Below are 56,290 nucleotides of genomic sequence, written 5' to 3' on the forward strand. Positions count from 1 at the left end.
CGGGCGTCGGGATAGCGGTCGAACGTACCGCGAAAGATCAACCGCAGCGCGTGGGTGCAGGTTTCGGCCGCCCAACTCCAGGTGGGTCCCCATAGTTCAGGATGGTCGGCATAGGCCGCCGCCATCGTCTGCGGGTTGCCTGGATGGATGTAGATCGCGGCTTTCAGCGCGGACACGCGTTCCCAGAACACATCGTAGCGCGGGTCGTCGAGGTAAAAGCCGTTGGTCTCGCCGTTGATGAGGGCGCCGGAGAAATGGAGATCGTGCATGCAGCGTTCCAGCTCGTCGGCCGCCGCCTCTGGATTTTGCAGTGCCAGATGCGCGAAGCCGCCGTACCGGGTCGGCCGCTTCTGCACCTGAACCGCCAGGCGGTCGTTGGCCGAGCGGGCGAGCCGTAGCGCCTTCGCCGTGTCGGGCTCGATCTGCACACCCGGTCCCGCGATCGACAGCACGACGAAATCAACGCCGTTCGCGTCCATTACCTCGAGCCGGCGGTCGCCGAAATCGGAAAGGACCGGCACGGCCTTGTCGAACAGGCTGGGCAGGATGTTCTGTTTCGTCTCCGCAAGATAGCCAACGAAATCCGGGAACATGCAGTGTTCCTCCAGGGCGATCTTCTTCGTCCTGACACTGCCCGGGGCAGACTGGCCCACCGCGCGGGTAGCGGCCAGACCGGTCACGGTAGCGGCGCCGGCGAGATGCAGCGCTTCACGGCGCGAAAGATGCACGCTCATTCAATTTCTCCAATAAGAAAGGACGTTCTACCCGCTGTGTTGCCGGCCGCGACGCAGCGCGGCCGGACTGAAAGCGGCACCCACGCTCGCCGCCACCATGAGGATGGCCCTCGTCGACAGCGGCGCGCCCAACGGCGTCAATGCGGCGACGAGCGCGCTAGCCAGCGCCCCCATCACCCTCTGCGTGCAGCGCAGGATGCCGGACCCCGCGCCGGCGACCTGGGGCAGGCCATGCAGCGCGTCGTGGTTCGCGCTCGGACCGATGACGCCGAAGCAGAAGATCGCCGCCGCCACGGGCGGCCCGATGGTCCAGACGTGGGCGACGCCGGTCAGCGCGACGCCCAGGACGGCCAACGCCGAGATGACCAGGCCCGCTACGCCGGCGCCGACCACGGTGGCGCCCGGTACGCCGCGCGCGTTCGGACGGCCGCTGAGCAGCGAGCCGAGCAGCGTGCCGCATGCGCTGACGCCAAACACCATCGCAAACATGGTTGGCGACAGGCCCATGCGTCCCATCAATACGGACGGCGCGCTCGCGATGAAACTGAACATGCAGGCAGCCCCATGCCGCTCACGCCTTGCCGTCGACTTGATAAAGGTCGAGGTCGTCGATATTGGCCAGGACCCGGTCGAAACGAAGGGGTTTCGGGTCGACCGGGAAGACGTGCGGTTCGTAAGGGTCGCCGATCAGCCGGAAGAAGGGTTCGAACACCCCCGGCGTGAGCCAGCCGAAAAAGCGGGTATAGGACGCATCCAGACGGTAGGCGTGGACATGCCGCGGGGAAGGCGATCCCGTCCCACCTCAGCCTCGGCGCCGGAAACCGGATGGGGAGCGGCCTTGGCTGCCTTGCGCTCGCGATCGTTCGTCATGGTCGTTTTTTCTTTCAGGAATGTTCGAACGACTATAGAAACGTTTCACTTATTCGTCCAATATTCTGTTTTGACCAATATGATCACGTATCGTGATAAGTCCCGAAATCCGCCATCTCCGCGCCTTCGCGACGGTTGCCGAGGAGCTGCACTTCGGCCGGGCCGCCGCGCGTCTCAATATCGTTCAGCCTGCTCTCAGCATGCAGATACGGGGACTGGAAGGGTTGCTGGGCGTGCGATTGCTGGAACGCACCCGGCGCTCGGTCTCGGTGACCGAGCCGGGCCGCCTGTTCCTGGAGGAAGCGCGCCGGATCCTGCGTGCCCTCGATCAAGCCATCGATCTTGCCCAACGCGCCGAGCGGGGAGAGGCGGGGCGGCTCACCGTGGGCTATTCCGTCGCGACGGCGTATTCGGGATTGCTGTCCCGGCTGCTGGGAGCGTTTCACCGTTCCACGCCGGATGTCGCGCTCAAAACGCGCGAGCTGCATCCGGCGGTGCAGCGCGAGGCGTTGCTGGCGGGGGAAAGGGACATTGGCTTCGTCGTGCGCGACGCGGCCAGCCAGAACCCCGAATTTCATAGCCGGATCGTGGAACGCCGCGCTCCAGCGTTTCGTCGACGGTCTCGCCGCGGCGTGAAGTGGTCCGGCGCGATCGAGATGACGTGTTCTCAGCCCTGCGTGGGGGGACTCCCACCGTCCGCCGGTTCCCGTTGCCGACCGACGCGCGGCGTCAGCGCGGTCATCAGTTCGTAGCCCACCGTGCCGCAGGCCTGCGCCACCTCGTCGATCGCCACGTGCCGCCCCCACAACTCCACGGGGGTGGCGACGCCGGCGCCGGGGCAAGGCGTCAGGTCGACGGTCAGCATGTCCATCGACACCCGCCCGATCACCCGGGTGCGCACGCCATCGACCGCGATCGGCGTACCAGTAGGCGCGACGCGCGGATAGCCGTCCGCGTAACCGCACGCAACCACGCCGATGCGCATCGGCCGGTCGGCGACGAAGGTACTGCCGTAGCCCACCGTGTCGCCGGGCTGCAATTGCTGGGTGCCGATCAACTCGCTGCGCAGGCTCATGGCCGGCCGCAGCAATGCCGCGGTGTCCGCCGCCTTGCCGCTCGGCGAGGCGCCGTACAGCATGATCCCGGGCCGCACCCAGTCGGAACGGGCGGCCGCGTGCCAGAGGGTGGCGGCGGAGTTGGACAGGCTGCGCGCGCCCGCGAGCCCGTCCGCGCCGCGCTCGAACTCGGCGAGTTGCCGGCTTGTGCCGATGGGACCGTCGGCATCGGCGAAATGGGTCATCAGCGTGATCTCGCCGATCGATGCGCACGCGCGCGCGCGCTGCCATGCCGCCCGGTACGCGTCGGGCCGAAAACCCACGCGGTTCATGCCGCTGTTCATCTTCAGATAGACGGGCAGCGGCGCGGCGGGACGCAGCGCCTCGACCATCGCCAACTGCTCGTCGCAGTGGATGACCTGGGTAAGGCCGTGGCGGACGACGATATCCAGATCGCTTGCCGCGAAGACGCCCTCGAGCAACAGGATCGGCCCGCGCCAGCCGCACTCGCGTACACGCACCGCTTCGTCGAGATCGAGCAGGGCGAAGCCGTCCGCCTGCCGCAGGGCGGGGTAGACGAGATCGATATCGTGCCCGTAGGCGTTGGCCTTGACGACCGCCCAGACCTTGCTGCCGGGCGCACTGCGGCGCGCGACGGCCAGGTTGTGGGCGATCGCTTGGGTATCGACGAATGCGTGGATGGGGCGGGGCACGAGCCACTCCTGAAACGGCCTCGGGCGCGCGCCGCTTTGCGCATCGCGCGGTCCGTGACGGCGGCAGGCGGCACCGTGCCGCCTGAACCGCGAGCAGGAATCGTATCGGCAAACCTGCCAAAAAAGTTAATCTATTTGCCGCCCATGCACCGAAAAAATGCTGGCGCGCGCGTTTTCCCGCAATGCCGGGACCGGGCGTTCACGGCTCGTTTTCAAGATAGCCTTGTCCCGGTTTTGGAATGTGCCAGGAGAAGAACAGGCCGACGGCGGTCAGTGCCGTGACGTACCAGTAGAAGCTCTGTTCGTTGCCGCCGGACTTCAGTGCGAGCGCGACGTATTCCGCGGAGCCTCCGAAGATCGCGTTGGCCAGCGCGTACGACAGCCCCACGCCGAGCGCGCGCACTTCGGGCGGAAAGACCTCGGCCTTGATCAGGCCGCTGATCGACGTGTACAGGCTGACGATCGCCAGCGCCACCACGACCAGACCGAACGCCGCCCAGGGGCTGCGGATGTCGCGCAGCGCGGTGAGCAGCGGTACCGTGCCGAGCGTCGCCAGCACGCCGAACGCGAGCATCGAATTGCGCCGGCCGATGCGGTCCGAGAGCGCGCCGAACAGCGGCTGCATGACCATGTAGACGAACAGCGCGCCGGTCATCACCAGGCTGGCCACCTTCGGCGGCATGCCGTTGGTGTTGACCAGATACTTCTGCATGTAGGTCGTGAACGTGTAGAAGATCAGCGATCCGCCCGCCGTATAGCCCAGCACCGTGAAAAACACCGCCTTGTGCCTGAAAAGGCCCGCCAGGGTGCCGGCGTCCTTGCGCTGGCGCACCTCGGTCGACGCCGTTTCCGCCAGCGAACGGCGCATGATCAGCGAGATCACCGCCGCCGCCGCGCCGATCGCGAAAGGAATCCGCCAGCCCCACGCGCGCAGGTCGGCATCGCTCAGCGACGCCTGCAGGATCACCAGCACCAGCACGGCCAGCAACTGCCCGCCGATCAGTGTCACGTACTGGAAAGACGCCAGGAAACCGCGTTCGCCGCGCACCGCGACCTCGCTCATATAAGTGGCGCTGGTGCCGTACTCGCCGCCCACCGACAGGCCCTGGAACAGGCGCGCCAGCAGCAGCAGGAAGGGTGCCGCCGCGCCGATCGTCGCATAGGTCGGCAGGCAGGCAATCACCAGCGAGCCGCCGCACATCATCAGGATCGACGTCAGCATGGCGCGGCGCCGGCCATGTTTGTCGGCGATGCGGCCGAACAGCCAGCCCCCGATGGGCCGCATCAGAAAGCCCGCGGCGAACACCCCCGCCGTATTCAGCAATTGCGTGGTCGCGTCCCCTTTTGGAAAGAACGACGCCGCGAAATAGATCGAGCAGAACGAATAGACGTAAAAGTCGAACCATTCGACCAGATTGCCCGACGATGCGCCCACGATCGCGAGAATGCGGCGTGTGCGGTCGGCGCCCGGCGCCCGTGCATCCGTTATCATGATGTTCCGTCTCCTCCGGACGCACATTGGCTGTCCCTGTTATTTTTAAGATAACGAGCGCGATCCTGCCAGAGACGAACTGCTGGAAAGCCGCGCCTGTTGCGGCTAAGCTTACATGAAGCCGACAGCGGCAGGGGCTTTCCCGCATCGTCCCGTGCGTTCGGCCGAGGCGTGTTCGCCGCGACGGGCCGCATGCCCCAGGCGTGCCGGCCCGCTGCGGTCAATGGAAAACCGGAGAAAATCAGATGCAAACGATATCGAAGAAATGGGTGCCGGCGCTTTGCCTGCTGCTGGGCAGTCTGTGCGCCGGCCAGGCCATGGCGCAGGCAACGGCGCAGGACGGGACGTCCGAAGGCGCCACCCACAAGGAAAAGAAAGCGATGAAGGCGCAGGCGAAGGCCGACAAGAAGACGTCGGTTGCACAGGCGAAGGCCGACAAGGTGGCTACCAAGGCCCAGGGCGACGCCGACAACAAGGCCGCGGACGCGCAGGTCGACTCGGCGAAGAAGCAGTGATTTCGGGATGAACGACGGCCGGTAGCGGTTTTGCCGCCGCGCCGGCCGGCACCGTCTTCAGTGCCGCGCGCGTCTTTCGACCGCCGCCTTGAGGACGCTGACCAATTGATCGATATCCGCCGGTTTGGTCAGGAAGTGCTGGAACCCTTCGGCGAAGCTGCGCAGCCGGTGCATCTCGTCGCCGTAGCCCGTGAGCGCGATCGCGACCGCCGGTTCGACGCCGTGCCGGATCTCGTGCTCGCGCAGGGTCTGGATCAAATAGAAACCGTCCATTCCCGGCAGCATGATGTCGCACACCACCGCGTCGGGCAGCAGGCGGCTGGCGGTCTCGCTGCCCTCTTCCGCATCGGACACCGCAACGACATTGGCGCCGAGCGACGTCAGAAGCGCGCTGAGCGATTCTCTCGCTTCCAGATCATCCTCGACCAGGACGATGGTTCCCTGATCGAGTGGTAATGCAGTGTTCATACAGGTGCTCGTCTCCGGCGTTGCCGCATTGATCGCATTATACCGGCCGCCCACCGTGCTGCATTGACGTGAATCGGGCAAAACGCCCGCGGGCAGCGTCGCTTGCCGTCCGGATCGCCATACACACCCATGATTGCGCCGGATAATGCTGCGTTCGTATGGGTTTCAGCGTAGGTTAACCGTTTTGTAACGAATTTTTTCTCTGCGATGCAAGCTACAGATATTCGCTCCGCGGCGTCCGCGACCGCTGGCGCGCGCCCCGATTCCCTCGCCTGGGTGGAGCGTCTCGTGCGCTTCGACACGACCAGTCGCGCATCCAATCTCGGCATGGTCGAGACGATGCGCGATGCCTTGCTTCCCCATGGCGTACAACCCACGCTGACATACGATGCCGCGCGCGGCAAGGCGAACCTCTTCGTCACCCTCGCCGCCGCCGACGGCAATGCCCAGGGCGGACTGGTGCTCTCCGGACATACCGATGTCGTGCCCGTCGATGGACAGGACTGGACGTCCGACCCCTTCCGTCCGGAGATCCGCGACGGCCTGCTGTACGGGCGCGGCGCCTGCGACATGAAAGGTTTCATCGGCTGCGTGCTCACGGCCTTGCCCGCCTTCGCGGCCGCGCGGTTGCGCGAGCCTGTCCACTTCGCGTTTTCCTACGATGAGGAAGTGGGATGCCTGGGTGCGCCCGTGATGCTGGCCGATCTCGCCGCGCGCGGCGTGCGCCCGTCCGGCTGCATCATCGGCGAGCCGACGGACATGCGCGTGATCACCGCGCACAAAGGCATCAACGTCTACAAATGCTGCGTACGCGGCCGCGCCGCGCATTCCTCGCTGACGCCGCAGGGGGTCAACGCGATCGAATACGCGGCCCGCCTGATCTGCTTCCTGCGCGATCTGGCCGACGAAATGCGCGCGCAGGGGCCGTTCGACCGCGCGTTCGACGTGCCTTTCACCACCGCGCAGACCAGCATGATCAAGGGCGGCAATGCGGTGAACACCGTGCCGGCGGAATGCGACGTGCTGTTCGAGTACCGCAATCTGCCCGGCGTCGATCCGGCCGCGATCGATGCGCGCATCCGCGCTTACGTGGACGGCGAATTGGTGCCGCGTATGCGGCGCGAGCATCCCGATGCCGCCGTCGACCTGTCGCGGCTCGCGGCGGTGCCCTCGCTGGATGCATCGGAGCAGGCGGCGGTGACCGCGCTGGTGCGCGCGCTGGCGCGCGACGATATGGTGCGTAAGGTCGGCTATGCCACCGAGGGCGGGCAATTCGCGCTGGCCGGCATTCCCGCGGTCATTTGCGGCCCCGGCAGTATCGAGCAGGCGCACAAGGCGGACGAGTTCGTGTCGCTGGTGCAACTGGGGGAGTGCGATGTTTTTTTGGGAAGGTTGGTGCGGAGTTTGAGCGGGGAGGGGGGCGTGGTTTCGTCCTGCTGACGGGCGTCCATCCGGATTTTCGTGGACGAGGAAGGATTCATCGCGCCGGTCGCCGGCACGGCGCAGCAACTGGCGCCGCACATTCGAGACCGATGCGTTTCCCTACCCGGCGACCGGCCACGACCGGTACACGGGCGTGCAGCTGATCCTCTCCATGCCGCGGTACCCCCGGCGGAAGGGTCGTCCCGGTTCCGAAAACCAACCTTCGTTTCTCGTTATATTTTACCGTATATAATGCGGGCGCTTCGTCTTCACGGTTCCCCATGGAATTCGTGCGCTTGCCGTTATATACGGTAAAATACATCGACCCGGTGTCTCGGGCAAATACAATGAGAACGAAAAAATTCGGGGCGTCCGTGGCGCTGGTGGCGGCCTACCTGTCGGCGCCGGCAGCCATGGCGCAATCGAGCGACGTCAACGCCGACAACTCGGTCCAAACGAAACCCGATACCGATACGGCGACCCCGGACGGTCGTCTGCCGGCCGTGGACGTACGCGGGATTCCCGACGACGGTAGCGCGGCAGCCGGCTATCGTACCAGGCAGGTGGCGGTGGGCGTACTGGGAGCCGCCTCGGAGCTGGACACGCCCTTTTCCGTGGATACGGTGCCGCATGCCCTGATCGAGAACACCGAAGCGCATACCTTGCAGGACGTGTTGCGCTACTTGCCCTCGACGCAGTTCGACGAGCGTTTCAGCGATGACTGGGGACGCTTGCAGACGCGGGGCTTCCAGTCGAATCTCGACAATGTGTATGTCGACGGCATTCCCGTGACCGGCAATCCGTTGAGCCAGATACCGGTGGAGGAATTCGAAAGCCTGCAGGTGCTGAACGGTGTATCGGCGTTCGCCTTCGGACCGCAGTTTCCGTCCGGCGCGTTCAACATCATCACCAAAGCCCCGACAGCCGAGCCGTCACACAGCATGACGACCGGCTATATCAGCAACGCGCAGTATTTCGTGAGCGGCGACTACAGCGACCGGGTCGGCCCGGTTGCCTATCGTTTCAACGTTCTGCAAAGCGATGGCGAAGGCTATGTCTCGACCAGTCACGTGGATCGCACCTACTTCAGCGGCGCCGTCGATCTCACCATCACGCGAAACGACACGGTGCATCTGTCGATCAGCCACTACGACTACCGTGCATCGGGTTTCCCCGGCTTTTTCTACATGTCGAACGCGACCGAAGCGGTGGCGCCGGCGCCCAATCTCGCAAAGGCGGGCTACGGTCAGCCCTGGGCGGTGCTGCGCGACGACGCGACCATCGCCGAGGTCAAATGGGATCACCGTTTCGACGATGACTGGAAATTCAGTCTCGGCGTGAATTGGGAGTCGAGCGGGCGCCAGACGTCGGACGTGGTGAACACGCTGACGCCCAACGGCAGCGGGGGCTATACCAACAAGCAGACGTTCTCGCCGGAAGCGAACGGCTACGTGCACACGGAGACGATGGGCAATGCGGGAACCCTGACCGGTCATTTCACGACGGGTCCCGTCGCGCATACCCTGACGGTCGGCATCATCGGGACGTGGACGCCGTCCACGCATGCCGCCAACGTCAGCTCCGCGAAGTGCAATGGCGCCGCCACCTGCACCCTGGGAACGACGTCTTACGGAGATCCCATCGTGTATCCGGATGCGTCGGCGTATCACTACGATTATGGCGGCGAAGGCGCGGACAAGAGCACCAGCTTCGAACAATCGTTGGTCGTCGGCGACAAGCTCGACTTCGGCCAGCATTGGTCCCTGCTCGGCGCGGTGGCGCAAACGTGGATCGGCAGCACGAGTTTCACCAATTCGGCGGCCAGCTATCTCGTGACGGGAACGAGTCCCACGGTCGGCTTGATGTTCAAGCCGATCAAGCCGCTGATGTTCTATGCAACCTATGCCGACGGCATCAATGTCGGCGAAACCCCGGCCGCGACCGCCACGTCGGCCTCCGGCAAGACGCTGACCGTCACGAATGCCTACGATCCGCTACGGCCTACCAGCAGCAAGCAGTTCGAGATCGGCGCGAAGGCCGACTGGGGGCGCTTCACCACCACGCTCGATGCGTTCCGCATTACCAAGGGGTTTTCCGAGTACGTCGACAACGGCAACGGCACCGCGACGGACACGCAGGCGGGCATGCAACGCAATGTCGGCGTCGAGTTCATGGTGACGGGCAAAGTGACGCCGGACCTGACGGTGATGGGGGGCATGACCTGGCTTCACGCGCGACTCGTCAGTTCGATTTATGCGGATGCCGTGGGCAAGCAGCCTGCCGGGGTGCCGGAGTGGCAAGGCAACATCTATGCGGAATACGCGCTGCGCTTTCTGCGTCCGGGCTTGAGCGTCGACGCGAATCTGCACTACACGGGTGTGCGCCCGGCCATCGATACGGGTGCGCAATCCGTCAAAGGCTATGTGACCCTGGATTTGGGCACGCGCTATGACTTCAAGCTGTGGGGTCACGCCACCAGTTGGCGCCTGAATGTGAGGAATGTCACCAATACGCGCTATTGGGCGAACGTGGTCGGCAGCGCCGCGGGCGACAACGGCACCACCGCCGCGCAGTTGATGGCGGGCGATCCATTGACGGTCTCGACCAGTTTGCAGTTCCATTTTTAAGATATGACGTCCAGACACGATGCCGATAAGGGATGCCGCGAAGACGGCGGAGTGCGAATGATTCGACGCGATGCTTCTCGCAAGGGACGCGGCAGGGGGCGCGGCACGGTGCGTTGCGCGGGACGCGCCCTCGGCGTCATGTGCCTGCTGGGGCTGCACCTGCTGATGCCGCTGCGCGCCGAGGCCGCCGCTACCCGCACGATCACCTTTTACGGGAACGAAACCATCACCGTCCCCGACAAGATCGAGCGGATCGCGGTGGCCTGGCCGGCGGAGAACTCGATCATCGCCATGCTGGGCTATGGCGACAAGATCATCGCGACTTCCCGGGCGATTCGCGACCAGCCGGTATTTCAAAAATTCGTGCCGTCGATCAAGAACGCGGTGGTGATCGGGATGAATGGAGCCCCCGGCGCCGGAGATCTGAACGTGGAGGCGATTATCGCGCTTCATCCCGACGTCATTTTCGTGCCGCAGCGGTTCGAACCGAACAAGATCGCGCAGTTGCGTCGGGCCGGCATTGCCGTTGCCGCGCTGCATGACAATTCGATGGATGCCATGGTGGAACGGACGTTGATCACGGGGGAGATCCTGGGCCCGGACGCGCAGGCGAAAGCACAACGCTACAAAACGTACTTCGAACGAAACGCGCATATCGTCCGGAATGCGTTGGCCACGGTTCCTCCGGATCGCCGGCTCAAGGTCTATCTGGCCAACGGTTCGCCCAACCGCACGTCTGGCGCGCCGTCGCTCGATGAGGATTGGATGCGGCTCGGCGGCGCGACGAATATCGCCGAACACTGGGCGGGTGGTCAGCGTGGCGGTGCGACGGTGTCCGTCGAGCAGGTGCTGGCGGCGCAACCCGATGTGATCATCACGATGCCGGCCAAGCTTGCCGACGGCATCCGCCACGATCCGCAGTGGCAGGACATCAAGGCGGTGCGCGACGGGCGGGTTTACGGCAATCCGCAGGGCATGTTCTGGTGGTCGCGCGAGACGTCGGAAGAAGCGCTGCAGATCATCTGGGTGGCAAAGCTGTTGTACCCGCAGGCGCTTCCGCAGATCGATATGCGCCAGGAGACGCGGGACTTCTACAAGGTTTTTTACGGCTACGATCTCAGCGACGCCGAAATCGGCCAGTTTCTCTCGACGGGGCATTGAACCCATGTCCGGGACCCACGCGGAAGATGTGGTGAAACATGCCGCGGCAGGTGCGCCCGTCGTGCTCGAGGCCAGGGACATTCATTTCGCCTATCCTCACCAGCGCGTACTGCGCGGCGTCGATCTCATCGTCGAACCTGGCGAAGTCGTGGCCCTGCTGGGCGCCAACGGCGCCGGTAAAAGCACCCTGTTGCGTATCCTGCTGGGTCTGGTGCGTCCGACAGAAGGCGAGGTGCTGCTCAACGGCCGTCCGCTCCGGACATTTGCCCGGCGCGAGATGGCCGCGCATATGGCCTACGTGCCGCAAGCCAACGTTTGCCCGTTTCCTTACCGCGTCCGCGAAGTCGTCGCGATGGGCCGCATCGGCCATACCGGCATGTTCGCGCAACCGGGCAGGTCCGATCGGGAGGCGGTCGGCAACGGGATGGAGCGTCTGGGTATCCAGCATCTTGCCGAGCGCCCCTATACGGAAATTTCAGGCGGGGAGCGGCAACTGACCCTGCTGTGCAGGGCCGTCGTGCAGGGCGCCTCGATGTTGGTCATGGATGAGCCGGCGTCCGCCCTGGATTTCGGTAACCAGGCCCGTTTGCTTTCGAGATTGCGTGCGCTGGCGGACGAGGGCATGGCCGTTCTGATGTCCACGCACCATCCGGATCACGCGCTGGTCGCGGCCGATCGTGCGATTTTGCTGCGCGACGGCCGGGTGCTGGGGGAAGGACGACCTGCGGAGATATTGAGTGACGATGCATTGCAGACCGTCTATGGCATCACCGGCGAAGAGCTGCAGGCATTTACGGCACATCGCAAAATAGGGGGGCGCGTTGCCACTATCGAATGATTCGAAACGGCCATTGTGGCTCGTCGCCTGTATCGGTCTCTTCGCCGTCATGCTGCTGTTGGCCTTGTCCATGGGCGAATATCCGATCAGCATGGCCGATATCGTGCGGTTTGCCGGTGTGTCCCTGGGTTTCGGCAGCATGCCTGCCGCGCAATATCATCTGCTGTCGAACATTCTGCTGACGGTGCGTTTGCCTCGAACGCTGGCCGCGGCACTGGTGGGCTTTGCGTTGTCCAGCTCCGGTGCCTCGTTTCAAGCGGTATTTCGCAATCCGCTCGTGTCGCCAGGACTGTTGGGCGTGCTCGCCGGTGCGGCGTGCGGGGCCGCGTTGGCGATGATATGCGGGGGATCATGGTGGATGATCCAGATCGTCAGTTTCGCGATGGGGCTGCTCGCCGTCGCGCTGGGAGTGGGCATCGGGGCCATGTTCGGTGGGGCTTCGATCGTGACGCTCATGCTGGGGGGCATCATCAGCGGCACGGCATTCGGCGCTGCGTTGTCCGTCATCAAATATGTGGCGGATCCACAGGACCAATTGCCCTCCATCGTTTTCTGGTTGATGGGCAGTTTCGATGCCGCCCGGTTGCCGCAAGTGGGCTGGCTGGCGCTTCCCATCCTGCTGGCCGGGGTGCTGCTCGCCTTCCTCGGCAGGGCCCTCGATGTGATGTCGATGGGTGATGACGAGGCGCGCACCCTGGGCATCCCGGTGGACCTGGTACGGTATGGCGTGATCGCCATCGCGACGCTCGTATCGGCGCTCTCCGTGTCGATCGCGGGCATGATCGGCTGGGTGGGCCTGCTCATCCCGCATATCGCCAGGCTCTTGCTCGGTTCGTCGAATTCGCGTTTGATTTCCGCGAGTGCGTTGCTTGGGGCAAGCTTCATGATCGCGGCCGATTGTTTGTCACGGAACCTCGGCCGCGTCGAAATTCCCGTGGGCATCGTCACCGAGTGTCTGGGCGTTCCGGCCTTCATCGTCGTGCTGCACCGGTCGCGCCGTGCATGGCGTTGAGTCATCGTTTGTAATCAATAATTGCTATTGCAATAAGATGCTCGATAGATGATAATAATGATCACTCGGGAGTGATTCCTTTCCTGCCGCCTTCGCTTTTCCCCGGAACTCTGCCATGTCCACCCCGCTCGTGACCGGAGCGCTCGTTTTCAGCATGATCGCCGCGCCCGTGATGTTGGTGCTGCTGGTGATTTGCGCGACGCCCGCGTTCTCCGCCTCCCTGCCGCTCCTGTAATTCTTCGTTTGGCGCTTCCCCGTGCCGGTCCGCCCGACGGTCCTCGATGCGGATAGCGCGAAGGATCACGCCATGCAAACCCGCACGTTCGTATGAAGCCGACATTCGCCGCGCGATGCCGGTGCTACACTCACCGTGTATTAAAAAGATATCGTGCCTGTAGGGTGCCGGGCGCCCCGCAGGACGCGATTCGATAAAAAAATCCGGAGAGTGCAGGGTATGGAACAGGCAAGGAAGATCGCCCTCGTGACGGGGGCCGGTAGCGGGATCGGCAAGGCGGTCGCGCTGGCATTGCTCGCCGCCGGCTACGGCGTCGTGCTGACGGGGCGGCGGGCGGAGCCGCTCGAGGCGTTGGCGGCCGAGGCCGAGGCGAAGGGATGGGATGCGCTGGCCGTCGCCTGCGACGTGACCGATCCGACGGCGATCGAGCGTCTGTTCGGCGTGATCAACCAGCGTTTCGGCCGTCTCGATCTGCTGTTCAACAACGCTGGCGTGAACGCGCCGGCCGTGTCGATCGACGAGTTGACGATCGACGACTGGCGCAAGGTCGTCGATACCAATCTCACCGGGGTGTTTCTCTGCACGCGGGCGGCTTTCGCGATGATGCGGGCGCAACACCCGCGTGGCGGGCGCATCATCAACAACGGTTCGATCTCCGCGCACGCGCCGCGGCCGGGCAGCGTCGCCTACACGGCGAGCAAGCACGCGGTGACCGGCTTGACGAAAAGCACCTCTCTCGACGGCCGGCAATACGATATCGCCTGCGGTCAGATCGATATCGGCAACGCGGCGAGCGAGATGACCGAGCGCATGGTGAACGGCGTGCGTCAGGCGAACGGCACCATGGCGCCGGAACCGCGCATGGACGTATCGAACGTGGCGAGCGCGGTGGTCTATATGGCGAGTCTGCCGCTGGACGCCAATGTGCAGTTCATGACGGTGATGGCGACCAAGATGCCCTTCGTCGGCCGCGGCTGAGGCAAGCGATGGCCGGCGTCAGCACCGCGGCGTCGGGACCACCGGGTCGATCGCGCTCTTGCCGGGATGACTGAATATCGCCACCGCATCGCTCAGCGCATCGGCCTGGGCGCGCTGGCTGTGCGCCGCCGCGGCAACCTGCTCGACCAGCGCCGCGTTTTGCTGGGTCACCGTATCGAGTTCGGCGATGGCGGCGTCCACCTGACCGATGCATTCGTCCTGCCGCCGCCCCGCCGCCTCCAGTTGTCGGGTGACCTGCACGGTGCGCGCGAACGTGTCGACGATGCTCTGCATCGCGACGCCGGCGTCGCGCGCCATAGAGGCGCCCCGGTCCGCCTGATCGACGGTGCCGCCGACCAGTTCGCTGATTTCGCGTGCGGCGCCGGCGCAGCGTTGCGCCAGCAGGCGCACTTCGCCGGCGACGACGGAGAAACCCCGGCCGTGCTCGCCGGCCCGCGCCGCCTCGACCGCGGCGTTCAGCGCCAGCAGATTGGTCTGGAAAGCGATGCCGTCGATCATCGCGGTGATGTCGCCGACGCGCTGCGAAGACTGCGCGACCGATTCCATCGTCGAGACCACGCGCCCGATGACCTGCTGCCCTTCCGCCGCCGCGTGCGCCGCCTCGGCCGTGCTGTCGGCGGTGCCGCGTGTGTGTTCGCGGGCGAGCCCGGTGGCGTCGCGCAGTGCCTGGATGGTCTCGGTGGTGCGGTCGAGATAGGCGGCCTGACGTTCGGTGCGACGCGCCAGGTCGCCATTGCCGGCGGCGATTTCCGCTACCGCATGGCGCAGGCCATCGGCCTGCGTGTCGACATCCGTGACGATCGCCGCCAGGTTCGCGCGCAACTGCGTCAGCGCGCGCCGCAATTCGCCCAGTTCGGCGATGGCGGGTTGCGGGGCGACGGACGGGGGCGATGCGGAGGACGATGCGGAGGACGGATCGAGGTCGCAGGCGGCCAGCCGGTTGGCGGTGTCGATCAGCGCCGCGACCGGGCGCGCGAGGCTGCGCCACAAGCCGATACCGGCCAGCGCCGAGGTGCCGAGCAGGATGCCGATCAGCCAGGCAGACTGCGCGATGCGATCCGGCGTCGCCTGGGTCATCAGGGGCAGGGCGGCGCACAGGGTGGTCGCGGCGGCCGGCAGCGTCATGGCCAGCGTCACGCGTCCGGCGAGCGTGCCGCCGCGCAGTCCGGCCAGCCAGCCGGCAGGGCCGGTACGGCGCAGTTGGCCCTGATGCAATGCCAGGCGGTGCGTGCGTGCCCCACGGGGGGCGTCGCGCAACAGCGCATAGGCCGAAGACGCCGCGGCGATCTCCTCGGCGGAAGGCTTGACCCGCACGGACAGATAGCCGACGGTCCTGCCTTTCTGGACGATCGGCGTGACGTTCGCGCGCACCCAGTAATGCCTGCCGTCCAGGCGCCGGTTCTTGACGATCGCGGTCCATGGCTTGCCCGCGCGGACCGTTGCCCAGAGATCCGCATACGCGAGCGCGGGCATGTCGGGATGCCGCACCACGTTGTGCGGCTGGCCGATCAGCGCCTCGCGGGAAAAGCCGCTGACCTTGACGAAAGCGGGATTGCAGTAGCGGATGACGCCCTGCAGATCCGTGACCGACACCAGCTGTTCGGACGCCGGATAGTCGTATTGCTCGTCGATGACGGGAAGGTTGATTCGCATGGTGCTGCCGCCCTGGCTGACGCCCGTGTCGCCGCAATATTCTGCTGAGGGCGGTATGCTGGCAGATCGGTGTCGTACCGTCTTTGCGCTGGATCAATAAAGGGTGGAAAAATGGGGCGTTGCCTGCAGCGGTTGACCGTTCATACGCGCGGTCAGGGGTTGGTGGAAGTCACCGACCAGATTGTGTCGTGGCTGGACGCCCTGCACGCGGGCGACGGGCTGCTGACGGTGTTCTGCCGTCACACGTCGGCCTCGCTGTTGATCCAGGAGAACGCCGACCCCGACGTACGTGCGGACCTGGAGGCTTTCTTCGCGCGGATCGCGCCGGAGTCGCGCACGCTCTACCGGCACGACAGCGAGGGCGCCGACGATATGCCGGCGCATATCCGCTGTGCGCTCACGCAGGTGCAGTTGTCGATTCCGGTGGCCGAGGGCAGGATGGTACTGGGGAACTGGCAGGGGGTGTATCTGTTCGAGCACCGGCGTGCTCCGCATCGACGGGAACTGGTGTTGCATTTCACGGCGACGTAGGCGCACCGTGCTTGCGGGCAGGAACGGTCGCGCCGGCATGAGCCGCACCCGCCGCGAAAATCAGAATCCGTCGTCCGACACCTCGTCGTAGCGCACCTCGAGCGTCTCGGCATGGCGCACGTCGATGCCTTCGTCGGTGGGCGAGTGATTGGGCAGGCTCGTGAACTGGGAATCGAGATAGGCGAAATCCACCTTGCCGCTCAGGTCCTTCAGCAGCGCCGCCGGCGTCTTGAAACCGCTGCCGGCGATCTCGTCGACATCGAGGAGATAGGACCAGCTCGGCTTGCCTTCCTTGCCTTCCTGCTTTGCCTCGCCAAGGTCGATCAGCTTGCGCTCCGCATTGCGCACGTAGATGTGCCTGCCGCTCAGGAGGAAGGTGAAGGTCTGCACCAGGGGATCGGCGGGCGCGCCTTCGCGGCGCGGTGCGGTTTTAGCCATTGCGTTCTCCAGAAAGCGTGGGGGGCGACAGGACGGCCCCGCCCTTTCCCGGCGCGCATGAAGCATGCCCACGCGCCCGCGCCCGACGCCGGCGACGTCGTCGGGCCGGCCGCCCAGGATCCCTGGCCGGCCTGACGGATCAGTCGGCTGTCGTGAGCTTGCCGTCGACGCGGCGGGTCAGACCAAGCGGGTTCGCGCGCTTGAGGGCGTCGGGCAGCAGCGCATCCGGCATGTCCTGATAGCTGACAGGACGCAGGAAGCGGTCGATCGCCAGGCTGCCGACCGAGGTCGAGCGGCCGTCGGCGGTCGACGGGTACGGTCCGCCGTGCACCATCGCGTGACCCACCTCGACGCCGGTGCCGAAACCGTTGACCAGGATCCGGCCGACGCGCCGTTCCAGCGTCGGCAGCAACGCGCGGGCGTCCGCCTGGTCGGCTTCGTCGATATGCAGGGCGGCCGTCAACTGACCTTCGAGCTTCTCGACGAGGTCGCGCATGGTGGCGAGGTCCGGGCAACGCACCACCAGGGAGGCGGCGCCAAAGATCTCGTCCTGCAGCGCGGGGTCCCGGGAAAACGCCTCGGCGGTGGTCGAGAACAGCGTCGCGCGACCCTGTGCCGGACCACTGGCTTCCTTGCCCTGCGCCACCGTGTCGACCTGCGCATGCTGCGCAAGCTTCGCCACCGCCGACTCGTAGGCCTGGTGGATGCCCGGCGTCAGCATCGTGGCGGCGGGCGTCGCGGCGAGCGCCGTGGCTGCCGCGTCGATGAAGGCGTCGACGGCGGGGCTGTCGATGGCCAGTACCAGACCGGGGTTCGTGCAGAACTGGCCGGCACCCAGCGCCAGCGAGGCGGCGAAGGCGGTGCCGATCGCGGCGCCACGGTTCGCCAGCGCATGCGGGAACAGCAGCACCGGGTTGATGCTGCTCATTTCGGCATAGACGGGAATCGGCTCATGGCGGGCGGCCGCCAGCTTGAGCAGGGCGAGACCGCCGCGCCGCGAGCCGGTGAAGCCGACCGCCTTGATCCGGGCATCGCTCACCAGCCCCTGGCCGATTTCCAGGCCCGAGTCGAACAATAGCGAGAACGTGCCATCCGGCAACCCGCAGTCGGCGACGGCCTTGCGCACCGCCTGGCCGACCAGCGCCGAGGTGCCGAGATGCGCGGGGTGCGCCTTCGCGACCACCGGGCAGCCGGCGGCCAGCGCCGAGGCGGTGTCGCCGCCGGCAACCGAGAACGCGAGCGGGAAGTTGCTCGCGCCGAACACGGCCACCGGGCCGAGCGGCACGTAACGCAGGCGCAGGTCGACGCGCGGCAGCGGCTGGCGCTCCGGCTGCGCCGGATCGATCCGCACGCCCAGGAAGTCGCCCTGGCGCACCACGGCGGCGAACATGCGCAACTGTCCGACGGTGCGGCCGCGCTCGCCTTCGATGCGACCGCGCGGCAGGCCGCTTTCCTGCACGCAACGCTCGACGAGCACGTCGCCCAGGTCGAGGATGTTCTGCGCGATTTTTTCGAGAAACGCGGCGCGGCTTTCGAGCGGCAGTTCGCGATAGACATCGGCCGCCTGCCATGCCAGCGCGCACGCGGCGTCGAGTTGCGCGGCGCTGGCGCCACCGAACGCGGGCGACAGCGGCTTGCCGCTGGCGGCTTCGATCGATTGCGTGCTGCCCTGGCTACCGGCCTGCGTTTGCTGACCAATCAGCAGATCGCTGCATATTTCCATGATGTTCCGTCCTTTTCGGTTTTTTGGTAATTCGGTTATGGCGCGTACCGGGGAGGGCAGGCGGCGCGTGTGGCCGCGCCATCGGTGCCCGCATCCCGGTCCGTATCTCATTTGCCCCAGCGTAGCACCATCGGGTCCAGTCGGCGGGCCACCTTGAGCAAGCCGTCGCGCGTGGCAGGATGCATCGGCGCGAAGGGGTGGCGGGTCAGGTCCGAGCCGATCACGCCGCCTTCCTTCATCAATGCCTTGCACGCGGCCAGGCCGCATTGCCGGTTTTCGTAATTGATCAGCGGCAGCCATTCCTGGTACAGCGCCGCCGCGTGCTCGCCATCGCCCGCGACATACGCGTCGACGATGCGGCGGATGCCGTCGGGGTAGGCGCCGCCCGTCATCGCGCCGGTCGCGCCGGCGTCGAAATCGGGAATCAGGGTGATGGCTTCCTCGCCGTCCCACGGGCCGACGATCGCATCGCCGCCCAGGGCGATCAGTTCCCGCAGCTTCGCGGCCGCCTGCGCGGTTTCGATCTTGAAATACGATACCTGCGCGATGTCGCGCGCCAGCGTCGCGAGAAAGGCGGCCGACAGGGAGGTGCCGGACACCGGCGCGTCCTGGATCATGATGGGGATCGCGATCGCGTCGGACACGCGACTGAAGAATTCGTGGATGCCGCGCTCGTTCACGCGGATCGTGGCGCCGTGATAGGGGGGCATGATCATGACCATCGCGGCGCCGGCCGCCTCGGCGGCGCGGCTGCGCGCGGCGCAGATGTCGGTGCCGAAGTGCGTGGTCGTCACGATCACCGGCACGCGCCCGGCCACGTGGTCGAGGACGGTGTCCTGGACTTCGCGGCGCTCGTCGTCGGTGAGCGCGAACTGTTCGGAAAAATTGGCCAGAATGCACAGGCCGTTCGAGCCCGCATCGATCATGAAATCGATCGCGCGCCGCTGTCCCGCCAGGTCGAGCCGCCCCTGATCGTCGAATACGGTCGGCGCGACCGGGAAGACGCCCTTGTAGACGGGAGGGGAGGCAGGTGCGGAAGCGGGCGAATCCAGGCGCGGCATGACAACGTCTCCTTATTTTAAGTATGTCGACACTATAAAAGGGCGGAGCGGTATGTGTATAGTGAAAGCTTTCCATGTCCTGATCGCTTTTACGACTCACCCATGCATGAAGACCGGAACAAGCCGACGCTCGACGTCCTGATGTCGCGCTTGCGCATGAAGCAACTGCAGTTGCTGATCGCGCTCGACGATCACGCCTCGCTGCACAAGGCATCGAGCGCGATGGCGATGACGCAATCGGCCGCCAGCAAGGCGCTGGCGGAGCTGGAGGCGATGCTGGGGGAGCCGTTGTTCGAGCGCATGAAAACCGGTCTGGTGCCCAATCCCTTCGGGCATTGCGTGATCCGGTATGCACGCCTGCTGGCGTCGGAACTGGACGCGCTGTGCCAGGAGGTCGCCGATATCCGTGCCGGAACCGGTGGACGGCTCGCCGTGGGGGCGATCATGGGTTCGATCCTGGACCGGGTCGCGCCGGTCTTGAACGATTTGCGCAAGCGTCATCCGGGCCTGTCGATCGAGATCGTCGAGGACACCAGTTCGCGCATGCTCGTTTTGCTCGACGAGGGACGGCTGGATCTGGTCATCGGCCGCTCCGCGGTCAGCGATTCGCCCGGAAAGTACCGGTATCACCCGCTGGCCGACGAGCCCGTGGCGGTGGTGGTGGGTGCCGACCATCCGCCGTTCGCGCCCGGCGAGGTCACCTTCGCGGAGCTCGCGCAGCATCGCTGGGTCAGTTATCCGAACAATATGCCGATGCAGGCCTTCCTCGAACGCGAGATGGATCTGGCCGGCATGCCGATGCCCGACAGCGCCATCTCCACCGCCTCGACCTTCGTCACGGTTGCGCTGCTGCGCGGCGATGTCGATCTGGTGGCGCTGCTGCCCGAGGCCGTGGCGCAGATGTTCAGCGCGCACGGCATGCTGCGCGTCGTGCCCGTCGCGTTCAAGTCGCAATCCCAGACCTTCGGGATCGTCACGCGCAAGGCCGGGATGCCGTCGCCACTGGCCAGCGAGTTCATCGAGCGCCTGAAGGCGCAGGTCGCCCGAGGCATACCGATGCGTGGCCCATGAGCGAGTCGCACATCTTGCTTCGGGTAAACCACTAATCCGCGGTATTTCAGCTGCACCGCCCCGTGCGGCGTCGTATCCACCGTGTATCGACGCGTAGGGGAATGGACGGTAAGGCAATGTTCCCAGCTTTGTCTGCTAACGTCTGCTAACGTACGGTGAACCGGCATCCTCTCGCCTGCCGTCGGTCAGCATGGTGCGGATAGTGCAGCAAACATTTCGGACGCTCCTGCCCGGAATGGCACGTGGAGCTTGAAGATATGATGCCCTTTCAAACCCATCCGCACGACCCGTTGCCGTCGCTGTCCGCGGAACAGATCGCACGCTTGCAGGAATCGATCGACACCGTCGGCATGGGGGTCTGGCGCGACGCGGTGTCTCCGGCCTTTCTCGACGCCGCCCGGTCTTTCATCGGGCAACAACTTGACGAACACGATCACCAGTACTTCAGCCTGCATGGCGAGCGCTGGCTGGCCGCCAGCCCGCTGAAGGCGATCGCGGAATCGACGGCGTTGCGGCAGACCGTCGACACGCTGGGCAAGCACGTGATGGCGGGCCGGACCATCAAGATGAACATGGCGGCGTCGATGCGGGTGCTGACCGGAGAACTGGGCCAGCGGCATTCGGAGCGCTATCACTACGACTCGTATGTCGTGACGGTGCTGGTGCCGCTGATCATGCCCGATGTGCCGGGGGAACCGCACGGCGACCTGGTGCTGTTTCCGAATCTGCGCGGCGTGCCGGGCAGTGCCATGCTGAATATCGTCGAGAAATTGTGCGTCGAGAACGGTCTGGTGCGGGCGCTGTGGCGGCAACCGCGCGTGCAGCGCTGGTTCGGCGCCAAGGTCATGAAGATGACGCCGGGAAACCTCTATTTCTTCTGGGGCATCCGCTCGCTGCATGCGAATCAGGCCTGCGCGGTGGGGCGCGTTCGCGGCACGGCGTTGTTTCATTTCGGCGATCCGCATGCGGGCGGCGTTCTCAAACGGTTGAGCGGCGCGCACCACCGTTTCAAGCAGCAGCGGCTGGCGCGCCGGGCGTCAGTGAAAATCCCGACTGCCGATCTGTAGGCCGCCCAGCAGCGGTGACAGGTCGACCAGGCGCCGCGCCACCAGGTGCCGGACTTCTCCCTCGCGCTGCCATACGCCGTACACGCCCAGCAAGGTTGCGCCCAGTGCGACGGCGCGCTGTTTTTCCAGCAGGGCCGGCCAGACGATCACGCTGATCGCACCCGTCTCGTCCTCCAGCGTCATGAACATCACGCCCTTCGCGGTGCCGGGGCGCTGCCGCACCGTCACGATGCCGCAGCCGCGCGCGAGCTGGCCGTTGCGGTAGCCGAACAGCGTCGCGGCCGGCAGCAGGCGGCGCACCGCGAGCGACGGCCGCAGCAGCGCGAGCGGATGGCGCCCCAGGGTGAGGCCCGTCGCGCGGTAGTCGGCGAGGATATGCTGGCCTTCGCTCGGTGGGTCGAACGCCGGGGTCTCGTCCTGGTTCATGGCGGCGCGCAACAGGTCCCGGGCGGGCGCCATCGCCACCGCCTGCCATAGCGCCTGGCGCCGGTTGCCGGCCAGCGCGGCGAGCGCGTCGGCGGCGGCCAGCAATTGCAGTTCGCGCCGGTCCAGCCGCGCGCGCAGGGCGAGGTCGGCGACGTCGTCGAACGGACGCACCGCCCGTGCCGCCTCGATGCGCCACGCGCTGTCCTCGTCCAGGCCGCGTACCCGCGACAGTCCCAGGCGGACCGCCGGCCGGGCCGGCGCGCCGTCGGCGGGCGGGCCGTCTTCGAGCGTACTGTCCCAGGCGCTGATCGTGACGTCGATGCCCCGCACCACGACATGATGGCGGCGTGCATCCTGCACCAGTTGCGAGGGCGAATAAAAGCCCATCGGCTGGCTGTTGAGCAGCGCGCACAGAAAGGCCTCCGGTTCATGGCATTTGAGCCAGCTGCTGGCATAGACGAGCAGGGCGAAGCTGGCCGCATGGCTTTCCGGAAAACCGTACTCGCCGAAACCCTGGATCTGCGCGAAGATCGCTTCGGCGAAAGACCGTTCGTAGCCGCGTGCCAGCATGCCGTCGACGATCCGGTCGTAATAGCGTTCCATCCCGCCCTTGCGGCGCCAGGCAGCCATCGCCCGCCGCAGCGCGTCGGCTTCCCCCGCCGTGAAGCCGGCGGCCAGCATCGCCACCTGCATGACCTGCTCCTGGAAGATCGGCACGCCGAGCGTGCGCTCCAGCGCCTGTTTTACCTCGGGACTCGGATAATCGACCGGTTCCAGTTTCTGGCGGCGACGCAGATAGGGATGCACCATGCCGCCCTGGATCGGTCCCGGGCGCACGATGGCGACTTCGATGACCAGATCGTAGAAACACCGGGGCCGCAGCCGCGGCAGCATGCTCATCTGCGCACGCGATTCGATCTGGAAGACGCCGACGGTGTCCGCGCGGCAGATCATGTCGTAGGTGGCATTGTCCTCGGCGGGAATGTCCTGCAATTCGAACGGATGCCCGCGCCGCAGCGACACCCCTTCGAGCGTGCGCCGGATGGCCGAGAGCATGCCCAGCGCGAGGATGTCGACCTTGAGCAGGCCCAGCGCCTCCAGATCGTCCTTGTCCCACTGAATCACGCTGCGCTCCGGCATCGCGGCGTTTTCGATGGGCACCAGCCGGGACAGCTTGCCGCGGCTGATGACGAAGCCGCCGCTGTGCTGCGACAGGTGCCGCGGAAAGCCCAGCAACTGCGCGGCGAAATGGGCCCATTGGCGGATCATCGGCGCGGTGGCGTCGAGTCCGGACTCGGTGAAACGGACGAGCAGATCCGCGCTCGAATCGAACCACTGATGGGCTTTCGCGACGCGGTCGACCAGATCGGGATCGATGCCCAGCGCCTTGCCCGCGTCGCGCAGCGCGCTGCGCGGCCGGTAGGTGGCGATCGCCGCGGCGATCGCGGCCCGGTCGCGGCCATAGGTGCGGTAGACGTACTGAATGACCTCCTCCCGCCGCTGATGCTCGAAGTCGACGTCGATATCGGGCGGCTCGCCGCGCTCCCTGCTGATGAAGCGCTCGAACAGCATGCTGCTGCGCGCCGGGTCGACCTCGGTGATGCCCAGGCAATAGCAGACCGCCGAGTTCGCGGCGGACCCGCGGCCCTGACACAGGATGTGGTTATTGCGCGCGAAACGCACCAGGTCGTAAACCGTCAGGAAATACGGCTCGTAGGCCAGCGCCGCGATCAGTTCGAGCTCGTGCTCGATCTGCCGCTGGACCGCTGGCGGGATGCCTTGCGGGAAACGGCGCCGCGCGCCGATATAGGTTTCCTGGCGCAGGTAGTCGGCCGCGCTGATATCTTGGGGTACCAGTTCGTCCGGGTATTCGTAGCGCAGTTCCCTCAGATCGAAGCGGCACGCCCGCGCGATCCGCACGGTTTCGGCCAGCGCGCCCGCCGGATAGAGGTTGGCCAGACGCAGGCGCGAGCGCAGATGCTGTTCGGCATTGGGCGCGAGGTCGTAACCGCATTGTCCGACCGGGCGTCCCAGGCGCACGGCGCTCAGGACGTCGTGCAGGGGTTTGCGGGAGCGCACGTGCATCGTCACGCCGCCGAGGGCGACCACGCGCAGGCCCGCGCGCGCCGCGACGCGCTCGACCACGCCGCGATGGATATCGTCCATCGCGCGGGCGTGCAGTGTCAGGCCCAGCCAGGCGCGGCCGGGAAAGGTCGCGCCGAACCAGTCGGCCTGGGCGGCGAGCCGCGCCTCGTCGGCGGGAAAATCCGGCGCCTGGATGATCAGGCAATGCGGCAAGCTCCGCAGGTGCGCATGTTCCGGTTCGGGGTGCGTCAGGTCCCGCGACGTGAGCCGGTAGCGGCCCTTGGGCGCGCGCGTACGCCCCAGCGTGATCAGTTCCGACAGGTTGCCGTAGCCTTCGCGGTTCTGCGCCAGCGCGACGAAGCGCATGGCGGGCGAACCATCGGCATTCACCAATTCGAAGGTGGCGCCCACCAGAAACGGCAGTTTCGCCTTTTCCGCTTCCACGTAGGCGCGCACGATTCCCGCCAGCGAGCACTCGTCGGTGATCGCCAGGGCCGAATACCCGAGCGCGGCGGCCCGTTGCGCCATTTCCTCCGCATGCGATGCGCCCCTGAGGAAGGAAAAATTCGAAAAACACTGCAATTCCGCGTAGTCCGGCAGGCCGATGGGCCAGGGCGTGTCATCGACCATAGACGTTCACCCGAAGAAGCCATGCAGATACCAGCGCGGCGGCGCGCCGTCCGGTGCGCCGGCTGGCCCGTCGGCCGGCGTGCCGAGGCGTTCGCGGAATATCCAGTAGCAACTGTGATCCTGGGCTTCGGCGACGAAGTAATCCCGGGTGACGCTGGCCTGGGTATCGTCCCACCAGCCGGCTTCTATCCGCTCGCCGGGCGAGACGATGCGCAGGGGGCTGCCGTAGAACGGCCGGTGCCGGCGTGTGAGCAACGCCAGCGGCCGTTCCAGCAGCCAGGCGGGACGCGGCGGGCTGGCATGCGGCGGAGCCGCGCGTGCCGGGCCGCTCGCCCCCGGCCCGGCGCCGGACGATGGCGGCAAGGTCACCGGCGACCAGCGGTTGGCCATTTCCGGCCGATGATCCGGTTGCGGCGCGCATTGCAGGATATTGTCGGTTCCCAGCCGCGCGCTCAGCAGTTCGACGAGACGGCGATGATCGCTGGCCGAGCCGCCGGGTTCCGGGAACAGGGATGCCGAGAGCGGGCGCGCCGGCGCGACATGGGCAGCCGTCAGGCGTACCGCGATCACCGCCGCGGCCAGTTCGATGCGTGTCAGGCGTTGCGCGAGCAGCCGCAGCAGATGGCTGTCCTGCCAGGTCGGTTCGGCGAGCGCGACGGGAATGTCCGTGGGCGGCATCGCGTCGCGGCCGCGTTCGTGTTCGAGCTGCAGCAGGATCCCCGTCACGGCCATTTGCCGGGTCACCAGCCAGCCGGTCAACTGCGCGACCTGCGCGCCCACGTAGGCGAGCACCGCTTCGCTGCGCTCGATGCGGTCCGGCAACTCATGACGGATGTCGAAGCTTTCCGGCAGGCTGAGCCATTCGAACATTTCGGCGGCGGCGCCGAGCGCCTGATCGAGCCGGTCGAGCACCGTGTCGCCGCAGCGCCGCTTGAGGCCGGCGCGCGGCAGGCGGCGCAGGTCGCCGAGCGTCGCGCATCCCAGGCCGGCGAACCACTCGGCGAAGGGCTGGGCAGCCGGCAAAAGCCTCAGCGGCAAGCCGTTCAGCAGGGTTTCCAGCGAACGCCGGCAGCCATCGGCGCCGTCGTGGCGCGGCGCGTGCGCCGGAACCCGGTCGCGCGCGTGCAGGCGCAGCGCATGGCCGGCGCCGGCGCGCGCCAGCATGCCGGCGCCGGTGCCTGTCGGCGCCAGGCTCAGACGCGCGGTCAGACCGCACGCGCGAATCGTCGTGCGGACGCGGCCGCGCAGCGCGCGGATCCCGCCGAACAGACGCAGGCTCGCCGACACGTCCATCAGGATGGTGGCATCCGGCGTCAGCGCGACCTGCGGCGAATACTGCATCAACGCCGTGGCGAGACCGCGTAGCGCCCTGTTTTCCAGCGCGGTCGCGCGATCCCTGACCGCCGCGGCGGGCAACAGCGCGAGCACGCTGCCGCGCCGCATCCCCGGCCGTACGCCGGCCGCGCGGGCCGCGAGGCTCATGGCCAGCACGCGTTCGTGTTCCAGGACCACCAGACCCGCATGCGGCTCAATCGACCAGGTGGGCCGGAACACTTCGAGGGACAGGTGCGGTAGATGGACGCCGATCCACAGGTGCATGACGGTTCAGGAGAAGAGGGGACGGCCCGAGCGCGACCGCCAGGGGAAGGTCGCGTGCCGGGCCGCGCCGTTTGACGAATTCGACATGGAGGCTGTCCTGCGCGGGCCTGAGCGCGAGCCGCAGGGGGGCCGGCGAGGCGTGATGCAGGGTGCTCAACGGCCTGAACAGGATGAACAGCGTGTCCGACGACTGCGCGGCGAGATGCAAGCGGCGCAGCGCATCGTGACGGATGGGATCCTGCCAGAACAGCAGGGCGCCGCAACTTCCGGCGCGCAGGATCTGCTCGGCGGCCCAGAGCGCGTCCGCGCCGCGGGGCGCGCGAATCAGATGCAGCCGGTCGAGCGGCATGCCCCAGTGCGTGAACGCCGTCTGGTTCGGCATGTGCGGCGGCTCCAGTAGTATCAGCGGCCGCGCGCCGAGCGCTTCGAGGGCGGGGCGCAACAGCCGCAGTTCGCCGATGCCCGGTTGCTGGATCAGCAGCTCGACCAGCACCCCCAGCGGCCAGCCGCCGCCCGGTAATTCATGGGAAAAGGCGGCATCGCCGGTATCGACGCATGGGCCGCGTCCCTGTGCGAGTTGCGTGCCGCGCCAAAGCGACGGATGGATGGACTCTGGCGAGCGGAGGACGGACGAAAGCATGCCGGGTTTCACGTTTACTGTATATATGTACAGTAGTATAGCGTGAGTTCGGAAAAGCCCCCATTTTTATCGAAACGCGCCGCCGCTGCGAGTCGTGACGCGAACCGTGGCGCGGATGACGACGAGGAGGTTTACATGAGGGGAAGCGTGCGTTCGTGCACAAAGGGTTCTTGCCTGCCGCGGGCATACTCTGCACGAAGCGTTCACCATGAAAGGGCACGACGGAAGGCCCAAGGGACGCCAATAATTAGACAGGAATGTCTAATTATTGACTAGACGAATTTGTCTAGTAAAGACATACTTCACTCATACCACCGCCTTGTCGCAGGGTTTTCGGATAGGCGTTCGTTCCGCACTGCCCTGGCTTCCGGAGTCCGCATCATGTATTTGACGACAACGCTTTCGCCTCTTGCCCGCCTGTCGGTCGTTCCGGCGGCGCAGCCCGTGCAGCGCAAGGGACAACTCGCCAATACCCGGCTTTTCGCAATCCAGTGCTATCACAGCGCCACGCGTCTGGTGGGCTTCGACGAGCGCCGGGGCTTGCTGGTCGACAAAAACGTGTAACGGCGCCAGGCGGGCGACATCCCCGCCCTGGTTCAGACGCCGGTCGCCGCTTCGACCGCCGTGAGATAGGCGGTGAGCGCGCGCTGCACTTCGCGCAGGTATTGGCTGGCGCGTGCGACCGGCGCCGCCGCGGCGCCGAATTTCACCGTCATGCATCCCAACGCGAGCGCGTGAAGCATGTCGGCGTAGAGCTGGCGATCCGCTGCCTGCGCCTGCGGCAGCCGGGCATCGATGACTGCCCTGTACCGGTTCACTGCATCATCGTTCGTCAGGGGCGGATAGTTGCGCGACATGAAGGACAGACAGTCGGGGTGGCTTTCCAGATAGCGGATGTACGGCGCGGCCAATCGGTCCACCACCGCTTCCGGAGAGAGCGCCCGCCACGTGTCTACGGATGTCGCAGCGATATCCCGGCCGATCTCCGCGGTGCCGGTCGCGTGCCGTTCCTCCAGCGCATCGAGCAAGGCATCCCGGTCCGGGAAAAAGTGATACATCGAGCCGATCGGCGTGCTGGCCTGCTTGGCGACGCCGTGCATCGTGACGCCGCTCAGTCCCTTTTCCATGATCACCGCGGCAGTGGCATCGAGAATCGTTTCCACGCGCGCCTTGCCCCGTGCCTGACGGGGCGCGCGCGCCGTCCCTTCGGCGCGCTTCGCATCGCCGGCCGCGCCACGGGACACCCTTTCGTCGTCACCCATCGTCACGCTCGCGCTCCTGGTCGTCATCCTGGAATTGTAGACGGAGTCGTCCACTTTTGCGATTCGGAAGCGGTGCCTTCGACCGGGTCATACAGGCTTCAGAGCGCGCGCTTGACGCTACGGGCCGACCCCGAAATGTCGTCGCCGATGCCCGCGACGGTGTTGCAGCCGGCCAACGCAAACAGGGAACCCACGACCAACAACGCTGCGACAAAACGACCAGACATCAGGGAACCTCGTGTGTGTGAAAGGACAACGGATGGGGAGAAGCGTGCGCCGAATGGCGACAACCCGCTCCGAATACTCCGATATATCGCCATCCCGCGTCAACCGGCCTCGCCATCGCATGACGATGTGGGGCGAGCGGGCAACGGCGCACAGTCCCGGAACGCCCGCCGGTAAGCCGAAGGCGACGTCCGGAAGGCCGCCGCGAAATGTTGTCGCAGCGCGACGCTCGACCTGAATGAGGTCGGGGCTGGCGCCCGAGCGCGGGACGATACTCGACTCGAACGGCCGGGCCCGGGCACGGGCCGCCTCGGCGTGACGCTTCGTTGGCCCGGCTGGCAACCGACGTCACGGGCCGTGCGCCAGACCGGACGGCCCTCTGACACGGCACCGCCGTCATGGCGACGTCATGCCGTGCTCACGTCTCGCGAAACCGGCGTCTGCCGAGCCGAGAAACGCCAACAGGATCCGCGCGGCCGTCTGCTGCGTCGATGACGCGCAGAGCGCCGCCGAGAAGGTCGTGACGCACTGTATGTCGGATGGCAGCGTACCGACGATATCGATGCCGGACACATGCAGCAATTCGCTTGACTGCTGAAAACCCAGCGCGACATCGCCGTGCGCCAGCAGCGTGCCGACCGCCACCCCGGGCGGTGCCCGCACGAGACGCGGCGCGATGGCGTCGGCGATGCCCCAGCGCGCGAACAGACGCATCAAATGCGCACCGCTGGGGCCGGTCGAGTAACCGACGGACCGCGCGTCGAGCACGGCGGCGCGCACCGCCTGCTCGCTGCCGATGTCGGGCCGCGCCGCGCCTTCCCGTACCGCCACCGCCACCCCGGACCGGGCGATATCGACGCGGCTATCGGCCACGAGCAGACCGTCGGCGATCAGACGATCGATGGCATCCGCGGCGAGCACGACGAAATCGAAGCGCGCGCCGTCCCGCACGCGCTGCATCGCGGCGACGCCGCCGACGGACTCGATCGCCACCTTTTGTGTCGATGCCCGCGCGTGGGCCTGCGACAACTGCAGCACCATCCCGCGCGTGGCCATCGAGGAAATGCCCGTGATTCCGGGACCGTCCGCAGCCTGGCGGTCGACCATGTTTCCTCCTTCAATCGATGTAACGCAAGCCCGCCTTTTGCAGGGGGTCGCGCATGCCGTACATATCCAGACCGAGCACGCCCGTCGCCAGTTTGATGCGCTTTTCGTTTTCGTTGGCCTCGCGCGCGGCGGCCTTCTCGAGCACGTCGGCGGCCCGGGCGGCCGGCACGACGACCACGCCATCGGCATCCGCGACCACCACATCGCCCGGGTTGACCAGCGCGCCGGCGCACACCACGGGAATGTTGACGGAACCCAGCGTCGCCTTCACCGTCCCCTTCGCCGAGACCGCCTTGCTCCATACGGGAAAATCCATATCGGCCAGCACGCGTACGTCCCGCACGCCGGCGTCGATCACCAGCCCGCGCGCGCCGCGCGCCTGGAAACTGGTCGCCAGCAGATCGCCGAAGAAACCGTCCGTGCAGTCGGCGGTGACGGCGGCGACCACCAGATCGCCGGGCCGGATTTGCTCCGCGGCAACATGCATCATCCAGTTGTCGCCCGGCTGCAGCAGCACCGTCACGGCGGTGCCGCTCGCCTGCGCGGTCTCGTAGATGCCGCGCATGTACGGTTTCATCAGGCCCGTGCGTCCCATGGCCTCGTGAACCGTCGCGGTGCCGAGCGCGCCGAGTTTCTCGGCCACGCCGGCGTCCGCCCGTTGAATGTTGCGATACACCACTCCGAGTTCGTACATGATCATTTTCCCTTGGTTTTCAGCATGGCATCGAGACGCGGATAAACGCGCCGCGCATTGCCTTCGAAGAGTTGCTGGCGCTGTGCCGCGGTGATGTTCGCGGCGTCGATGTAGCGGCGCGTGTCGTCGTAATAGTGGCCGGTCTCCGGATCGATGCCGCGTACCGCACCGATCATTTCGCTGGCGAAAAGGATGTTGTCCACCGGAATCACATGCGTGAGCAGATCGATGCCTGGCTGGTGATACACGCATGTGTCGAAGAAGATGTTCTTGAGAAGGTGCTCGGCGAGCGGCGGTTTCTTCATTTCCTGGGCAAGGCCCCGGAACCGGCCCCAGTGATACGGCACGGCGCCGCCGCCATGGGGAATCACGAAGCGCAACGTGGGAAAATCGCCGAACAGATCGGACGTGAGGCACTGCATGAAGGCGGTCGTGTCCGCGTTCAGATAATGGGCGCCCGTCGTGTGAAAACACGCGTTGCAGCTGGTGCTGACGTGAATCATCGCCGGGATGTCGTATTCCACCATTTTTTCGTAAATCGGGTACCAATGGCGGTCCGAGAGCGGGGGACTCGTCCAGTGCCCGCCCGAGGGATCCGGGTTCAGGTTGATGGCGACATTGCCATACTCCTCGACGCATCGGACCAGCTCCGGAATGCACGTCGCCAGGTCCGCCCCGGGACTCTGCGGCAACATCGCCGCCGGCACGAAATGATCGGGGAACAGCGCGCTGACGCGGTGGCACAGCTCGTTGCAGATGGCGGCCCACGTCTTCGAAATCTCCACGTCGCCGATGTGGTGCGCCATGAAGCTCGCACGCGGACTGAAGATCGTGAGGTCGAGTCCGCGCGCCTGCATCAAACGGAGTTGATTGGCTTCGATCGATTCGCGCAGTTCGTCGTCGCTGATGTGCAGTTCCGAGACTTTCGGCATTTCCGCTGCATTGCCGATGCCCGCGATCTGGCGGTTGCGCCAGGTTTCCAGCGCCTTGGGCGCGGTGGTGTAGTGGCCGTGGATGTCGATGATCATGGTTGCTTTCAGACGTGAAGGATGGGGACGCTACGCGCCCAGGCGCTTGCGCGGGCCCGTGACGGGGCATGCCGCCCCGGGGTGTCCCGGCGTTTGCGTAGTTGAAATAACCTCGGGTATCGATGCCCGTATCATTTCGATCAAAGAGCGCGCCGCGGGCGACTGCACCCCGTGAATTGGGACGGTCAGACCCACGTCGCGACGCGTGCCTTGCAGTGCCAGGTCGAGCACGGCGAGTTGTTCCGATTCGCACTCGTAAAACAGTTGTTGCGCCGACAGCGCCGCGAGCATGTCCGTTCGCAGCAGCACGCCGCGGATGATCGCCAGATCGGCCGTTTCCAGCGAAGGCGCGGGCGCCTTCAACTTTGCGCGGCGAAATTGATTTTCGAACAGGGCGCGCGCGGGCGCATGGCTGCGCGGCAGGATCCACTGCGCGTCCCTGACGTCAGAGATCGTCAAACCGCTGCGTTGCGCGAGCGGGTGCCCGGCGCGTGCGAGCACGACCATTTCCTCGGACATCAGGCACTCGGTCTTCAAGCCGCTGGCGCCGTCGTGGGGCCGCAGTGCCCCGAGGATGAAATCGATATCCCCGGCGCGCAGGCCCGCCACCAGGATTTCGTATGCGCTTTCGTCCGTCACGACGTGAACCCCGGGGTGAATCCGGTTCAATGCCGCGATCGCCGCGGGGAGAATGAGCGTTCGCCCGAGCGGCAGCGCCCCGACGGTGACGGTGCCGCGCACCATGCCCTGCAGTTCCGCCACGACGTCCGGGATGTGCCTGAGTTCATTGAGCACGCGTCTGACATGCAGCAGGAACGTGTCGCCTTCGGCCGTCAACGACGTTCCGCGCGCGTTGCGATGAAACAGCGAGAGGCCCGAGCCGCTTTCCAGGCTGCGGATGGCCCCGCTTACCGCCGGTTGCGTGATGCCGAAAGCAGCGGCGGTGGTGGGCATGTGGCGGTGTCGCGAAAGCGCGGCGAAGAGCTGCAAACGCCGTGAATTCAGCAGATACGCCGGCAGCGTGCCCGCCGCGAGCACGCGCCGCCGCGCGTGCTGCGCCGCGCACCACTGGGCCAGCTCCTCCAGTTCCGCGAAAATGCCGTCGCAACACGCGAGCACGGCGGCGCCGACGGCCGTCGGCAGCATGCCGGAATGCTTGCGTTCGAACAACGCAGCGGCAAGCGCCGTCTCCAGTTCCTGGATCGACCGCGTGATGGCCGACTGCGCGCGAAAGAGCGCTGCCGCCGCGCGTGAGGCGCTTCCCATCCGCGCGACCATCCTGAAGGTGCGCAGGTGCAGAAGACTGAGGGGGGCGGCGGTAACGGTAGTCTTGGTCACGACGTCATCGAAGCATCAGGAACACAACAGGAGGGTGCCACAGGAAAATCGTCGACAAGGTTGCGAACTGGCTTTCTAGCCATCTAATTATCTTATCGGAAGCGCAGACGATGACTGCCGTCCGTGGCCATGATACCGCGCTTTCGACGCGCCAAACCTCCCGCGGCAACAGGTTTCGGCGACGATTCGAGACGCCAAATTCCTTGATTGCGGCCGCGCGCAACGTGGCATGATGAAAACATCTGGTTAACCCGGGCTTTCGGCAGGGGCCCTTTCTTCTATATGTTTGCATCCCAAGGGCGGGTGCCGCGGATATCGATAAGCAATGCGTATCCGTTTCACGTCGTGATGCCGTGGGAAAAAATAAAAGGTAAGAATATGGCAAGAATCATCGGAGGAATCGGTACCTCCCACGTCCCGACCATGGGCCTGGCCCACGACAAGGGCAAGCACAACGACCCGGCATGGGCACCTTTGTTTCAGGGTTACGCACCGGTTGCGCAGTGGCTCGCGGAGCGCAAGCCCGATGTGATGCTGATGATCTACAACGATCACGCGAACAGCTTCTTCTTCGACTGCTATCCCACTTTCGCGCTGGGCGTGTCGGGAACCCACGAATTCGCGGACGAAGGCGCGGGCAAGAGAAACCTGCCGGATATCTCGGGCCATTCCGAACTGGCTGTTCACCTTGCCGAGCAACTCATCGCGGACGAGTTCGACTTGACCATCTTCCAGGATCGCCCCCTGGATCATGGGTGCAATTCGCCGCTCTCGCTGATGAGCGAATATCAGGGGGGATGGCCGTTCGCGCTGGTGCCGTTGCAGGTGAATGTCCTGCAATATCCGCTGCCCACCGCGAATCGCTGTTACCGGCTGGGCCAGGCGTTGCGTCGCGCCATCGAATCGTTCGATGCCGATCTGAACGTGGTGGTGGTGGGCACCGGCGGTTTGTCGCACCAGGTGCACGGGGAGCGGAGCGGGTTCAACAACGAGGATTGGGACAAGACGTTCCTCGAATGGATTGTCACGGACCCCGAGCGGCTCGCCAGGATGAAGCATGTCGACTATATCCGCCTGGGTGGCGCCGAAAGCGTGGAAACCATCATGTGGCTGACGATGCGCGGCGCGCTGGGCGCGAGCGTTCAGGAAGTGCATCGCAATTACTATCTTGCGACCAGTACCGCGATGGCGGTCACCGTATATGAAACCGCCCCTGCGGAGAGCGCGCCATGAATCCGCAATTGCATGACGTCGAAACGTTGACGGGGACCTACCCCTTCGATATCCGGCAAAGCATCAAGACCCTGCGCCTCAACCGTTTCCTGTGGCGAATGCGCGAGCCCGCGACGCGAACGCTGTGGCTGGAAGACCGCACGGCGGCCTACGACGCGGCCGGCCTGACCGATACGGAGCGTGACCTGGTCGATCGTGCGGATTGGCTCGGCTTGATTCAGTATGGCGTGTGTTTTTTCGTGCTCGAAAAATTCGCCCGCGTGGTCAAGGTCACGAATCTGGAAATGTACGCGAGCATGCGGGGCGAAAGCCTGGCGTCCTTTCTCACCACGCGCAGGGTACCCGGCGCCGTGTGAGGAGATGTCGGGCCGCGTAGGTCGGGCCGCGCAGGTCGGGCCGCGCAGGCATGAAAACGCCGAAGTAAAAAAGACAAGAGCGCCGTCGGATGCGGTCAACCGCCCAGTGCGCAGCGCTCAATAGGAGACCTTCATGAAACCCACTGCATCCGTCGACATCAAGGCATTCATCGATGCGCGCAAAATGTCCGCGTATCAATGGCTGGTGCTCGTCCTCTGCTTCGCCATCGTGACACTGGACGGACTGGACACCGCCGTGATGGGATTCGTCGCGCCTGTCGTCATGCACGACTGGAACGTCAGTCGCGCCGCGTTCGGGCCCGTGATGGGCGCGGCGATGATCGGACTGGCCGTGGGCGCGTTGACGGCCGGTCCCGCGTCGGATCGCATAGGGCGTAAAAAAATCCTGATCGGATCGGTATTTTGCTTCGGGTTCTTCAGTCTGCTCTGCGCGCTGGCCCAAACGCCGTTCCAGCTCATGGCGCTGCGCTTCCTGACGGGGTTGGGCCTGGGCGCCGCGATGCCGAATTCGACGACCTTGCTGTCGGAATACGTGCCATCGCGCAGCCGATCCCTGTTGTTGACCATCATGTTCACGGGCTTCAACTTCGGTTCGGGACTGGGCGGTTTCGTGGCGGCGGAATTGCTTCCGACGTTTGGCTGGCGCGGCGTGTTCGTGTTCTGCGGCACGCTGCCCATCCTGGCGATTCCGGTTCTCCTTGCCTTTCTCCCGGAGTCCGCCCGCCTCATGCTGGTCCGTCGCGTCGATTCGCGACGTATCGCGAACACGCTGGGCCGCGTGGCCGGCCACGTATTCCCCGGGGACGTGCGCTTCACCGCGCCGGAACCCGCGCTGTCGGTCAAGGCGCCCGTCAAAATGCTTTTCGCCGACGGTTACGCTTTCAGTACGCTGATGCTGTGGCTGACCTATTTCATGGGACTGCTGATCATCTACCTGCTGACCGGATGGCTCCCGACGCTGATCAGGGACGCCGGATTCTCCGTCGCGCGCGCGGCGACGATCGCCGGGCTGTTTCAACTCGGCGGCACCGTGGGCGCCGTCGTGGTGGGTTTCCTGATGGATCGCATGGATCGCAATATCGTGATCGGCACCGCGTATCTGCTGGGCGGGGTCTTCATTTTCTCCCTGGGATTGGGATCGATGCAATCGGCGTTGCTGCCGGTGCTGGTCACGGCCGCGGGCTTTTGCATGAGCGGCGCGCAGACGGGTCTCAATGCGCTGGCGCCAAGCTGCTATCCGACGCGCTCCCGCGCCACCGGCGTGAGCTGGATGCTCGGTATCGGCAGGCTGGGCGGCATTCTCGGTTCCATTGTCGGCGGCACGCTGCTGTCCCTGGGGTTCGGTTTCGCGACGGTGCTCTCCGTGCTCGCCCTGCCGGCGGTGATCGCTGCCGCCGCGATCGTGACGAACCGCCTCGCGTTGCGTTTCATCACGACGCCGGTCGTGGAGGCATGATGATGAAAAGTCTTGCCCATACCCTACTGAAATCCCTTTGCGTCGGCGCGACGCTGCTCGGCGGTACAGGCGCCTTCGCCCAAAGCAGCGTGACCCTGTGGGGCATGCTCGACAGCGGCATCACGTACGTCAGCAATCAGGGCGGCGGTCACAATGTCAAGCTGGACGACGGCGTGAACGGCCCGAATCTGTGGGGCTTGAAGGGGATCGAAGACCTCGGCGGCGGCACGAAAGCGATATTCGAACTGGTATCTCAATTTCAGGTGGACAACGGCGGTTTCATGCCGAACAAAAGCCTGTTCAGCCGCAACGCCTATGTGGGTCTCACGAATGACCGATATGGAAAGCTCACGCTGGGCAACCAGTACGATTTCATGACGGATGCGCTGTATTTCTCCGGCGACGATCCGGCGGAGATTTCCGGGCATTTTTACGATTTTCGCGCGGGGCCCTTCACGAAACTCGCATTGCCCGGCAACGCCACCGGTGCGTTCGACTGGGATCGGATGGCGGGCGAGGCGGTGGCGAACTCGGTGAAGTACGTGAGCCCGACGCTGGCCGGCTTCAGTGCCGGCGCGATGTACCAGTTCGGCGGCGTGGCGGGCTCCGTCGGCGAGGCGAATGGCGCGAGTTTCGGGCTGAACTACGGCACCCGGGAACTGGGCGCGAATGCCGCCTATACCAATCTCAAATATGCCACCACGGGAACCGCCACGACGAGCGTGCGCAATTGGGGCGCGGGCGCGCATGCGCGCTTCGGCGACTGGTTCACCAATGCCTTGTTCACGACCGTGCGCAACTCGGCCAATGGCGGTGCGTTGTACGAAGCGTCGGTGGGTGCGCGCTACAATTTCACCACTGCGTGGAATACCGGCGTCTCGTACATGTATATGAAGGGTAACGGAGTGGTCAGCGACAACCACGCCCACCAAATGGCAGCGATCCTCGAGTATGGTTTCTCCAAACGCACCAGCGTGTATGCGCTCGCGGTGTATCAACGCGCCAACGATGGCGCCTCGGCGCGGATCAACGGCATGAACGGCAGCAACGACGGCTCCACGACGAACACGCAAACCGTCGCACGGGTGGGCATCCGGACCCGCTTCTGACGATCCCTCTCTGAGGTCCGTCTCCCGGGCGGGTGCCGCGCCCGTCTCAGCGCGATGTTTCGTCGATCCCGCTGGCCACCGACGTCACGGTGACGATCAGCAGACCATAGACGATCGCGCGCAATCCGGCGCCCGCGCCGGTAGCGTTCAGCAGGGCATTGATGAGGAAAAGGAAGCAGGCCGCGCTCCATACGCCTGTCGGGCTTGCGCGGCCACCGGCGACCCGCGTGCCGCCGATGACCACCACCGCGACGGACAGAAGCAGGTAGTCCGCCCCCATGTCCAGCGTGGCGCCGCCGGAGAACGCAGCCAGCAGCAGGCCGGCGAACGCGGCGAGGATCGAGCAGCTCACATAGGTCAGGCACCGCACGGCGTCGACGCGCACGCCGGCCAGATGCGCCGCCCGGAGATTCTGTCCGAGTGCCGAGAGACTGCGACCCGGCACCAGCCGGAACAGGACGAAGGCCACCGCCAGCGTGATCGCCAGCGCGACGAAGGCGAGGCCCGATATGCCCCCGAGGTGACTCAACGCGAAGTTTTCCAGCGCGGGCGGCGGCGCCGCGCCTCCCCGCCCGAGGCTGATCGCCAGCGACTGCATGACGAAGCTCGACGACAGGGTGGCGATGATCGGCGGAATGCGCAGCAGCCGGATCAGGAGGAAATTGAACACTCCGATGGCGGTCCCCGTGGCCAGCACGGCGACGATGCCCAGGACGATGGCGTGATTCGATGCCGCCATCACGCGCATGCCGACACCGCTGGCCAGGGCGATCGTGGCCGGGATGGAAAGATCGATATTGCCCGGCCCGCTGGTGATCACGAGCATCTGCCCCAATCCCACCAGCACCGTGAAGACGACGAATGCCGAAGCGGTCGACAGCATGCTGGCGGCGGTGCCCCAGCCGAACAGCACGCTCGCCGCGATGCCCACCAGCAGGGCACCGAGAAAGGACCAGAGCCAGGCCGGCCGTTCCCTGTGAAGAAAGCGCTTCATTGACGTGCCTCCTGCCGGCGAAACACCAGTCTCAGGGACAACACGGCCATCAGGATGGCACCTTGCAGTCCGATCTGCCATTGCGGCGCGATTTGCAGAAAGGACAGGAACGAGGACGCCAGCGTGAGCGTGATGGCGCCCAGCACCGCGCCGACCGGCGAGACCCGGCCGCCGGTGAATTCGCCCCCGCCCAGAATCACGCCGGCGACCGACAGCAAGGTGTAGCGCAGCGCGATATTGGCGTCGGCGGACGTGGTCAGACCGAGCAGCGTCAGACCGGAGCAGACGCCGAAGCATCCGGCCAGCCCGAACAGGACCGCCTTGGAGCGGATGACGGACCAGCCGAGACGGCGCATGGCGGCGGGATTGCCGCCCATTCCGCGCAGCCCCACGCCGACAGCCGAACGCATGAAGAACAGGTGCGCGGCGAGGGCGATCACGACCGTCCACACCAGCGGGGCGGGCAGGAGGGGCGTCTGGGCGTTCATCAAGGCGGCCAGCCAGTCCGGGCTGCTACCGCCCGGCGTGGGGAGGAGCAGCACGGCGATACCGTTCCACACGAAGGACAGGCCCAGGGTCACCACCACCGAGGAAACGCGCCGGAATTCGATCAATGCACCGACGAAGGCATAGACGAGCACGCAGGCGACGAGCGCGGTCACGCCCAGCGCCGGGTTCGAGTGCAACAGCGTGCCGCCGATGCAGGCCACCAGACTGATGAACGATCCGATCGACAGATCGAGTTCGTTGGCCGCGATCACCGAAAGTTGAGCGAGCGTCGCGAACACGATGGGCACGGCCAGGTTGAGCAACATCACGCCGCCGAAATAGCTGAGCGTGCTGGGCTGGACGATGCTCATCGGAATCAGCACCGCGAACAGCGAGGCGACCGGCAGCAGGATGCGCTGGTCGTGCAGGCGATGCAGGGAAAGGGCCGATTTCATGATGACGCAGGCTCCGCGAAGCTGGCGGCGAGAAGCGCTTCCTCGCTGCATTCGCTGGCCGCCAACTCGCGCGTGACCAGGCCGGAGCGAAATACATAGGTTTTGTCGCAATAAGACAATTCGTCGTTCTCGGTCGTGTACCAAAGAAACGTCCGTCCCTTGGCCGCTTCTTCCTGAAGCAGCGCGTAGATATCGCGTTTGGTGCCGATGTCCACGCCGCGCATGGGATCGTCCATCAGGATCAGGTCGGCGTCGGAGGCGAGCGCGCGTCCGAACAGGACTTTTTGCTGATTGCCGCCGCTCAACGCCTGGATGTTCGCGGTGGCGGGCGCGCCGCGGATATCGAGACGTTTCGCCCACTGCTCGAAGACTTCGCGCTGGCGAGGCGGATTCAACCGCAGCCCGGCGCTGTGATCGAACAACGAACGGATGTCGAAGTTGCGTGCGATGCTCCAGTCCGGAAAAATGCCATCCGCGCGCCGGTCCCCCGCCACATACGCCGCGCGCACGGACGAGCCGCGCGCCCGTGCCCGCCGGTAGACCGCGTTCAGGACATCGGTCTGGCCCTGGCCGGCCAGCCCGGCGAAGCCGACGATGCTGCCGCGCTGCGCCGCGATGCGTACCGGCTGGCTTTTCGGGCCACTGCGCAGGTCCCATTGGTAGGCCGGCGCGCCGGCGGCCGCCATTTTCGGCGCACGCTGGGTTGCCGCCTCGTGCTCCGTGAACTGCCCCATCGCCTGGATGATGCCGTCCTTGTCCAGGCCCGCGGCGGGCAGCGTCGACGTCACCGTGCCGTCGCGCATGACCATGATCCGGTCCGCGCACCGCAACATCTCGTCGAGCATGTGGGTGATCAGCACGGTCGTGACGCCCGCGGCGGCGCTGCGGCGTATGAAGGCGAGCAACTGTTCGGCGGTGTAGCGGTCCAGACTCGACGTCGGTTCGTCCAGGATCACAAGCCGCGCGGCGGTATCCACCTGCGCATAGCCGCGCGCGATTTCCACCATCTGCTGCTGCGTCAACGACAGATCGCCCACGACCTGCGCGCCGCGCAGACCGTGCCCGGGAAAAATCGCATCGAGCTGTTGCGCCATGATGCGGCCCGCCTTGCGGCGCCAGCCCCACCCCCGCAATTGCGGTGCGACGGCCCGCATGTTTTCATCGATGGTCAGGTTCGGACAGAGCGACAGCTCCTGAAAAACGCAACGCACGCCCAGGCTGCGGGCGACGTCGGCTCCATAGCCGTTCTCGTGCCGGATGCCGTCCGCCTCGACGACACCGCGCGTGGCGCGTCGCGCCCCGGACAACACCGACATCAGCGTGGATTTCCCCGCGCCGTTGTGGCCCGCGATGGCCACGCACTCGCCGGGAAGAAACGTGAAGTTCGCTCCCTTCAGCGCGCGCACCACGCCGAACGTGACGTCGACGTCGCGCATGGCCACCAACGCCGCCCCGGGCGCCACCGCGGCGCCGTCCTGTATCGATTCCTGCACGCGTTCCTGCACCATCAGGTTGTCTGTGTCATCCATTCGCGGCACCGGAGAGAAAGCGCGATCCAACGGGAACGGTTACGGCAATGGCAGCGGTCACGGTTTTTTCTGTCGCTCGACCGTTCCCACGACCTGTTCGCGGGTGAAGATATTGCTGGCGACGGTGCCGGGCGCGGTGTGCGCAAGTACCGCGTCGAGACCGTCCGCCATCACCGTCAGCGTGGGCAACGACATGTCGTGCGGCAGCTTGTTGCCGGCCAGCAGCTGTTGCGCCACCCAGAAGGCGAAGGTCGACGAGCCGGGGTCGGCCGCGATCGACATCGTCTTGTAGTTGTCCGCGCCCTGGCTCTTCCACCAGGCGAGCTCCTCCTGCCGGTTGCCGAGGATGATCGTCGGCACGGTGCGTCCGGCCGAGCGGAATGCCTGCGCGACGCCGTACCCGTCGCCGCCCTGCGTCACCACGCCGTCGACCTGGGGCAGCGACGGCAGCACGCCGGCGACTTCCTTCTGCGCGACGGTCTGCGTCCAGGCGCCGTAGACGGAACCGACGAGCTTCATGCCCGGATACTTCTTCATCTCGTCGACGACGCCGCGATGAATCTCGTCGTCGACCGATACGCCGGCCAGGCCACGGATTTCCAGGATGTTGCCTTTGCCGTTCAGCTTTTTCGCGAGAAAGTCGACCTGCACCGCGCCCATCCTGGGAAAGTCGGCGGCGATCCGGTAGGCGCACGGCTCGGTGACCACGCCATCGAAGGACACGACGATGACCCCGGCGTTGCAGGCGCGCTTGACCGAGCCATTCAGGGCGGTGGGGGACGCGGCATTGATGACGATCGCCTTGTATCCTTGCAACACGAGGTTCTGGATCTGCTGCGCCTGCTCGGTGGCTTGATTTTCCGCCGTCGTGAAGGCGGGTGCATCGCCGATCAGCCCGGCCTGCTTCGCCTGCAACGCCACTTGCGCCCAGCTCTTCAATTGCTGTTGCCGGAAGGTGTTGCCGGCGAAGCTGTTCGACAGCGCGATCTTGTCTTTCGACGTGTCCCCGGTCGCCACCGCGCCCATTGCCGCGGTTGTCACGGCCGCCGTCAGCAACAGGCCCAGCGTCGCCGCCATTATTTTCTTTTTCGGTAGCACATTCGTCTCCATGAAGTGGGGCGCCTGCGTATCTCGCGCAAGCGCTCGGGCCCGGTCGTTCTGTCGAATGCGGCACCGATGCTTGCATCATAGATGTTGCCCTACTACCATACAACTAGGGTTCACCATAGATCGGAGCATGCATGAGGGGAATATCGTGATGGGTGCCGATGCCTGGGTTTTCGTGGGCAGCCTGAACACCGCCGTGCCGCATTTCGCCGCGGCCAATGGCCGTGGCATCGTGACGTTGCATCTCGACGAGCGCACCGGCAGGTTGACGAAGCTGGCGGAATGGACCGATGTGGTGAATCCCACCTATCTGGCGCTCAGCCCCGCGCGCCGTCTGTTGTTCGCCACCAGCGAGATGTTCGATCGTCCGGAAGGACGCGTCCACGCCTATCGCGTCGCGGCGCGAACCGGGCAACTCGTGCCGCTGAACGGGCAGGATACCGGCGGGAGCCTTACCGCGCATTGCAGTCTCGATCGCGCTGCCGGTTGCGTTCTGGTGAGCAACTACACGCAGGACGACGCGCCCGCCGGCTGGCCGGGTTGGCAGATGGCGAGTTTCGCGATCGGCGCGGACGGCAGTCTGCACGCCGCCGCGAGCCTGACGCGCCACAGCGGCAGCGGACCCGAACGCGACAGACAACGCGGGCCGCACGCCCATTGCGCGCTGGTCAGCCCGGACAACCGCTACGTGCTCGTCGCCGATCTGGGTACCGACTCCCTGCTGACCTATGGCCTCGACGCGCCCGCGGGTCGACTCACGCCGCAGGCCCTGTCCGTGTTGAAGCTGGCGCCGGGCGCCGGCCCTCGGCATCTCGTGTTTCATCCGAACGGGACGACGGTCTATGGCGTGAACGAACTCGATGCCACGATCAGCCGGCTCGCCTACGCGCCCCTCACCGGCGCCCTGCGGTTACGGGAAACCACGCGCGGCCTGCCGACCAGCGACGCCTCGACGCCGCCGGCCGACATCCATGTCGACGCCGACGGCCGGCACCTGTACGCCTCGTTTCGCGGCGCGCATTGCATCGCCACGTACGCGCTGGATCCCCGCACCGGCGCGATCCGGTCGACCGACGTGCGCAGTAGCGAAGGCAGGACGCCACGCAGCTTCGCGCTGTCGCCATCGGGGAATTTCATGGTGGTGGCGAACCAGGACAGCGATTCGGTCGTGTCCCTGCGCATCGCGCGGGACAGTGGCGTGCCGTGCGAGGTGGTCGACCGCATCGAAACGGGAACGCCGATGTGCGTGAAAGCCTGGGCGGTGGATTGAGCACGGCGGTGGGTTGAACACCGCCACGCGTCACACGCCGTGCACGTGGACGTTCGCGATTGCCTGTCTTGCGCCCGCCTGCAACGTTCGTACCGCGTCGATCAAAGGCCGACGAAAATCCGCACGGGCGGCGAGCGCGGGTGGAAACACGTCCTGGCAACCCAGCAAGGCATCGACGAGCGCCGCCTCGTTGCCCGGTGCCCACGCATCCGGCTGTACCTGCCGCGCCAGCCCTTGCAGCCGCGCCGCCAGCGGATCGCTGATGTCGTAGCGCGTGCCGTCGTCCGCCTGTCCCCGCAGGAACACGAACCAGGCGCCGACCGCCAGCGCCAGGCCCGTGATCGGTGCATGGCGCTGCAGGCGCGCGTCGATCGTCGCCAGCAGGCGCGGCGGAATTTTCTGACTGCCGTCCATCGCGATCTGCGCGCAGCGATGCTTGAGCGCCGGGTTGGCGAAGCGCGTCAGCAAGGCGTCGCGGTAGGCGTGGGGGTCGAATGCCGGGTTGGCCTGCAACGTCGGGATGATCTCGTGCGTCATCAGCGCGTGAATGAAGGCGTGCATCGGCGCGTGGCCGATGGCAACGTCGATCGTTTCGAAACCCGCCAGCATCGATAGATACGCCAGGGTGGAATGCGCGCCGTTGAGCATGCGCAGTTTGGCGATCTCGAAGGGCAGGACATCGTCCACGAGCTGGGCGGACGTGCGATCCCATGCCGGGCGTCCGCTCGGAAAGGTGTCTTCGATCACCCACTGGCGAAACGGTTCGCACGGCACCGGCAGCGCGTCGTGCAACCCCAGCGACTCGGATGCCGTGACACGGTCGGCGTCGGTGGTGGCGGGAACGATGCGATCGACCATCGTCGAAGGAAACGCGACCGCCGCCTCGATCCACTCCGCCAGCGCCGCATCGCGCAGCCGCGCATAGGAACACACCACTTTGCGCAGTGCCGCGCCGTTGTGCGCGAGGTTGTCGCACGACATCACCGTGAAGGGCGCGATGCCCGCCAGCCGGCGTTGCCGTAGCGCGGCGGTCAGGATGCCCGGCACGGTGACGGGCGCGTCCGGATGCGCGAGGTCCGCGATGACTCCGGCATGCTCGCGGTCGATGTCGCCGGTGCGCGTATCGCGGCAATAGCCTTTTTCCGTCACGGTGAGCGACACGATGCGCACGCGCGCGTCGGCGAGCAGAGCGAACAGACGCGCGCGGTCGTGCGGCAGCGCGAGAACTTCCCGCAACGCGCGCGCGACGGTGGTTCGCACGCCGGCGGGGCCGCGTTCCACCACGGTGTACAAACCGTCCTGGGCGACCAGGGCATCGCGCTTTTCGACGCTGCCCTGCAGGGTCACGCCGCAGATGCCCCAGTCGCCGCCTTCGGCGAGCATCGCCTCTTCGGTGTAGAGCGCCTGGTGCGCGCGGTGGAAGCTGCCCAGTCCCAGATGGACGATGCCGATCGCGGGCTCGCGCCACGTGTCGGATAGCAGGTGCGGGGTGAGCCGGGGGAGTGCCGCGCGGCGCAAAGGCGATAGCGGCGGCGTGGAAAGGACGTTCGGCATGACGCTCCAGGAAGGGGAAACCCCACGTTGACGTAGATGCATACTTGTATGGTAGCATCGATTCCGTCGAGAGAATCTCCAGGAAAACGCTATGAAGATCATTGGTGCCGATGTGATCGTGAGCTGCCCCGGTCGCAACTTCGTGACGCTTAAGATCGTGACCGACGAAGGGGTGTACGGCATCGGCGACGCGACGCTGAATGGCCGCGAACTCGCCGTCGCGACCTATCTCACCGAGCACGTCTGTCCGCTCCTCATCGGCCGCGATCCGGGACGCATCGAGGATATCTGGCAATTCCTCTACAAGGGCGCGTACTGGCGCCGCGGACCCGTGACGATGAGCGCGATCGCCGCCGTCGACATGGCGTTGTGGGACATATTGGGCAAAGTGGCGAATCTGCCGCTGTATCGTCTGCTGGGAGGCGCCTCGCGCGAAAGCGTGATGGTGTACGGCCACGCCACCGGGCGCGACATCGGCGAGGCGCTCGACCGCTATCAGGCGCATGTCGAGGAGGGCTATCGCGCAATCCGCATTCAGTGCGGCGTGCCGGAGATGCGCTCGGTCTATGGCGTGTCGAAGGGCACCGGAATGTACGAACCCGCGACCAAGGGCGCGGTCGAGGAACAGATCTGGTCCACGGAGAAATATCTCGATTTCGTGCCCCGCTTGTTCGAGGCGGTACGCGAGCGGTTCGGTTTCGGCACGCATCTGTTGCACGACGTGCACCACCGCCTGACGCCCATCGAAGCCGCGCGGCTGGGGAAATCCATCGAACCCTATCGTTTGTTCTGGATGGAGGACCCCACCCCGGCGGAGAACCAGGAAGGTTTTCGTCTCATTCGCCAGCATACGGTCACGCCGATCGCCGTGGGCGAGGTCTTCAACAGCATCTGGGACTGCAAGCAGCTGATCGAGGAACAACTGATCGATTACATTCGCGCGACCCTGACGCATGCCGGCGGCATCACCCACCTCAAGCGCATCGCCGACTTCGCTTCGCTGTATCAGGTGCGCATGGGCTGTCATGGCCCGTCCGACCTGTCGCCGGTGTGCATGGGCGCGGCGCTGCACTTCGATCTGTGGGTACCGAATTTCGGCGTTCAGGAGTACATGGGATTCCCCGAACAGGCGCTCGACGTGTTTCCGCATGCCTGGACATTCGACCGCGGCGCGATGCATCCCGGCGAGGCACCCGGCCATGGGGTGGATATCGACGAGGCGCTGGCGAAGAAATATCCTTACGATCCCGCCTATCTGCCGGTCGCGCGACTCGAGGACGGCACGCTCTGGAACTGGTAGCCGCGCCGCATCGCCCCTGTATGAACCCGCATTCAACGAAGGAGCCGAATCATGTTCGCAGCCGTATTGCACGAACCCAAGAAAATCGTCATCGATCAGGTAGAGACGCCGCAACCCCTGCCTGGACAGGTGCAAGTCCGGGTGCATACGGGCGGCATCTGCGGTTCCGACCTGTCGTATTACTTCAAGGGCAAGAGCGGGGATTTCGCCGTACGCGAGCCTTTCGTCCTGGGTCATGAAGTCTCCGGCGAAATCGCGATGCTGGGCGAGGGCGTGACCGACCTGCAGGTCGGGCAGCGCGTGGCGGTGAATCCCAGCCTGAACTGCGGCGAGTGCCGCTTCTGCGTCAAGGGCATGACCAATCATTGCCTGAACATGCGGTTCATGGGCAGCGCGTCCACCTTCCCGCACGTGCAGGGCATGTTCCGGCAATTCATCACGGTTGCGGCGCGGCAGTGCGTTCCGGTGCCGGACGCGCTCGATTTCGCGCAGGCGTCGATGGCCGAACCGCTTGCCGTCGCGCTGCATGCACTGCGGCACGCGGGTTCGCTGGTCGGCGCCCGGGTGCTGGTCGTGGGCTGCGGTCCCATCGGCTGCATTCTCGTCGCCGTGGCCAGGCGTGCGGGCGCGCACCAGCTGTTCGCGCTGGATCTTTCCGACAAGGCCCTGCAAAAAGCGCGCGCGATGGGCGCGGACGAGGGAACGCTGGCCAGCGATCAGGAACAGATCACGCGTTGGTCGGAGCGTCGCGGCACGTTCGACGTGGTGATCGAGGCATCGGGCAGCCCGGCAGGGCTGGAGACGGCGTTGCGCGCGGCGCGCGCCGGGGGGCAAGTCATCCAGGTAGGCAATCTGCCGGCGGGTCAGACGCCGGTTGCCGCGAATCTCGTCATGGCGAAGGAGCTGCGGTATCAAGGCTCCTTCCGTTTCACCGACGAATACGCGGTGGCCGCGGACGAGATCGCCACCGGGAAAATCGATCTGCGCCCGTTGATGACGCACGTGTTTCCGATGGCGGAGGCCAACCGCGCATTCGAGGTCGCGCTGGACCGCGATCAGTCGATGAAAGTACACCTCCAGTTCAGCTAGGCGCTCGCGCGGTTCGCCGCCGCTGGGAGGATAAAAACGAACGCGAGGAGACCTGTCCATGTTGCATAGCCAGCGCTGGTTCGTCGTCGGCCTGCTGTTTTTCGCCGGCGTGATCAATTACCTCGATCGCGCCGCGCTGTCGATCACGGCACCCATGATTCAAAAGGACCTGCATTTTTCCCATGCGCAAATGGGCGTGGTGTTCAGCTGCTTCTTTCTGGGTTACGCGCTTTTCAATTTCGTCGGCGGCGTGCTGTCGGACAAAATAGGGGCGAAAAAAGTCTTCGGCGTGTCGTTGGGCGTCTGGTCGCTGTTTTGCGGCGCCACGGCGTTGGCGAACAGCTGGCTGTCCCTGATCGTGTTGCGCGTCCTGTTCGGGATGGGCGAAGGGCCGTTCAGTTCGTCCAACAACAAGATGGTGAGCAACTGGTTTCCGCGTCGCGAAGCGGCCACGGCGGTCGGCATCGTCAGCTCGGGCACGCCGCTCGGCGGCGCGATCGCCGGGCCGGTGGTGGGCTATATGGCGGTGCGTTTCGGCTGGCGCTGGGCATTCGTCGTCATCATGCTGTTCGGTCTGGCCTGGGCGGTCCTGTGGATGTGTTCCACGACGGAATATCCCCAGCAAAACAAGCGCATCACGCCGGCGGAACTCGCGCTGATCGAGCAGGGGCAGGAAGGCGCTCCGTCGAGCCTCGCGGACCGCGATACGGCGGGACCGGGCCTCGGCTTCTATTTGAAACAACCCGTGATCCTCGCCACGGCGTTCGCGTTCTTCTCGTACAACTACGTCCTGTTCTTCTTTCTTTCCTGGTTTCCGACCTATCTCACCGAAGCGCATCATATGTCGTTGCACGACATGAGCATCGCCACGGTCATTCCCTGGCTGTTGGGCAGCGTCGGACTCGCCTCGGGCGGCGTGGTGACGGACCTGCTGCTGCGCCTGACGGGTAAGCCGCTGCTCGCGCGCCGGCTGGTGATCAGCGTGAGCCTGGGCGTGGCGGCCGTCTGCGTCGGCTTTGCCGGGCGTGTGGCGAGCATGTCGGGCGCGGTCGCCCTGATGGCGGTATCGATTTTCTTCCTCTACCTCACCGGCGCGGTGTACTGGGCCATCATCCAGGACACGGTCGCGCGGAAGAACGTCGGCGGTGTGGGCGGTTTCGTGCATCTGTTGTCGAACCTGGCCGGCGTGATCGGCCCGGCGCTCACCGGCTTCATCGTCCAGGCCACGCACGGATCCTATAAAAGCGCGTTTTTGCTCGCCGGCGCGGTGGCCGTGTCGGGCGCGCTCTGCTCGATCATCTGGATCCGCCCGCCTCGCATCGGCGGGCAGGCGAACGGCGTGCAGGCAGTGTGATACATTCGGGGCTATTAGTATGGTAGTTGGCGGGGGACGTCGCGGGTGTCTTCCCTCGTGCCGCTGCCACGTTCGAGCCGACCATGACGACCAAACCCGCCGCACCCGTCACGTCGCGGACCCGTTCAGTACCGCGGCAAAGCGTTGCCGTCGCCGGCGGCGCGGCCCCGGAGACTGCCGTGGAAAGCCGGCGTCGCGGCAACGGCCGGCAGCCATCGCTGCCGGACCTGCTCGCGCAGATTTCCGGGGACGCCTACGAGCCGATCGGCCGGAAGATCTACCGCGCGTTGCGCCAGGCGATTTTCACCGGCGCGCTCGCGCCGGGAACGCCGCTCTCGGAAAAGGAAGTCTCGGAGATGTGCGGTATTTCCCGGCAACCGGTGCGGGAGGCTTTCATCAAACTGGTGGAAGCGGGCGTGCTGCAGGTATTGCCGCAACGCGGCAGCTTCGTTAAAAAGATCTCCGCGCGGCAGGTGCGCGAGGGGCGCTTCATACGGGAGGCGATCGAGGTCGCCGTGGCGCGCAAGGCCGCCGAGGTCATCACGCCCGTCCAGCTTGCGGAACTGGACGACAACCTGCGGAGCCAGGAAGTGGCCGCGAAGGCGCACGACACGACCGCGTTCCTGACGCTCGATGAACGCTTCCATTATCTGATCGCGAAATCGATCGACTGCGTGGCTGCCTGGGACGCCATTCAAGGCATCAAGGCGCAGATGGACCGGGTTCGCTATCTCAGTTTGCCCGATGTCTCGCCGCTGGAATTGATGATCGAGCAGCATGCCAGCATCGCCGCCGCATTGCGCGCCCGCGATGCGGATGGCGTGGAGAAGTCGATGCGGGCGCATCTGAGGGAAATCCTCACGTCATTGCAGCCCGTGGCGGACCGCAATCCGGACTGGTTTGAAATGGAAGCGTCCGACTAGCGGGCGACCGTCCCGGAATGGCCGCGCAGCGATCCAACGGCGCGAAACGCCGCGCGAGTTCCTGTATTCTCGTAGGCTTTCCATCACGCAGGCGTTGGTGAACAACGTTCAAGTCATGCCGGATTTCCAGCAACCCCCGCCGCGCGGCGCCGCGCTCACCGCGACCTATCAGACCCTGGTCCAGCAGTTGCGGTCATTGACGCAGGGCGAACCCGACCGGATCGCCAACGCGGCGAATTTCGCGGCATTGGTGTATCACGGCGTGCCCGACCTGAATTGGGCGGGATTCTATTTCTTCGACGGCACGGAACTGGTGGTAGGCCCTTTCCAGGGCAAACCCGCCTGCGTGCGCATCGCACTGGGAAAAGGCGTGTGCGGTACCGCGGCGCTGACGCGGCAGACGCAACTTGTTCCCGACGTACACCTTTTTCCGGGGCACATCGCATGCGACGCCGCGTCCGAATCGGAAATCGTGGTCCCGCTCGTTTCCGCCCGCGGCGAGCTGATCGGCGTCTGGGATGTGGACAGTCCTTCGCTCGGGCGCTTCGGTCAGGACGACGCCGCGGGCATGGCGGCGCTGTGCGCGGTCTTCGTCTCGGAGGTCTGGGAAAACCCGCCGGGAACGGCGCGGGCGGTTCTGCGCCGGCCGGAAATCTAGGGAAAGCCGATCACCGGCCCGGGTGATCGAGTAGATAAAAGAGGCTGCCCGACAGGAGCATCGTCACCGGGAGCGTCACCAGCCAGGTCGAGGCGATGCGGACCAGCATTGCTTTCTGTACCCCTTGGCCGCCAGCCACCATGGTCCCGGCGATGCCCGAGGTGACGATATGCGTCGTGCTGACCGGCAGACCGGTGAAGCCGGCGCTGCCGATGAGAAGGGAGCCGACCAATTCGGCGCTCGCTCCCTGTCCTGGCGTCATGTGGCGTTTTCCCAATCGCTCGCCCAGCGTCCGTACGACGCGCTGGTAACCGATCATCGTGCCCGCTCCCAGGCACAACGCGCTCAGGACGCGCACCCACAGCGGCGCGTATTCGACCGGCAGGCTCATCTGCTTGCGCAGATCGCCCGCCAGCTTGCGGTCCGCCGGGGGCGTTTTTTCATTCTCGCCCACGTGCTTCATCTGCGATACGACGTCGTAGACGTAGCCACGCAACTGCGCTCGCGTCGCGGTGGCGCTTCGCGGCGCAGCGTTCTTCATGAGGAGCTGGTGGGCTTGCGCGTCCAGCTCGGACTTCGCGTTCCGGAGGGCCGTTGCCGCTTTCAGGGCCTGCGGCGCGACATCGTCTCCATATCGTCTGATCAGCGGGATCGCGGCAGTTGCGTACCGGTCGAGATTCGCCAGTTGATCGACGGCAGCCGGGTTCAATGCGTACGTGCCGGGCAGCAGGCCAATGATCGTCAGCATGATCAGACCGATGCTTTTCTGTCCATCGTTGGTGCCGTGCGAAAAGCTCACCGAAGTGCAGGTCAGAATGAGCAAGGCGCGCAGCCACCAGACCGGCGGCTGCCCGTCCTCGGGAGGTTCGAACATACGCCCGGTTCCAACCACCTTCCGGAGAAGATGGTAAAGCCCGCCGGCGAGCACGAAGCCGAGGACCGGCGAGATGGCCAGCCCTTCGAGAACCGTCTTAATTTGCCGCCAGTCCACCCCGGAGGCGAGGCTCCGGGATTTCAGCAAGGCATCGGCCGCGGCCACTCCGATCAGCGCGCCGATGATGCAATGGGAACTGCTGTTGGGTATGCCGAATGCCCAGGTCAGGATGTTCCAGAACAACGCCACCGCGAAAATGGAGACCAGCATGGGGACCGCGGGCGCCCCGTTGGGGGGCGTCAGCACGTCGGGAGGAAGAATCTCGACCATGGCGTACGCGACGGCGATCCCGCCGACCAGCACGCCGACGAAATTCAATATGCCCGACCAGATAACCGCGGGGACGGGCTTCAACGAATGCGTATAGATGACCGTCGCAACGGCGTTGGATGCATCGTGAAAACCATTCGTCGCCTCGAACGCCAGAACCATGACGAAGCATGCGATCAGCATCGCGATGACGATGCCGGAGGACGGTACGAATTGCGTGAGCATTGGGCGGACCATGGAGAACGCGGGTGGTGCGTGGATGGCCATTGAATTTTCAGTCGCGGCGGGGACGGCGCAACATGAATTCTTCTAATGGCGCGATCCGCGCATCCGGGCCGGCCGGATCGTAATACGTCACGGCGATCGTCGTCATGTGGCGAAAGACAGGGTCATGCTATGCGCGTTTCATGACAAGATCGTGTCAGTCCCGCGTCGGCACGCCCATATCCAGCCAGTTGTCGCACCCTTTCATCTCCCGCAGGAAAACGAAGAACTCGACGTCGCTCGACAGTCCCAGCTTGTGGAAGGCATTGACCTTTTGCCGGCTGATGGTTTTCTTGCTGCGATGCAGTTGCGCGGCGATCTGGTTGCCGGTGAGCCCGGAGGCGAACAGTCGCAGCACCTCCGTTTCGCGTGGCGACAAACGCGTCTTGTCGGGCAGCCGGGCCAGCATGTCGATGCCGATCGACTGGCGGATATGCCGCGACAGAAAGGACCTTTCCTCGGCGACGGACTGCACGGCGGTGATCAGTTCCTCGGCGATGTCGGATTTGCTGACCAGACCCGCGACCTTCAGACGCGCGATGGATCCCAATACGCCGGCGTTGTCGTGCATCGTGATGACGATGATGATCCGGCCCGCACAGCCTTATTTGGCGGGCTTCGTCCAAAAATCGTCCAAAATAAATCAAAAATTTTCACGCGGACGCTTTGATGATCACCCACTCCGAGCCGCGCGAGTCGCGATAAAGGTCTGTCATTCTGCTGGTCTTGTGGCCCATGACGGCCTGGGCGAATTCTTTGCCGTATACCTCTGTGTAAAGCCGAGCCGACAGCGACCGAATTTCATGAAAAACCGTTGCCGTCTTCCCGGCCTCGGGCGCGTACTCGATCCGGATCAGCATTTTCCTGAACGTGTGCGCGAACGTGTTGACGCTCGGCGGCTGGCCGGCTCGCGCGCTGGCGTACGACTTCACCAGGTGGATGAGGTGCTTGCTCAGGACGTTGTCATTGCAATGCCGCACGACGTCCTCAATCGACATGTCGATCGCCGCCATGCGTAGACCGAGTGGAATCTTCAGCCTGGCGGACGTCTTCTGCTGCTCGATCCACAGAAACCCTTCGCGGACATGCGATCGCTGCAGGCCCGCGATGTCGCCGACCCGCTGCCCGGAGATCAGCGCGAGATTCATTGCGTTGACAAACCAGCATAGCTCTGGGACTGCGGCGGCCTGCGCACGCACGGCCAGGAATGTTTCGAGAGACAACCGCTCCCGCGTCACCTTGGCCTTGGGAGCGAATGTGGAGTCGACCGGGTTCTGTCCGGGCTTCAGCAAGCCGTGGTTGATCGCCTCGCGGAAGATCCTCATCGCGTGCGACCGGATCTTCGGCGGCAGGGAAGGGCCTCGCTCCGCCGATTTCTTCACGAGTTGGACGATGTCAAATGGCTCGACCGCGGCAACGAACATTTCGCCGATCTCGGCGACGATGATTCCGATCTCGGTCTCGACGTTCTTCAGGTAGCGCTGCCCGGCGTACTTTTCCCGGATCGGTGCCATGTACTCGTCGACCCACGCCTTTACGGTCTGGTTTTTCGTCTGGATGCGTGCCAACAAGGTTGGCTTCACATCGCGCAGCGCGAGTTCCGCATTGACGCTTTTAACCTGCAGGCTTGCCTCCTTCAAATCCCGGCCGAGTCCGTAGGTCTTGCCAGTGACCGGGTGCCGGAACCAGTAGTAGCCGCTCGTGTTCTGGTACAGATTTTCCGGCCAGTTGCGGCGCCGGGCGTCACGTCGTCTAGCGGCCACTGAGGATCCTTTCGCGGCGTTCTGCCTGCGGATCGATGTAACGCGCGTCCTCGCGCACGAAGAATTTCAGACCCATGCGGACCGGCTGCGGGCTGATTTTCCCGCCGTGCACCCAGTTGCGCAGCGTGTTGGGATGCGGTGAATAATCACCCATCAATTTTTTTGCCCATTCGGCAATGGGAATGAGCTTACACGTCGTCATATTGACCTCGCATATTTGCCATACGTTGGCGGGAAATTTTGAAAATTAACGAGAGGCGTTGCGCTACAATCGGTTTTTGCGCGTTTGGGGTGCTTCAAAGAGGCCTGCGGAGGGAGAAGATGTACCTGGAGTACAAAATCCTGAATTACGGTAGAACTGTGGATGTAGGCGGTCTTTGGTACGATTTCAGGAATTCAGATATGGCTGAATTATTCGTTCGAACTATAAAGGCAGGAGCGACGCCAAACCTTGTATATAAAATACTAACTGACGGAAGAATATTTCCTTCAAAAGATCATTAATTTTAATAAAATGGATTTTAATTATGAAAAATTTATTTAACTTGAAAAATATTCCGATATTTTTGTTTTTTTTGTCTGTTTTTTTTATAGTAAAAATTTTCACTTTGTTTATGCCAAAACAAAGTTCTGATTGGGCGAGTTGGGTTCAAGCATTTGGGTCAATTGGCGCAATTTTTGTTGCTATATATGTGTCGTATGATCAAAATAAAAAGCAGTTAGTTCGAGAAAAAGAAAAAGTAAAGAAAGAAGAATTGTCTTTGCTTACTATCATTAATGATGAGTTGTTTTTATTGCGGAAGTTAGTGGACGAACGATTTGCCGATTTTTTAAGTAAAATTCCAAAAAATATTTCTGATATGGAACTTCATAAGGTGCCAACAAAGCCGTTTCTGGTTTATGAAGGTTCGGTTTCGAAAATTGGAATTATTTCTGATGAAGATATTCGTCGAAAGATTATTTATATCTATAGTGGATACAATAGGCTATTTGATGGAATGAGTCTGTTTAACGAAATAAGTGACAGTTACGATGACGCTAAAAGGTATGATGATTCGGCGGATACTAGTGAAAGTCGTAAGGAGAAAGATGAAAGATATAAGGATCTTGAATATTCTCATTTGCAATTGAGGGAGTTATATAAGAAAATTGATGATCCTTTAAATGCACTGTTGCGTAATTTGGGGGAGGCCATTGGCGGTGGTGCTGTTTGCGAGTAGTGTGTTGCCGAGATCAAATGTTTAAAAATGCAATTATGAAATAGATAATCTGAAATTTAGACGAAATTTCCCTGTAATGCCATATTCACTCATGTTTCCATGAGATTGTGATATAGGGCAAGATGCAACTCTACGTCGCTAGTTATCTCGGTTTGAATTGCATTTTGTGGCAGTCGTGCCATTCAATTCGTCATTCGCATAGTCCATAAATGGAAGTGCAGAGCGGCGAGCCGTCATGTTCGCCCTTGGATCGGAACGTGTCGTACTGACGCCCGCCACGGCTCGTCTTCGTCCATTCGATTGCCTGCTAGACGCCGTGACGCTCGAGCGAGATCGTGGCGCTGTTGGAGGTCTACTGCGGCGTTCACGGCGTGACCCGGCGGAATTCGACGACCCACACCCAGGGATTGACATCCCATCCATAGCCGTGGGCGGCGTTGAGGCTGTCCCAGAGACATTGGTAAAGCTGCGGTGCTGTCAGCGTCTCGTCCGCATCGGGCACGTGTCGAAGGAAATTGACGCCCTCGGCTTCTGCATCCGCCTCGCTGATGCCCTGGAGCCGCTCGACGCACACGCTCGTCACCTCGAGCAGGATCCGCGACGCCCAGCGGCGCATGTGGATCGAGGGACGCTAACGTCCAGGTTTCGATCTTTCCCAGCCTTCGCGAAATATGGCAGCATCATGGTCATCCCCTGGGCGGAGCACTTGGCTCACGCCATCGCTTCTAGCGTAGGCAGTTCGTGGCACGATGGCGTGCGTCTCGCGTACCCATAGCCGGTCGCCGGGCTGGCCGTAGGGCGACATCAGGCTGTCGCCGGTGCGTGTGTGCCAGATCCCACCTTGAAGCGGAAGCGTCTCGCCGGCGGCTGTACGTCCGCCGTCCGGTCCGCCGATCACTATCGGTTCCCACTCGCCAAGCGGATTGTTGTGCGGCAGCTTTACGGCCCGCCGCGTTTGCGTCTTGCGTCCGTCGAGGAGGGCGCGGACCATCGGGCCCGAAAATAGGATAGGCTTTTCTTTCATATTCGTATTTTCAAATACCGGGAGTTTTGATGAGCGCGAGTCCATTGCGTAGGTTTTCAACAGAGCAGATTGAAACCGCAATAGCGGATGCGTTGCAGAAACTGACAGGTAGTGACGTAAAAGTTTCGATCGCGCACCAGAAGTACAAAGCGTCGTCGATGGATGCTCTAACGGGAAAGTCAGAAGTGGCAGATTTATCGTTGACGGTCACAGAAATCCCGCCAGATCTAAACATCAACGTCACTTTCGTTGACCCGCCGGCGAAGGAGTAGTCAAATTTATGGCCCGAAATCACGGTTACGCATGCGATCTCCTCATGCTGTGGTTTCTCTATTGCCGATCGATAAAATGGCGTGCACCATAGCGCCAGAAAATAATATTGGGAGATAAAGCATGGCCGATCCGAAAAATTGGGTTGATGTCACGAGCGCTCTTAGCACGGCCGCAGCTGCAATAATTGCTTTGTGGTTCGGAGTGGCCCAATCGTGGTCAAACAATCGCAAAGCGAAACTTAGAGCTCGCCTAGCTGCTTCCAGCATACTTGCTCCACTTGATTGGGCTACTGGAAATACGTGTGAGGCAAAAGACCGGCTAGACGACTGGGATGAATATAACGAAATGGCCCCCGTTCCCGCCTATAAATTGATTTTTTCCCTTTTAGCGCAAGCAAGTTTCATTGTGGCAAGTGGAGACTTGGAGGCGCTGGCATTCTTGCCTAATAATTGCGCGATAAAACTAGCTCACGCGCTTAGCGTACTTACGGTGGTTAACGCAGACATGGAAAGGTTCTGGAATGAATTCTCTGCAAAAGACAAGGACCTGGCTTTTGACCGGCGAGCTCATTGGTCAAATCTTTTAGGCATTGCATATGAAAATTTCAGGGCAGCACTTTCTGAATGCAATCGCGCAACGGGAACTGTCGCAGGAATGTCCGCTGTCAAACCTGGCGATACGTGAAACCGATCGATTGATTCGGTCACACGCATTTTTATTTAGGCTGCCGTTGCTGTGATCTGTTTCTCGTGGGCGAAATTCGCGGTGATCAACGCAGTCGCGACATCGGGGCAGACGCTGTTGCCGATCATCCGGACCTGCGCCGATTTCGACAGAGGTTTTCCGTTGATGACCGGATCGAGCACATAGCTGTCCGGGAAACCCTGGGCGCGCGCGAGCTCACGCGGGGTAAGCATGCGCATGCC

The 56,290-nt window shown here is 64.4% G+C and carries 54 protein-coding genes and 1 pseudogene (2 of these 55 running past the window's edge); 25 read left to right on the top strand and 30 right to left on the bottom strand.

What is annotated here, in order from left to right; translation table 11 throughout:
- The 3 genes in view from OVY01_RS20545 to OVY01_RS20555 are tightly spaced (at most 27 nt apart) and all read right to left on the bottom strand, a layout consistent with a single transcriptional unit that may run on beyond the window.
- Positions 1-734: the 5' portion of an amidohydrolase family protein gene (locus OVY01_RS20545; RefSeq protein WP_267849433.1), read on the bottom strand. 337 nt of this gene lie to the left of the window's left edge; 734 of the gene's 1,071 nt are visible here — the first part of the coding sequence; the start codon lies at positions 732-734; its stop codon lies off the left edge, out of view.
- A 27-nt stretch (positions 735-761) separates the two neighbouring features.
- Positions 762-1,286, bottom strand: coding sequence for an MFS transporter (locus OVY01_RS20550; protein WP_267849434.1), 525 nt, complete (start codon positions 1,284-1,286; stop codon positions 762-764).
- A gap of 19 nt (positions 1,287-1,305) precedes the next feature.
- Positions 1,306-1,446: a hypothetical protein gene (locus OVY01_RS20555; RefSeq protein ID WP_284700938.1), complete on the bottom strand. Its 141-nt coding sequence runs from the start codon at positions 1,444-1,446 to the stop codon at positions 1,306-1,308.
- A 250-nt stretch (positions 1,447-1,696) separates the two neighbouring features.
- Between OVY01_RS20555 and OVY01_RS20560 the strand changes: the two genes are divergently transcribed.
- Complete coding sequence (locus OVY01_RS20560; RefSeq protein ID WP_267849435.1) at positions 1,697-2,356, top strand: LysR family transcriptional regulator; 660 nt, start codon at positions 1,697-1,699, stop codon at positions 2,354-2,356.
- On the opposite strand, the gene alr is transcribed toward OVY01_RS20560, so the two are convergent.
- Together alr and OVY01_RS20570 are read right to left on the bottom strand one after the other, a co-directional pair.
- Positions 2,272-3,372, bottom strand: a complete 1,101-nt coding sequence (alr, locus tag OVY01_RS20565; protein ID WP_267849436.1) for an alanine racemase — start codon at positions 3,370-3,372, stop codon at positions 2,272-2,274. The genes OVY01_RS20560 and alr overlap by 85 nt on opposite strands.
- Positions 3,373-3,571: 199 nt before the next feature.
- Positions 3,572-4,864 (bottom strand): MFS family transporter, encoded by a 1,293-nt coding sequence (locus OVY01_RS20570; protein ID WP_267849437.1) that lies wholly within the window; start codon positions 4,862-4,864, stop codon positions 3,572-3,574.
- A gap of 245 nt (positions 4,865-5,109) precedes the next feature.
- Here OVY01_RS20570 and OVY01_RS20575 point away from each other — a divergent pair, with 245 nt between their 5' ends.
- Positions 5,110-5,379 carry a hypothetical protein gene (locus tag OVY01_RS20575; RefSeq protein ID WP_267849438.1) on the top strand — a complete coding sequence of 90 codons (270 nt, stop codon included), beginning with the start codon at positions 5,110-5,112 and terminating at the stop codon, positions 5,377-5,379.
- A 57-nt stretch (positions 5,380-5,436) separates the two neighbouring features.
- Here the strand turns inward: OVY01_RS20575 and OVY01_RS20580 are convergent, their stop codons facing one another.
- Positions 5,437-5,847: a response regulator gene (locus OVY01_RS20580; RefSeq protein WP_267849439.1), complete on the bottom strand. Its 411-nt coding sequence runs from the start codon at positions 5,845-5,847 to the stop codon at positions 5,437-5,439.
- A 207-nt stretch (positions 5,848-6,054) separates the two neighbouring features.
- Here OVY01_RS20580 and argE point away from each other — a divergent pair, with 207 nt between their 5' ends.
- From argE to OVY01_RS20610, 6 genes are all read left to right on the top strand, one after another.
- Positions 6,055-7,287, top strand: a complete 1,233-nt coding sequence (gene argE, locus OVY01_RS20585) for an acetylornithine deacetylase (protein ID WP_267849440.1) — start codon at positions 6,055-6,057, stop codon at positions 7,285-7,287.
- A gap of 329 nt (positions 7,288-7,616) precedes the next feature.
- Positions 7,617-9,896 (top strand): TonB-dependent receptor, encoded by a 2,280-nt coding sequence (locus OVY01_RS20590; RefSeq protein ID WP_267849441.1) that lies wholly within the window; start codon positions 7,617-7,619, stop codon positions 9,894-9,896.
- Between the two features lie 57 nt (positions 9,897-9,953).
- Positions 9,954-11,057, top strand: a complete 1,104-nt coding sequence (locus OVY01_RS20595; protein ID WP_267849442.1) for an ABC transporter substrate-binding protein — start codon at positions 9,954-9,956, stop codon at positions 11,055-11,057.
- 4 nt (positions 11,058-11,061) lie between these two features.
- Positions 11,062-11,895: an ABC transporter ATP-binding protein gene (locus OVY01_RS20600; protein ID WP_267849443.1), complete on the top strand. Its 834-nt coding sequence runs from the start codon at positions 11,062-11,064 to the stop codon at positions 11,893-11,895.
- Positions 11,879-12,907 carry a FecCD family ABC transporter permease gene (locus tag OVY01_RS20605; RefSeq protein WP_267849444.1) on the top strand — a complete coding sequence of 343 codons (1,029 nt, stop codon included), beginning with the start codon at positions 11,879-11,881 and terminating at the stop codon, positions 12,905-12,907. Before OVY01_RS20600 ends, OVY01_RS20605 begins: the two co-directional genes overlap by 17 nt.
- A 454-nt stretch (positions 12,908-13,361) precedes the next feature.
- Positions 13,362-14,120 (top strand): SDR family oxidoreductase, encoded by a 759-nt coding sequence (locus OVY01_RS20610; protein ID WP_267849445.1) that lies wholly within the window; start codon positions 13,362-13,364, stop codon positions 14,118-14,120.
- 18 nt (positions 14,121-14,138) lie between these two features.
- On the opposite strand, the gene OVY01_RS20615 is transcribed toward OVY01_RS20610, so the two are convergent.
- Entirely contained in the window at positions 14,139-15,794 is a 1,656-nt protein-coding gene (locus OVY01_RS20615; protein ID WP_267849446.1) for a methyl-accepting chemotaxis protein, read from the bottom strand.
- A gap of 111 nt (positions 15,795-15,905) precedes the next feature.
- Between OVY01_RS20615 and OVY01_RS20620 the strand changes: the two genes are divergently transcribed.
- The gene (locus OVY01_RS20620) at positions 15,906-16,325 is read left to right on the top strand and encodes a secondary thiamine-phosphate synthase enzyme YjbQ (protein WP_267849447.1); all 420 of its coding nucleotides are present in this window, start codon (positions 15,906-15,908) and stop codon (positions 16,323-16,325) included.
- 60 nt (positions 16,326-16,385) lie between these two features.
- On the opposite strand, the gene OVY01_RS20625 is transcribed toward OVY01_RS20620, so the two are convergent.
- From OVY01_RS20625 to OVY01_RS20635, 3 genes are all read right to left on the bottom strand, one after another.
- Complete coding sequence (locus OVY01_RS20625) at positions 16,386-16,763, bottom strand: hypothetical protein (RefSeq protein WP_267849448.1); 378 nt, start codon at positions 16,761-16,763, stop codon at positions 16,386-16,388.
- Positions 16,764-16,902: 139 nt separating this feature from the next.
- Positions 16,903-18,486 (bottom strand): aldehyde dehydrogenase (NADP(+)), encoded by a 1,584-nt coding sequence (locus tag OVY01_RS20630; RefSeq protein WP_267849449.1) that lies wholly within the window; start codon positions 18,484-18,486, stop codon positions 16,903-16,905.
- 107 nt (positions 18,487-18,593) lie between these two features.
- Entirely contained in the window at positions 18,594-19,547 is a 954-nt protein-coding gene (locus OVY01_RS20635) for a dihydrodipicolinate synthase family protein (protein ID WP_267849450.1), read from the bottom strand.
- Between the two features lie 102 nt (positions 19,548-19,649).
- Here OVY01_RS20635 and OVY01_RS20640 point away from each other — a divergent pair, with 102 nt between their 5' ends.
- Positions 19,650-20,618 (top strand): LysR family transcriptional regulator, encoded by a 969-nt coding sequence (locus OVY01_RS20640; RefSeq protein ID WP_267849451.1) that lies wholly within the window; start codon positions 19,650-19,652, stop codon positions 20,616-20,618.
- 257 nt (positions 20,619-20,875) lie between these two features.
- A complete protein-coding gene (locus OVY01_RS20645; RefSeq protein ID WP_267849452.1) occupies positions 20,876-21,685 on the top strand; it encodes a hypothetical protein in 810 nt (269 codons plus the stop codon).
- Here OVY01_RS20645 and OVY01_RS20650 read toward each other — a convergent pair.
- The 3 genes from OVY01_RS20650 to imuA are packed head-to-tail and all read right to left on the bottom strand — an operon-like array spanning position 21,656 to position 27,065.
- Positions 21,656-24,826, bottom strand: coding sequence for an error-prone DNA polymerase (locus tag OVY01_RS20650; protein ID WP_267849453.1), 3,171 nt, complete (start codon positions 24,824-24,826; stop codon positions 21,656-21,658). The two genes, OVY01_RS20645 and OVY01_RS20650, sit on opposite strands and share 30 nt — an antisense overlap.
- Before the next feature lie 6 nt (positions 24,827-24,832).
- Entirely contained in the window at positions 24,833-26,425 is a 1,593-nt protein-coding gene (locus tag OVY01_RS20655) for a Y-family DNA polymerase (protein ID WP_267849454.1), read from the bottom strand.
- Positions 26,355-27,065, bottom strand: coding sequence for a translesion DNA synthesis-associated protein ImuA (imuA, locus tag OVY01_RS20660; RefSeq protein WP_267849455.1), 711 nt, complete (start codon positions 27,063-27,065; stop codon positions 26,355-26,357). Before imuA ends, OVY01_RS20655 begins: the two co-directional genes overlap by 71 nt.
- Before the next feature lie 381 nt (positions 27,066-27,446).
- Here imuA and OVY01_RS20665 point away from each other — a divergent pair, with 381 nt between their 5' ends.
- Positions 27,447-27,629, top strand: coding sequence for a hypothetical protein (locus OVY01_RS20665; RefSeq protein WP_267849456.1), 183 nt, complete (start codon positions 27,447-27,449; stop codon positions 27,627-27,629).
- Between the two features lie 32 nt (positions 27,630-27,661).
- On the opposite strand, the gene OVY01_RS20670 is transcribed toward OVY01_RS20665, so the two are convergent.
- From OVY01_RS20670 to OVY01_RS20695, 6 genes are all read right to left on the bottom strand, one after another.
- Positions 27,662-28,354: a TetR/AcrR family transcriptional regulator gene (locus OVY01_RS20670; protein ID WP_267849457.1), complete on the bottom strand. Its 693-nt coding sequence runs from the start codon at positions 28,352-28,354 to the stop codon at positions 27,662-27,664.
- Positions 28,355-28,425: 71 nt separating this feature from the next.
- On the bottom strand, positions 28,426-28,554 hold the full coding sequence (locus tag OVY01_RS20675; protein WP_267849458.1) for a hypothetical protein: 129 nt from the start codon (positions 28,552-28,554) through the stop codon (positions 28,426-28,428).
- Positions 28,555-28,948: 394 nt separating this feature from the next.
- Entirely contained in the window at positions 28,949-29,659 is a 711-nt protein-coding gene (locus tag OVY01_RS20680; protein ID WP_267849459.1) for a substrate-binding domain-containing protein, read from the bottom strand.
- A gap of 10 nt (positions 29,660-29,669) precedes the next feature.
- Complete coding sequence (gene ligK, locus OVY01_RS20685; RefSeq protein WP_267849460.1) at positions 29,670-30,353, bottom strand: 4-carboxy-4-hydroxy-2-oxoadipate aldolase/oxaloacetate decarboxylase; 684 nt, start codon at positions 30,351-30,353, stop codon at positions 29,670-29,672.
- A 2-nt stretch (positions 30,354-30,355) separates the two neighbouring features.
- Positions 30,356-31,381, bottom strand: coding sequence for an amidohydrolase family protein (locus tag OVY01_RS20690; protein ID WP_267849461.1), 1,026 nt, complete (start codon positions 31,379-31,381; stop codon positions 30,356-30,358).
- Positions 31,382-31,411: 30 nt separating this feature from the next.
- The gene (locus OVY01_RS20695; protein WP_267849462.1) at positions 31,412-32,719 is read right to left on the bottom strand and encodes a LysR family transcriptional regulator; all 1,308 of its coding nucleotides are present in this window, start codon (positions 32,717-32,719) and stop codon (positions 31,412-31,414) included.
- Positions 32,720-33,097: 378 nt separating this feature from the next.
- Between OVY01_RS20695 and OVY01_RS20700 the strand changes: the two genes are divergently transcribed.
- The 4 genes from OVY01_RS20700 to OVY01_RS20715 all read left to right on the top strand — a co-directional run bounded on the left by OVY01_RS20700 (position 33,098) and on the right by OVY01_RS20715 (position 36,894).
- A complete protein-coding gene (locus OVY01_RS20700) occupies positions 33,098-33,952 on the top strand; it encodes a gallate dioxygenase (RefSeq protein WP_267849463.1) in 855 nt (284 codons plus the stop codon).
- Positions 33,949-34,308, top strand: coding sequence for a protocatechuate 3,4-dioxygenase (locus OVY01_RS20705; RefSeq protein ID WP_267849464.1), 360 nt, complete (start codon positions 33,949-33,951; stop codon positions 34,306-34,308). Before OVY01_RS20700 ends, OVY01_RS20705 begins: the two co-directional genes overlap by 4 nt.
- A gap of 133 nt (positions 34,309-34,441) precedes the next feature.
- Entirely contained in the window at positions 34,442-35,785 is a 1,344-nt protein-coding gene (locus OVY01_RS20710) for an MFS transporter (RefSeq protein ID WP_267849465.1), read from the top strand.
- A 2-nt stretch (positions 35,786-35,787) separates the two neighbouring features.
- Positions 35,788-36,894: a porin gene (locus tag OVY01_RS20715; protein WP_267849466.1), complete on the top strand. Its 1,107-nt coding sequence runs from the start codon at positions 35,788-35,790 to the stop codon at positions 36,892-36,894.
- A gap of 46 nt (positions 36,895-36,940) precedes the next feature.
- Here the strand turns inward: OVY01_RS20715 and OVY01_RS20720 are convergent, their stop codons facing one another.
- The 4 genes from OVY01_RS20720 to OVY01_RS20735 all read right to left on the bottom strand — a co-directional run bounded on the left by OVY01_RS20720 (position 36,941) and on the right by OVY01_RS20735 (position 41,438).
- On the bottom strand, positions 36,941-37,888 hold the full coding sequence (locus OVY01_RS20720) for an ABC transporter permease (protein ID WP_267849467.1): 948 nt from the start codon (positions 37,886-37,888) through the stop codon (positions 36,941-36,943).
- Entirely contained in the window at positions 37,885-38,832 is a 948-nt protein-coding gene (locus OVY01_RS20725) for an ABC transporter permease (protein WP_267849468.1), read from the bottom strand. The genes OVY01_RS20720 and OVY01_RS20725 overlap by 4 nt, the downstream gene beginning before the upstream one ends.
- Positions 38,829-40,340: an ATP-binding cassette domain-containing protein gene (locus tag OVY01_RS20730; RefSeq protein WP_432422291.1), complete on the bottom strand. Its 1,512-nt coding sequence runs from the start codon at positions 40,338-40,340 to the stop codon at positions 38,829-38,831. Before OVY01_RS20730 ends, OVY01_RS20725 begins: the two co-directional genes overlap by 4 nt.
- Before the next feature lie 78 nt (positions 40,341-40,418).
- Complete coding sequence (locus OVY01_RS20735) at positions 40,419-41,438, bottom strand: ABC transporter substrate-binding protein (protein ID WP_267849553.1); 1,020 nt, start codon at positions 41,436-41,438, stop codon at positions 40,419-40,421.
- A 160-nt stretch (positions 41,439-41,598) separates the two neighbouring features.
- Between OVY01_RS20735 and OVY01_RS20740 the strand changes: the two genes are divergently transcribed.
- The gene (locus tag OVY01_RS20740; protein ID WP_267849470.1) at positions 41,599-42,738 is read left to right on the top strand and encodes a lactonase family protein; all 1,140 of its coding nucleotides are present in this window, start codon (positions 41,599-41,601) and stop codon (positions 42,736-42,738) included.
- A 30-nt stretch (positions 42,739-42,768) separates the two neighbouring features.
- On the opposite strand, the gene OVY01_RS20745 is transcribed toward OVY01_RS20740, so the two are convergent.
- A complete protein-coding gene (locus tag OVY01_RS20745) occupies positions 42,769-44,292 on the bottom strand; it encodes a mannitol dehydrogenase family protein (RefSeq protein WP_267849471.1) in 1,524 nt (507 codons plus the stop codon).
- Positions 44,293-44,383: 91 nt separating this feature from the next.
- On the opposite strand from OVY01_RS20745, the gene manD reads away from it, so the two are divergent.
- The 5 genes from manD (at position 44,384) to OVY01_RS20770 (ending at position 49,616) form a co-directional block, all read left to right on the top strand.
- Positions 44,384-45,592 (top strand): D-mannonate dehydratase ManD, encoded by a 1,209-nt coding sequence (manD, locus tag OVY01_RS20750; RefSeq protein WP_267849472.1) that lies wholly within the window; start codon positions 44,384-44,386, stop codon positions 45,590-45,592.
- A 51-nt stretch (positions 45,593-45,643) separates the two neighbouring features.
- Positions 45,644-46,681: an L-idonate 5-dehydrogenase gene (locus tag OVY01_RS20755; protein ID WP_267849473.1), complete on the top strand. Its 1,038-nt coding sequence runs from the start codon at positions 45,644-45,646 to the stop codon at positions 46,679-46,681.
- A 58-nt stretch (positions 46,682-46,739) separates the two neighbouring features.
- Positions 46,740-48,035, top strand: a complete 1,296-nt coding sequence (locus tag OVY01_RS20760; RefSeq protein WP_267849474.1) for an MFS transporter — start codon at positions 46,740-46,742, stop codon at positions 48,033-48,035.
- Positions 48,036-48,118: 83 nt separating this feature from the next.
- Positions 48,119-48,958, top strand: a complete 840-nt coding sequence (locus OVY01_RS20765; protein ID WP_267849475.1) for a GntR family transcriptional regulator — start codon at positions 48,119-48,121, stop codon at positions 48,956-48,958.
- A gap of 115 nt (positions 48,959-49,073) precedes the next feature.
- A complete protein-coding gene (locus OVY01_RS20770; protein ID WP_267849554.1) occupies positions 49,074-49,616 on the top strand; it encodes a GAF domain-containing protein in 543 nt (180 codons plus the stop codon).
- 10 nt (positions 49,617-49,626) lie between these two features.
- Here the strand turns inward: OVY01_RS20770 and OVY01_RS20775 are convergent, their stop codons facing one another.
- From OVY01_RS20775 to OVY01_RS20790, 4 genes are all read right to left on the bottom strand, one after another.
- Positions 49,627-51,045 (bottom strand): inorganic phosphate transporter, encoded by a 1,419-nt coding sequence (locus OVY01_RS20775; protein WP_267849476.1) that lies wholly within the window; start codon positions 51,043-51,045, stop codon positions 49,627-49,629.
- 196 nt (positions 51,046-51,241) lie between these two features.
- The gene (locus tag OVY01_RS20780) at positions 51,242-51,655 is read right to left on the bottom strand and encodes a LuxR C-terminal-related transcriptional regulator (protein WP_267849477.1); all 414 of its coding nucleotides are present in this window, start codon (positions 51,653-51,655) and stop codon (positions 51,242-51,244) included.
- Between the two features lie 82 nt (positions 51,656-51,737).
- The gene (locus OVY01_RS20785; protein ID WP_267849478.1) at positions 51,738-52,847 is read right to left on the bottom strand and encodes a tyrosine-type recombinase/integrase; all 1,110 of its coding nucleotides are present in this window, start codon (positions 52,845-52,847) and stop codon (positions 51,738-51,740) included.
- Complete coding sequence (locus OVY01_RS20790; RefSeq protein ID WP_267849479.1) at positions 52,837-53,049, bottom strand: excisionase; 213 nt, start codon at positions 53,047-53,049, stop codon at positions 52,837-52,839. Before OVY01_RS20790 ends, OVY01_RS20785 begins: the two co-directional genes overlap by 11 nt.
- 325 nt (positions 53,050-53,374) lie before the next feature.
- Between OVY01_RS20790 and OVY01_RS20795 the strand changes: the two genes are divergently transcribed.
- Positions 53,375-54,067 carry a hypothetical protein gene (locus OVY01_RS20795; RefSeq protein WP_267849480.1) on the top strand — a complete coding sequence of 231 codons (693 nt, stop codon included), beginning with the start codon at positions 53,375-53,377 and terminating at the stop codon, positions 54,065-54,067.
- Between the two features lie 364 nt (positions 54,068-54,431).
- Here OVY01_RS20795 and OVY01_RS23370 read toward each other — a convergent pair.
- A pseudogene (locus OVY01_RS23370) lies at positions 54,432-55,091 on the bottom strand (hypothetical protein).
- 29 nt (positions 55,092-55,120) lie between these two features.
- Here OVY01_RS23370 and OVY01_RS20805 point away from each other — a divergent pair.
- Together OVY01_RS20805 and OVY01_RS20810 are read left to right on the top strand one after the other, a co-directional pair.
- On the top strand, positions 55,121-55,363 hold the full coding sequence (locus OVY01_RS20805; protein ID WP_267849482.1) for a hypothetical protein: 243 nt from the start codon (positions 55,121-55,123) through the stop codon (positions 55,361-55,363).
- Positions 55,364-55,484: 121 nt separating this feature from the next.
- Complete coding sequence (locus tag OVY01_RS20810; protein ID WP_267849483.1) at positions 55,485-56,048, top strand: hypothetical protein; 564 nt, start codon at positions 55,485-55,487, stop codon at positions 56,046-56,048.
- Between the two features lie 35 nt (positions 56,049-56,083).
- Here the strand turns inward: OVY01_RS20810 and OVY01_RS20815 are convergent, their stop codons facing one another.
- Positions 56,084-56,290, bottom strand: partial view of a DNA cytosine methyltransferase gene (locus OVY01_RS20815; protein ID WP_267849484.1) — the end only. It continues 1,611 nt past the right edge of the window; only the last 207 of its 1,818 coding nucleotides appear in the window; the start codon falls outside the window, past its right edge — the gene reads right to left on this strand; its stop codon occupies positions 56,084-56,086.

The organism is Robbsia betulipollinis (genome assembly GCF_026624755.1).
Lineage (GTDB): Bacteria > Pseudomonadota > Gammaproteobacteria > Burkholderiales > Burkholderiaceae > Robbsia > Robbsia betulipollinis.

Bases quoted from the DNA above. Each gene is read 5' to 3' on its own strand.
- OVY01_RS20610 (WP_267849445.1), top strand. From the start codon at position 13,362: ATGGAACAGGCAAGGAAGATCGCCCTCGTGACGGGGGCCGGTAGCGGG.
- OVY01_RS20615 (WP_267849446.1), bottom strand. From the start codon at position 15,794: ATGCGAATCAACCTTCCCGTCATCGACGAGCAATACGACTATCCGGCG.
- OVY01_RS20680 (WP_267849459.1), bottom strand. From the start codon at position 29,659: ATGGTCGACCGCCAGGCTGCGGACGGTCCCGGAATCACGGGCATTTCC.
- OVY01_RS20635 (WP_267849450.1), bottom strand. From the start codon at position 19,547: ATGCCGCGCCTGGATTCGCCCGCTTCCGCACCTGCCTCCCCTCCCGTC.
- OVY01_RS20580 (WP_267849439.1), bottom strand. From the start codon at position 5,847: ATGAACACTGCATTACCACTCGATCAGGGAACCATCGTCCTGGTCGAG.
- OVY01_RS20650 (WP_267849453.1), bottom strand. From the start codon at position 24,826: ATGGTCGATGACACGCCCTGGCCCATCGGCCTGCCGGACTACGCGGAA.
- OVY01_RS20705 (WP_267849464.1), top strand. From the start codon at position 33,949: ATGAATCCGCAATTGCATGACGTCGAAACGTTGACGGGGACCTACCCC.
- OVY01_RS20710 (WP_267849465.1), top strand. From the start codon at position 34,442: ATGAAACCCACTGCATCCGTCGACATCAAGGCATTCATCGATGCGCGC.
- OVY01_RS20700 (WP_267849463.1), top strand. From the start codon at position 33,098: ATGGCAAGAATCATCGGAGGAATCGGTACCTCCCACGTCCCGACCATG.
- OVY01_RS20745 (WP_267849471.1), bottom strand. From the start codon at position 44,292: ATGCCGAACGTCCTTTCCACGCCGCCGCTATCGCCTTTGCGCCGCGCG.
- OVY01_RS20665 (WP_267849456.1), top strand. From the start codon at position 27,447: ATGTATTTGACGACAACGCTTTCGCCTCTTGCCCGCCTGTCGGTCGTT.
- OVY01_RS20730 (WP_432422291.1), bottom strand. From the start codon at position 40,340: ATGGTGCAGGAACGCGTGCAGGAATCGATACAGGACGGCGCCGCGGTG.
- OVY01_RS20720 (WP_267849467.1), bottom strand. From the start codon at position 37,888: ATGAAGCGCTTTCTTCACAGGGAACGGCCGGCCTGGCTCTGGTCCTTT.
- OVY01_RS20590 (WP_267849441.1), top strand. From the start codon at position 7,617: ATGAGAACGAAAAAATTCGGGGCGTCCGTGGCGCTGGTGGCGGCCTAC.
- OVY01_RS20770 (WP_267849554.1), top strand. From the start codon at position 49,074: ATGCCGGATTTCCAGCAACCCCCGCCGCGCGGCGCCGCGCTCACCGCG.
- OVY01_RS20630 (WP_267849449.1), bottom strand. From the start codon at position 18,486: ATGGAAATATGCAGCGATCTGCTGATTGGTCAGCAAACGCAGGCCGGT.
- OVY01_RS20735 (WP_267849553.1), bottom strand. From the start codon at position 41,438: ATGGCGGCGACGCTGGGCCTGTTGCTGACGGCGGCCGTGACAACCGCG.
- manD (WP_267849472.1), top strand. From the start codon at position 44,384: ATGAAGATCATTGGTGCCGATGTGATCGTGAGCTGCCCCGGTCGCAAC.
- OVY01_RS20790 (WP_267849479.1), bottom strand. From the start codon at position 53,049: ATGACGACGTGTAAGCTCATTCCCATTGCCGAATGGGCAAAAAAATTG.
- OVY01_RS20625 (WP_267849448.1), bottom strand. From the start codon at position 16,763: ATGGCTAAAACCGCACCGCGCCGCGAAGGCGCGCCCGCCGATCCCCTG.
- OVY01_RS20725 (WP_267849468.1), bottom strand. From the start codon at position 38,832: ATGAAATCGGCCCTTTCCCTGCATCGCCTGCACGACCAGCGCATCCTG.
- OVY01_RS20595 (WP_267849442.1), top strand. From the start codon at position 9,954: ATGATTCGACGCGATGCTTCTCGCAAGGGACGCGGCAGGGGGCGCGGC.
- OVY01_RS20795 (WP_267849480.1), top strand. From the start codon at position 53,375: ATGAAAAATTTATTTAACTTGAAAAATATTCCGATATTTTTGTTTTTT.
- OVY01_RS20765 (WP_267849475.1), top strand. From the start codon at position 48,119: ATGACGACCAAACCCGCCGCACCCGTCACGTCGCGGACCCGTTCAGTA.
- OVY01_RS20755 (WP_267849473.1), top strand. From the start codon at position 45,644: ATGTTCGCAGCCGTATTGCACGAACCCAAGAAAATCGTCATCGATCAG.
- OVY01_RS20575 (WP_267849438.1), top strand. From the start codon at position 5,110: ATGCAAACGATATCGAAGAAATGGGTGCCGGCGCTTTGCCTGCTGCTG.
- OVY01_RS20645 (WP_267849452.1), top strand. From the start codon at position 20,876: ATGATGCCCTTTCAAACCCATCCGCACGACCCGTTGCCGTCGCTGTCC.
- OVY01_RS20550 (WP_267849434.1), bottom strand. From the start codon at position 1,286: ATGTTCAGTTTCATCGCGAGCGCGCCGTCCGTATTGATGGGACGCATG.
- OVY01_RS20655 (WP_267849454.1), bottom strand. From the start codon at position 26,425: ATGCACCTGTGGATCGGCGTCCATCTACCGCACCTGTCCCTCGAAGTG.
- OVY01_RS20780 (WP_267849477.1), bottom strand. From the start codon at position 51,655: ATGCACGACAACGCCGGCGTATTGGGATCCATCGCGCGTCTGAAGGTC.
- OVY01_RS20715 (WP_267849466.1), top strand. From the start codon at position 35,788: ATGAAAAGTCTTGCCCATACCCTACTGAAATCCCTTTGCGTCGGCGCG.
- OVY01_RS20740 (WP_267849470.1), top strand. From the start codon at position 41,599: ATGCATGAGGGGAATATCGTGATGGGTGCCGATGCCTGGGTTTTCGTG.
- OVY01_RS20775 (WP_267849476.1), bottom strand. From the start codon at position 51,045: ATGCTCACGCAATTCGTACCGTCCTCCGGCATCGTCATCGCGATGCTG.
- argE (WP_267849440.1), top strand. From the start codon at position 6,055: ATGCAAGCTACAGATATTCGCTCCGCGGCGTCCGCGACCGCTGGCGCG.
- imuA (WP_267849455.1), bottom strand. From the start codon at position 27,065: ATGCTTTCGTCCGTCCTCCGCTCGCCAGAGTCCATCCATCCGTCGCTT.
- ligK (WP_267849460.1), bottom strand. From the start codon at position 30,353: ATGTACGAACTCGGAGTGGTGTATCGCAACATTCAACGGGCGGACGCC.
- OVY01_RS20600 (WP_267849443.1), top strand. From the start codon at position 11,062: ATGTCCGGGACCCACGCGGAAGATGTGGTGAAACATGCCGCGGCAGGT.
- OVY01_RS20675 (WP_267849458.1), bottom strand. From the start codon at position 28,554: ATGTCTGGTCGTTTTGTCGCAGCGTTGTTGGTCGTGGGTTCCCTGTTT.
- OVY01_RS20810 (WP_267849483.1), top strand. From the start codon at position 55,485: ATGGCCGATCCGAAAAATTGGGTTGATGTCACGAGCGCTCTTAGCACG.
- OVY01_RS20805 (WP_267849482.1), top strand. From the start codon at position 55,121: ATGAGCGCGAGTCCATTGCGTAGGTTTTCAACAGAGCAGATTGAAACC.
- OVY01_RS20670 (WP_267849457.1), bottom strand. From the start codon at position 28,354: ATGACGACCAGGAGCGCGAGCGTGACGATGGGTGACGACGAAAGGGTG.
- OVY01_RS20690 (WP_267849461.1), bottom strand. From the start codon at position 31,381: ATGATCATCGACATCCACGGCCACTACACCACCGCGCCCAAGGCGCTG.
- OVY01_RS20760 (WP_267849474.1), top strand. From the start codon at position 46,740: ATGTTGCATAGCCAGCGCTGGTTCGTCGTCGGCCTGCTGTTTTTCGCC.
- OVY01_RS20620 (WP_267849447.1), top strand. From the start codon at position 15,906: ATGGGGCGTTGCCTGCAGCGGTTGACCGTTCATACGCGCGGTCAGGGG.
- OVY01_RS20570 (WP_267849437.1), bottom strand. From the start codon at position 4,864: ATGATAACGGATGCACGGGCGCCGGGCGCCGACCGCACACGCCGCATT.
- OVY01_RS20640 (WP_267849451.1), top strand. From the start codon at position 19,650: ATGCATGAAGACCGGAACAAGCCGACGCTCGACGTCCTGATGTCGCGC.